Origin of the sequence: Bradyrhizobium sp. CCBAU 21365 (assembly GCF_015291305.1) — a bacterium.
Classification (GTDB): domain Bacteria; phylum Pseudomonadota; class Alphaproteobacteria; order Rhizobiales; family Xanthobacteraceae; genus Bradyrhizobium; species Bradyrhizobium elkanii.
This window is the reverse complement of record NZ_CP030036.1, coordinates 4,110,006-4,166,846: the sequence shown is the minus strand read 5'-3', so window position 1 is coordinate 4,166,846 and position 56,841 is coordinate 4,110,006. Positions and strand designations below refer to the sequence as shown.

The 56,841-nt window shown below is 65.3% G+C and carries 52 protein-coding genes (2 of these 52 running past the window's edge); 20 read left to right on the top strand and 32 right to left on the bottom strand.

What is annotated here, in order from left to right; translation table 11 throughout:
* Positions 1–396: the 3' portion of an MgtC/SapB family protein gene (locus XI02_RS18920; protein WP_018271103.1), read on the top strand. It extends 117 nt beyond the left edge of the window; only the last 396 of its 513 coding nucleotides appear in the window; its start codon lies beyond the left edge, outside the window; it ends in the stop codon at positions 394–396.
* Here the strand turns inward: XI02_RS18920 and XI02_RS18915 are convergent.
* Entirely contained in the window at positions 357–983 is a 627-nt protein-coding gene (locus XI02_RS18915) for a ParB-like protein (protein ID WP_016848428.1), read from the bottom strand. The genes XI02_RS18920 and XI02_RS18915 overlap by 40 nt on opposite strands.
* Positions 984–1,444: 461 nt before the next feature.
* Here XI02_RS18915 and XI02_RS18910 point away from each other — a divergent pair, with 461 nt between their 5' ends.
* From XI02_RS18910 to XI02_RS18885, 6 genes are all read left to right on the top strand, one after another.
* Positions 1,445–1,786: a hypothetical protein gene (locus XI02_RS18910; RefSeq protein ID WP_026192636.1), complete on the top strand. Its 342-nt coding sequence runs from the start codon at positions 1,445–1,447 to the stop codon at positions 1,784–1,786.
* Between the two features lie 181 nt (positions 1,787–1,967).
* A complete protein-coding gene (locus tag XI02_RS18905) occupies positions 1,968–2,267 on the top strand; it encodes an acyl carrier protein (protein ID WP_024582229.1) in 300 nt (99 codons plus the stop codon).
* A gap of 9 nt (positions 2,268–2,276) precedes the next feature.
* Positions 2,277–2,753 (top strand): 3-hydroxyacyl-ACP dehydratase FabZ family protein, encoded by a 477-nt coding sequence (locus XI02_RS18900; protein WP_016848425.1) that lies wholly within the window; start codon positions 2,277–2,279, stop codon positions 2,751–2,753.
* Positions 2,746–3,930, top strand: coding sequence for a beta-ketoacyl-ACP synthase (locus XI02_RS18895; protein WP_016848424.1), 1,185 nt, complete (start codon positions 2,746–2,748; stop codon positions 3,928–3,930). Before XI02_RS18900 ends, XI02_RS18895 begins: the two co-directional genes overlap by 8 nt.
* A 27-nt stretch (positions 3,931–3,957) precedes the next feature.
* Positions 3,958–5,235: a beta-ketoacyl-ACP synthase gene (locus XI02_RS18890; RefSeq protein WP_016848423.1), complete on the top strand. Its 1,278-nt coding sequence runs from the start codon at positions 3,958–3,960 to the stop codon at positions 5,233–5,235.
* 17 nt (positions 5,236–5,252) lie between these two features.
* Positions 5,253–6,188: a lipid A biosynthesis lauroyl acyltransferase gene (locus tag XI02_RS18885; protein ID WP_018271101.1), complete on the top strand. Its 936-nt coding sequence runs from the start codon at positions 5,253–5,255 to the stop codon at positions 6,186–6,188.
* A 146-nt stretch (positions 6,189–6,334) separates the two neighbouring features.
* On the opposite strand, the gene XI02_RS18880 is transcribed toward XI02_RS18885, so the two are convergent.
* From XI02_RS18880 to XI02_RS18850, 7 genes are all read right to left on the bottom strand, one after another.
* On the bottom strand, positions 6,335–7,444 hold the full coding sequence (locus XI02_RS18880; protein ID WP_016848421.1) for a polyamine ABC transporter substrate-binding protein: 1,110 nt from the start codon (positions 7,442–7,444) through the stop codon (positions 6,335–6,337).
* A gap of 6 nt (positions 7,445–7,450) precedes the next feature.
* Positions 7,451–8,620, bottom strand: a complete 1,170-nt coding sequence (locus XI02_RS18875; protein WP_018271100.1) for an aminotransferase — start codon at positions 8,618–8,620, stop codon at positions 7,451–7,453.
* Between the two features lie 8 nt (positions 8,621–8,628).
* Positions 8,629–8,958, bottom strand: a complete 330-nt coding sequence (locus XI02_RS18870) for a rhodanese-like domain-containing protein (RefSeq protein WP_016848419.1) — start codon at positions 8,956–8,958, stop codon at positions 8,629–8,631.
* A gap of 137 nt (positions 8,959–9,095) precedes the next feature.
* On the bottom strand, positions 9,096–11,021 hold the full coding sequence (locus XI02_RS18865) for a potassium transporter Kup (protein WP_018271099.1): 1,926 nt from the start codon (positions 11,019–11,021) through the stop codon (positions 9,096–9,098).
* A 154-nt stretch (positions 11,022–11,175) separates the two neighbouring features.
* On the bottom strand, positions 11,176–13,074 hold the full coding sequence (locus XI02_RS18860; protein ID WP_026192635.1) for a potassium transporter Kup: 1,899 nt from the start codon (positions 13,072–13,074) through the stop codon (positions 11,176–11,178).
* Positions 13,075–13,187: 113 nt separating this feature from the next.
* Positions 13,188–14,018 carry a flagellar motor protein MotB gene (locus tag XI02_RS18855; RefSeq protein WP_018271097.1) on the bottom strand — a complete coding sequence of 277 codons (831 nt, stop codon included), beginning with the start codon at positions 14,016–14,018 and terminating at the stop codon, positions 13,188–13,190.
* Positions 14,019–14,046: 28 nt separating this feature from the next.
* Positions 14,047–14,820: a motility protein A gene (locus tag XI02_RS18850; RefSeq protein WP_018271096.1), complete on the bottom strand. Its 774-nt coding sequence runs from the start codon at positions 14,818–14,820 to the stop codon at positions 14,047–14,049.
* Between the two features lie 374 nt (positions 14,821–15,194).
* Between XI02_RS18850 and XI02_RS18845 the strand changes: the two genes are divergently transcribed.
* From XI02_RS18845 to XI02_RS18835, 3 genes are all read left to right on the top strand, one after another.
* Positions 15,195–16,175, top strand: coding sequence for an NADPH:quinone oxidoreductase family protein (locus XI02_RS18845; protein ID WP_018271095.1), 981 nt, complete (start codon positions 15,195–15,197; stop codon positions 16,173–16,175).
* Between the two features lie 293 nt (positions 16,176–16,468).
* Positions 16,469–16,657, top strand: coding sequence for a hypothetical protein (locus tag XI02_RS18840; RefSeq protein WP_018271094.1), 189 nt, complete (start codon positions 16,469–16,471; stop codon positions 16,655–16,657).
* 360 nt (positions 16,658–17,017) lie between these two features.
* Positions 17,018–17,251: a hypothetical protein gene (locus XI02_RS18835; RefSeq protein ID WP_016848412.1), complete on the top strand. Its 234-nt coding sequence runs from the start codon at positions 17,018–17,020 to the stop codon at positions 17,249–17,251.
* Positions 17,252–17,271: 20 nt separating this feature from the next.
* Here XI02_RS18835 and XI02_RS18830 read toward each other — a convergent pair whose 3' ends face one another.
* On the bottom strand, positions 17,272–18,543 hold the full coding sequence (locus tag XI02_RS18830) for an FAD-binding oxidoreductase (RefSeq protein ID WP_026192634.1): 1,272 nt from the start codon (positions 18,541–18,543) through the stop codon (positions 17,272–17,274).
* Positions 18,544–18,585: 42 nt separating this feature from the next.
* The gene (locus tag XI02_RS18825) at positions 18,586–20,247 is read right to left on the bottom strand and encodes a thiamine pyrophosphate-binding protein (protein WP_016848410.1); all 1,662 of its coding nucleotides are present in this window, start codon (positions 20,245–20,247) and stop codon (positions 18,586–18,588) included.
* Between the two features lie 894 nt (positions 20,248–21,141).
* Between XI02_RS18825 and XI02_RS18820 the strand changes: the two genes are divergently transcribed.
* Complete coding sequence (locus XI02_RS18820; RefSeq protein ID WP_038379838.1) at positions 21,142–22,632, top strand: methyl-accepting chemotaxis protein; 1,491 nt, start codon at positions 21,142–21,144, stop codon at positions 22,630–22,632.
* Positions 22,633–22,652: 20 nt separating this feature from the next.
* Here XI02_RS18820 and XI02_RS18815 read toward each other — a convergent pair whose 3' ends face one another.
* The 5 genes from XI02_RS18815 to XI02_RS18795 are packed head-to-tail and all read right to left on the bottom strand — an operon-like array spanning position 22,653 to position 26,696.
* A complete protein-coding gene (locus XI02_RS18815; RefSeq protein ID WP_026192633.1) occupies positions 22,653–23,798 on the bottom strand; it encodes an acyl-CoA dehydrogenase family protein in 1,146 nt (381 codons plus the stop codon).
* 12 nt (positions 23,799–23,810) lie between these two features.
* Complete coding sequence (locus tag XI02_RS18810) at positions 23,811–24,638, bottom strand: SDR family NAD(P)-dependent oxidoreductase (protein WP_016848406.1); 828 nt, start codon at positions 24,636–24,638, stop codon at positions 23,811–23,813.
* 8 nt (positions 24,639–24,646) lie between these two features.
* On the bottom strand, positions 24,647–25,051 hold the full coding sequence (locus tag XI02_RS18805) for a MaoC family dehydratase (protein WP_016848405.1): 405 nt from the start codon (positions 25,049–25,051) through the stop codon (positions 24,647–24,649).
* On the bottom strand, positions 25,048–25,503 hold the full coding sequence (locus XI02_RS18800; protein ID WP_018271089.1) for a MaoC family dehydratase N-terminal domain-containing protein: 456 nt from the start codon (positions 25,501–25,503) through the stop codon (positions 25,048–25,050). Before XI02_RS18800 ends, XI02_RS18805 begins: the two co-directional genes overlap by 4 nt.
* Before the next feature lie 8 nt (positions 25,504–25,511).
* Positions 25,512–26,696 carry a lipid-transfer protein gene (locus tag XI02_RS18795; RefSeq protein WP_016848399.1) on the bottom strand — a complete coding sequence of 395 codons (1,185 nt, stop codon included), beginning with the start codon at positions 26,694–26,696 and terminating at the stop codon, positions 25,512–25,514.
* A gap of 94 nt (positions 26,697–26,790) precedes the next feature.
* Between XI02_RS18795 and XI02_RS18790 the strand changes: the two genes are divergently transcribed.
* From XI02_RS18790 to XI02_RS18780, 3 genes are all read left to right on the top strand, one after another.
* Positions 26,791–27,606: a TetR/AcrR family transcriptional regulator gene (locus XI02_RS18790; protein ID WP_018271088.1), complete on the top strand. Its 816-nt coding sequence runs from the start codon at positions 26,791–26,793 to the stop codon at positions 27,604–27,606.
* On the top strand, positions 27,536–29,092 hold the full coding sequence (locus tag XI02_RS18785; RefSeq protein ID WP_018271087.1) for a long-chain fatty acid--CoA ligase: 1,557 nt from the start codon (positions 27,536–27,538) through the stop codon (positions 29,090–29,092). The genes XI02_RS18790 and XI02_RS18785 overlap by 71 nt, the downstream gene beginning before the upstream one ends.
* Positions 29,093–29,266: 174 nt before the next feature.
* Entirely contained in the window at positions 29,267–29,863 is a 597-nt protein-coding gene (locus tag XI02_RS18780) for a DUF2889 domain-containing protein (protein WP_018271086.1), read from the top strand.
* A 4-nt stretch (positions 29,864–29,867) separates the two neighbouring features.
* Here the strand turns inward: XI02_RS18780 and XI02_RS18775 are convergent, their stop codons facing one another.
* The 5 genes from XI02_RS18775 to XI02_RS18755 all read right to left on the bottom strand — a co-directional run bounded on the left by XI02_RS18775 (position 29,868) and on the right by XI02_RS18755 (position 37,747).
* Positions 29,868–31,178, bottom strand: coding sequence for an HlyD family type I secretion periplasmic adaptor subunit (locus tag XI02_RS18775; RefSeq protein WP_016846308.1), 1,311 nt, complete (start codon positions 31,176–31,178; stop codon positions 29,868–29,870).
* The gene (locus tag XI02_RS18770) at positions 31,175–33,091 is read right to left on the bottom strand and encodes a type I secretion system permease/ATPase (protein WP_018271085.1); all 1,917 of its coding nucleotides are present in this window, start codon (positions 33,089–33,091) and stop codon (positions 31,175–31,177) included. Before XI02_RS18770 ends, XI02_RS18775 begins: the two co-directional genes overlap by 4 nt.
* A gap of 96 nt (positions 33,092–33,187) precedes the next feature.
* Positions 33,188–36,178 (bottom strand): DUF5801 repeats-in-toxin domain-containing protein, encoded by a 2,991-nt coding sequence (locus tag XI02_RS18765; protein ID WP_129964976.1) that lies wholly within the window; start codon positions 36,176–36,178, stop codon positions 33,188–33,190.
* A gap of 697 nt (positions 36,179–36,875) precedes the next feature.
* Entirely contained in the window at positions 36,876–37,343 is a 468-nt protein-coding gene (locus XI02_RS18760; protein ID WP_016846305.1) for a carboxymuconolactone decarboxylase family protein, read from the bottom strand.
* Positions 37,340–37,747, bottom strand: coding sequence for a cupin domain-containing protein (locus tag XI02_RS18755; RefSeq protein WP_018271083.1), 408 nt, complete (start codon positions 37,745–37,747; stop codon positions 37,340–37,342). Before XI02_RS18755 ends, XI02_RS18760 begins: the two co-directional genes overlap by 4 nt.
* Positions 37,748–37,835: 88 nt before the next feature.
* Here XI02_RS18755 and XI02_RS18750 point away from each other — a divergent pair, with 88 nt between their 5' ends.
* Positions 37,836–39,290, top strand: a complete 1,455-nt coding sequence (locus XI02_RS18750; RefSeq protein ID WP_018271082.1) for a PLP-dependent aminotransferase family protein — start codon at positions 37,836–37,838, stop codon at positions 39,288–39,290.
* On the opposite strand, the gene XI02_RS18745 is transcribed toward XI02_RS18750, so the two are convergent.
* The gene (locus XI02_RS18745) at positions 39,268–40,095 is read right to left on the bottom strand and encodes an SDR family NAD(P)-dependent oxidoreductase (protein ID WP_016846301.1); all 828 of its coding nucleotides are present in this window, start codon (positions 40,093–40,095) and stop codon (positions 39,268–39,270) included. The genes XI02_RS18750 and XI02_RS18745 overlap by 23 nt on opposite strands.
* Positions 40,096–40,420: 325 nt before the next feature.
* On the opposite strand from XI02_RS18745, the gene XI02_RS18740 reads away from it, so the two are divergent.
* Positions 40,421–40,714, top strand: a complete 294-nt coding sequence (locus tag XI02_RS18740) for a hypothetical protein (protein ID WP_026192632.1) — start codon at positions 40,421–40,423, stop codon at positions 40,712–40,714.
* Positions 40,715–40,892: 178 nt separating this feature from the next.
* Positions 40,893–41,525 carry a TerC family protein gene (locus XI02_RS18735; RefSeq protein WP_018271081.1) on the top strand — a complete coding sequence of 211 codons (633 nt, stop codon included), beginning with the start codon at positions 40,893–40,895 and terminating at the stop codon, positions 41,523–41,525.
* Positions 41,526–41,587: 62 nt separating this feature from the next.
* Here the strand turns inward: XI02_RS18735 and XI02_RS18730 are convergent, their stop codons facing one another.
* From XI02_RS18730 to XI02_RS18715, 4 genes are all read right to left on the bottom strand, one after another.
* On the bottom strand, positions 41,588–42,307 hold the full coding sequence (locus tag XI02_RS18730) for an RraA family protein (protein ID WP_026192631.1): 720 nt from the start codon (positions 42,305–42,307) through the stop codon (positions 41,588–41,590).
* 267 nt (positions 42,308–42,574) lie between these two features.
* Positions 42,575–43,456 (bottom strand): CDP-diacylglycerol--serine O-phosphatidyltransferase, encoded by an 882-nt coding sequence (pssA, locus tag XI02_RS18725; RefSeq protein ID WP_041482639.1) that lies wholly within the window; start codon positions 43,454–43,456, stop codon positions 42,575–42,577.
* A 77-nt stretch (positions 43,457–43,533) separates the two neighbouring features.
* Positions 43,534–44,232, bottom strand: a complete 699-nt coding sequence (locus tag XI02_RS18720) for a phosphatidylserine decarboxylase (protein ID WP_016846296.1) — start codon at positions 44,230–44,232, stop codon at positions 43,534–43,536.
* Positions 44,233–44,285: 53 nt separating this feature from the next.
* The gene (locus XI02_RS18715) at positions 44,286–46,274 is read right to left on the bottom strand and encodes an ABC transporter ATP-binding protein/permease (RefSeq protein WP_038379835.1); all 1,989 of its coding nucleotides are present in this window, start codon (positions 46,272–46,274) and stop codon (positions 44,286–44,288) included.
* Between the two features lie 213 nt (positions 46,275–46,487).
* Here XI02_RS18715 and XI02_RS18710 point away from each other — a divergent pair, with 213 nt between their 5' ends.
* Positions 46,488–47,093, top strand: coding sequence for a TIGR00730 family Rossman fold protein (locus tag XI02_RS18710; protein ID WP_018271077.1), 606 nt, complete (start codon positions 46,488–46,490; stop codon positions 47,091–47,093).
* A 153-nt stretch (positions 47,094–47,246) separates the two neighbouring features.
* On the opposite strand, the gene XI02_RS18705 is transcribed toward XI02_RS18710, so the two are convergent.
* The 4 genes from XI02_RS18705 to cysS form a co-directional block, all read right to left on the bottom strand.
* Entirely contained in the window at positions 47,247–47,624 is a 378-nt protein-coding gene (locus XI02_RS18705) for a VOC family protein (protein WP_018271076.1), read from the bottom strand.
* Between the two features lie 103 nt (positions 47,625–47,727).
* Positions 47,728–49,326: a citramalate synthase gene (cimA, locus tag XI02_RS18700; RefSeq protein WP_016846292.1), complete on the bottom strand. Its 1,599-nt coding sequence runs from the start codon at positions 49,324–49,326 to the stop codon at positions 47,728–47,730.
* On the bottom strand, positions 49,323–49,829 hold the full coding sequence (locus XI02_RS18695; protein ID WP_016846291.1) for a GNAT family N-acetyltransferase: 507 nt from the start codon (positions 49,827–49,829) through the stop codon (positions 49,323–49,325). Before XI02_RS18695 ends, cimA begins: the two co-directional genes overlap by 4 nt.
* Positions 49,826–51,241 (bottom strand): cysteine--tRNA ligase, encoded by a 1,416-nt coding sequence (cysS, locus tag XI02_RS18690; RefSeq protein WP_016846290.1) that lies wholly within the window; start codon positions 51,239–51,241, stop codon positions 49,826–49,828. The genes XI02_RS18695 and cysS overlap by 4 nt, the downstream gene beginning before the upstream one ends.
* 458 nt (positions 51,242–51,699) lie before the next feature.
* On the opposite strand from cysS, the gene XI02_RS18685 reads away from it, so the two are divergent.
* Complete coding sequence (locus tag XI02_RS18685) at positions 51,700–52,023, top strand: hypothetical protein (protein ID WP_026192629.1); 324 nt, start codon at positions 51,700–51,702, stop codon at positions 52,021–52,023.
* Positions 52,024–52,166: 143 nt separating this feature from the next.
* Positions 52,167–53,336, top strand: a complete 1,170-nt coding sequence (locus tag XI02_RS18680; protein ID WP_051110102.1) for a DUF2865 domain-containing protein — start codon at positions 52,167–52,169, stop codon at positions 53,334–53,336.
* Between the two features lie 7 nt (positions 53,337–53,343).
* Here the strand turns inward: XI02_RS18680 and XI02_RS18675 are convergent, their stop codons facing one another.
* From XI02_RS18675 to XI02_RS18665, 3 genes are all read right to left on the bottom strand, one after another.
* Entirely contained in the window at positions 53,344–55,095 is a 1,752-nt protein-coding gene (locus tag XI02_RS18675; protein ID WP_018271074.1) for an NAD+ synthase, read from the bottom strand.
* 149 nt (positions 55,096–55,244) lie between these two features.
* Positions 55,245–55,598: a diacylglycerol kinase gene (locus tag XI02_RS18670; protein WP_018271073.1), complete on the bottom strand. Its 354-nt coding sequence runs from the start codon at positions 55,596–55,598 to the stop codon at positions 55,245–55,247.
* A gap of 83 nt (positions 55,599–55,681) precedes the next feature.
* A protein-coding gene (locus XI02_RS18665; protein WP_018271072.1) for a class II 3-deoxy-7-phosphoheptulonate synthase crosses the window boundary here: on the bottom strand, positions 55,682–56,841 show its 3' portion. Its footprint extends 229 nt past the window's final position; the window shows 1,160 of its 1,389 coding nt (coding positions 230–1,389); the start codon falls outside the window, past its right edge — the gene reads right to left on this strand; the stop codon is at positions 55,682–55,684.

Genomic DNA, 56,841 nt, shown 5'->3' with positions numbered 1-56,841 from the left:
GTCAGCCTTTCGACGGCGATGGTCGTGCTGTTGGCATTGCAGGCCGTCGAGCCCGGCAAGTTCACCGACGCGGTGAGCCGCGTGATCCAGGGCGTGCTGACCGGCATCGGATTTCTCGGCGCCGGCGTGATCGTGCGGCACGGCGACCGCTTCCAGGTCCGCGGCCTGACCAGCGCCGCGTGCGCATTCTTCGCGGCTTGCGTCGGCATCGTCTGCGGCGCCGGACATTGGCCGATCGTCGTCACCGCCGTCGTGCTGGCGTTCCTGCTGTTGACCTTCGGCAAGCGGACCGAGCGATGGCTGCACCACGCGCTCGGTGGCAAGGAGGATCAGCACAGGCCGGAGGCCGCGGCAGATCAGTCGTCGGATGCCGGCCCGCACCAGCCGGGCAAATAGACCGCGTCCTTGCTGCGGCCGAGCGCCAGTCCCTTCTCCAGCGCCTTGGCGAAATTGTTCTCCACCGTCTTGCGCGGGATGTGGCGGCGCAGGAAATCGGCCCACAGGAATTCGCTGAACGGCGTCGTGTCCTTGGCAAAACCGCCCGCCCGGCGCATCTCGCCGGCGAGGCTGCGGAACGGATCGTCCCTGAGATCCTTGATCGATTTCGGAATGTCCTTGAAGTGGCGGCGCTCGCCCTTGGAATCGTAGGGGTAGACCCAGCGCTTGTTGTCCATCACGCCCCAGAACACGTCACGCTCGACCATCGTGAGATCGCCGATTACCGTGACCAGGATGTCCTTGACGCCCTCCTCGTGCAGCGCCCGCGCCATGTGATGGTGATCGACCACGTAGTAGCGATCGTCGGGACCATGGACGACCGGGATCATGTGCTTGCCCAGCAGTTCGGCGCGCTTCTTGTCCGACTTGTGCTCGCGCCAGCGCTTCCGCTTCTCCGTCACCTCCTGCATGCCGACCGTCATCTGGGTCGGCCGCAGCGACAGGATCGGGACCGGTTTGACGTAAGGCTCGCGCGTGTGGGCCATGATTCATGCTCCCTTTTGACCGGCACTCCGGAACGGGTTCCACTATGTCATGAGCCCGCAGGCGGGTGAAAGAGTCCGGTTTGCCGGAATGGCTTCACGAAGCGGTGGGGCCGACGGCTGGATGGTCCAGCCTCGGCCGCCGGGCTGTCGATGCCCTCGGGCTGTCGATGCCCAGGCAGTCAACGCGCAGGCTGCCAATGCCCGGCGTGCAGCTTCAATCTCCGTGACGGCGTTGCAGCGCAAACTGTGCATGCGCGAAGGTCGAACGAATGTGTCGACATCGGCCTGCTCATCGCAATGCCGAACATCCCGCGTGACGCCGCGCAGCAGTCGCCTCGACGGCAAGCCAGTTCCTGGAGGTGATCGAAGCATGAATACCACCTCTGCGCGCACCAAGATTTTAGGTGTGAAGTGCAGCGAACATGCTAAACATAATCGGCGACGCGACCGGACTGACAACAGTGAAGACGCAGCGGCCAATCTCCTCGGATGACGAGCACGTAGTGCTCAAATTCCGGCCGCGTACCTCGGCGCAGCCGCCCGGCAAGCGCGAGGGGCCGCTCCGATCGACTCGCCCGGCCTCCGTTGCCAACGATCTCTCTCGTTATGAGAAGCCGCGCGAGGAGCCGGACGATTTCCGCCAGCGCATGCTCGCCAATATCGCCGCCTTCGCCTTCACGGTGGCGCTCACCGCGATCGGCATCTGGCTTGCCATGAGCATCGCCGATTTGCGCAAGACGCAGGATTGCGTGCTGATGGGCCGCCGGGATTGCGCGAAGATTACGGTGATGCCGCGCAGCTAGGCTGGCCGGAACCCTGCCCAAAAAGCGTCCTTGCGAGGCCGGCCAAGCTCCATTGAACTAACGGCCCTGCTCCGATATACGGGCACACGACTCCGGCACCAGCAATCGGGCATTCCGGGGCAACGCGCCCGCCTCCTCTGAGCCGACCCTGAATTACCTTCAATATATCAAAGGCTTAATGATGTCCTCCACATTCGAGCAGATCGCCAACATTATCGCGGAGACCTGCGACATCCCGCGCGACACGATCAAGCCGGAGAGCCACGCGATCGACGATCTGGGGATCGACAGCCTCGACTTCCTCGACATCGCGTTTGCCATCGACAAGGCCTTTGGGATCAAGATGCCGCTCGAAAAGTGGACCCAGGAGGTCAACGACGGCAAGGCCACGACGGAGCAGTATTTCGTGTTGAAGAATCTCGCCGACCGCATCGACGAGCTGGTTGCAGCCAAGAACGCGGGCACGGGCACGGGCTCGTAATCGCCCATCATGCAGCTCGAAATCTTTCAGCTGATTGATCGGATCGTCGACCTCAACCTCGACGCAAGGACCATTGTCGTCGAGGCGGATGTCCCGCCCGACAGCCATTCGGTGTTCGCAGGGCACTTCCCGGGCTATCCGATCATGCCCGGCGTGCTGCTGACCGAAGCAATGGCCCAGAGCTCGGGCTGGCTGATCCTCGGTCTGACCAAGTTCGAGCGCATGCCCTTCCTCGCCATGGTCAAGGAAGCCAAGATGCGCGGCTTCGTCAGCCCCGGTTCGCTCCTGACCATCGAGGCCAAGATCGAGCACGAAGGTTCAGGCTTCGCCGTGACCTCGGCGAAGGTTCGCGTCGGCAAGGAGCTCAAGTGCAATGCCGAGCTGACCTTCCGTCATATCCCCTTTCCCAGCCCGGACTTGCGCGTGCACATGGATGCGATGGCCACCAAGATCGGGTTTCCGCAGCAGGCAATGAGTCATGGCTGAGAAGGAAGTCTGGATCACCGGCGTAGGCCTGCTCTCCTCGCTTGGCGAAGGGCTGGATGCGCATTGGGAGGCGCTCGGCGCCCGGCGCGTCAATGCCGACGAGAAGCGTCTCGCGCCATACGTGATCCATCCGATCGCCCCCGTCAGCTTCGACGCCCAGATCCCGAAGAAAGGCGATCAGCGTCAGATGGAAACGTGGCAGCGGATCGGTACCTATGCCGCCGGGCTGGCGCTCGATTCCGCCGGCGTCAAAGGCAATCAGGAAATCCTGTCGCGGATGGACATGATCATCGCAGCCGGTGGCGGCGAGCGTGACCTCAATGTCGACCTGGCGATCATGAACGCCGACGCGCAGGGCAAGCTGCCGCCCGCCCTGCTCAACGAGAAGCTGATGAACGAGCTGCGCCCGACGCTGTTCCTGGCGCAGCTCTCCAACCTGCTCGCCGGCAACATCGCGATCGTTCACGGCGTGTGCGGGACCTCGCGCACCTTCATGGGCGAGGAAGCCTCAAGCATCGACGCGGCACGGATCGCGGTCGCGCGCATCGGGGCCGGCCAAAGTGACATCGCCTTGGTCGGCGCCGCTCATAACGGCGATCGCGGCGACCTCTTGATGCTTTATGCATTCGGCGATCTCGCCCTCAAGGACCAGCATAGCTCGGTCTGGGCCCGCAGGAACAACCCGGGCTTTGCCATCGGCTCCGCCGGCGCCTTCCTGGTGATGGAATCGCGCGAACATGCCGAGGCCCGCGGCGCCAAGCCGTACGCCAAGCTGACCAAGGTGGTCGCCGACCTTGCCCGACGCAAGGAGCCGGGCGCCGTGACGAAATCGCTGCAGGCGTTGTGGCCGCAGCTCGGCGTCAGCGGCGACAACGGTATCCTGATCACGGGCGCGACCGGCGCCGAGCCTGCGACCGCCGAAGAGCGCGCATTCCTCAGCCAGCATGCCGGCTTTGCCGTCCGCGCCACCGGAACGACCTTTGGCCACACCATGGAGGCGCAGTTCCCGCTCGGGCTCGCGCTGGCCGCGCTGTCGATCTCGCGCGGCGCGCTCTATCCGGCCAACGACCCGACCGGGCTGGAGGTTGAAAAAACCGAAGCGCCAACCCAGATTGTTGTCGTGGGGGTCGGCCACTGGCAGGGCGAAGGCATGGCACTGGTCGAGGCCGTCAAGTAATTCGGCGCAAGCACCGACGGGGACACCATGACAGCACCACGCGATAAATTCGGCCGACCGATCGTCGTCGTGACCGGCATGGGAATCGTGACGTCGCTCGGCGGCGGCAAGACCGACAATTGGAAGCGCCTCACCGCGGGTGAGTCCGGCATCAAGACCGTGACACGCTTCCCACTCGACAGTATGAAGACGACGATGGCCGGCGCCGTCGATTTCGTCACCGTCGACCCGTTCTCCTCGACCAGCCTGTCGCAGCGTCTGGCGGAGATCGCGACCGAAGAAGCGCTCGAGCAAGCCGGCATCGGCAGCAAGGGCGACTTTCCCGGCCCGCTGTTCCTGGCAGTCGCACCGATCGAGACCGAGTGGCCGCAGCGGCTCGAAGTCGCGCGCGAGGTTCCGACCAAGGACTTTGGAATCATCGAATACCTGGCGACCTGCAGCGGCGGGAAGTTCGCGCACTTTCACCGGCGCTTCACCTTCGGCTCCGTCGCGCTCCACCTCGCCGAGACCTTCGGCACCAAAGGGTCGCCGATTTCGCTGTCGACGGCTTGCGCGTCCGGCGCGACCGCGATCCAGCTCGGCGTCGAGGCGATCCGCCGCGGTGAAACCGATGCAACGCTGTGCATCGCGACCGACGGCTCGGTCAATCCCGAAGCCATGGTGCGCTTCTCGCTGCTGTCGGCTCTCTCCACCCAAAACGACCCGCCGCAGGCCGCCTCAAAACCGTTCTCGAAGAACCGCGACGGCTTCGTGATGGCCGAGGGCGCCGGTGCGCTGGTGCTCGAGAGCTACGACGCCGCGATGGCGCGCGGCGCGCGCATCCTCGGCGTCGTTGCCGGCTGCGGCGAGCTCACCGATTCCTTCCACCGCACCCGCTCGAGCCCGGACGGCAAGCCGGCGATCGGCTGCGTGCGCAAGACGCTCGCCGATGCTGGAATGGAGCCCGAGCAAATCGATCACATCAACGCGCACGGGACCTCGACGCCGGAAAACGACAAGATGGAGTATCTTGCGACCTCGGCCGTGTTTGGCGAACACACCAAAAACATTCCGGTGTCGTCGAACAAGTCGATGGTCGGCCACACCATCTCGGCCGCCGGTGCAGTCGAGGCGATCTTCTCGCTGCTCACGCTCGAGCATCAGCGGATTCCGCCGACGATCAACTACGAGGTGCCTGATCCCGCGATCCCGTTCGACGTGGTCGGCAACAAGGCGCGCGATGCCAAGGTGACCGCCGTGATGTCGAACTCGTTCGGGTTCGGCGGGCAGAACGCCTCACTGATCTTGACGCGCGAGCCGGCTTAGCGCCCTCGCCTCATCAGATGAAACGTCTGCTCCTTCGCGCCAGGGCGCACCTGCGTGACGCCGCGAAGCCCGTGACCGACGCGGCGATCGGCGGGCTGACGATCGGCCTGCTGCGTACAACGCGCTATTTCGATCCCGAGAAGACCGCAAGGTTCTTCGGCCGTGCCGCCCATTTCATCGGCCGCCGGCTGCGTGAGGATCGCATCGGTCGCGAGAATCTCACGGCCGCATTTCCAGAAAAGTCACCGGAGGAGATCGAGGAGATCCTGACGGGCGTCTGGCACAACCTCGGACGCATCGGCGCTGAATTCGCGCACATCGACCGCATCTGGGATCACGATCCCCAGAATCCCGACAAGCCGGGTCGCGTCGAATTCTCGGCGCGCAGCAAGCAGCTGTTCGACCAGTTGCGTGACGACGGCAAGCCGGCACTGTTCTTCGCCGCACATCTCGGCAACTGGGAGCTCTCTCCAATTGCCGCAGCAGCGCATGGGCTCGACGCCACCATCCTGTTTCGGCGGCCGAACATCGAAGCCGCCGACCGCGCCATCGAGCGCATCCGCGCGGTCAATCTGGGCACACTGGTGCCGGCCGGCCGCGACGCGCCGCTCAAGCTGGCGCAGGCGCTGAAGAACGGCCAGCACGTCGCGATGCTGGTCGATCAGTATTTGACCAACGGCGTTCCCGTCACCTTCTTCGGCCGCAAGACTACGGCCAATCCGCTGCTGGCGCGCCTGCGCCGGCAGATCGATTGCCCCATCCACGGCACGCGGATCATCCGCCTGCCCGACGGTCGCTTCCGCGGCGAGGTCACCGAGGAAGTCAAGCCGGTGTTCGACGCATCCGGCCAGATCGATATCCAGGGCACCATGCAGGCGGTCACCGACGTCGTCGAGGGCTGGATCCGTGAGTATCCCGATCAATGGCTCTGGCTGCACCGGCGCTGGCGATAGGCTCATCCGACTTGTCATTCCGGGGCGATGCGAAGCATCGAACCCTCAGGTGCGCAATTGCGCACCGAGAATCTCGAGATTCCCCGATGCGCAATTGCGCATCTCAGGTCTGGTGCTGACGCACCATCCCGGAATGACGCGTCGCGTCACTTCCCGGTTTTCACCCTCGTCCACAAGCGATTGATGATCCGCTGCGTCGCGGGATCGCGCGCGGTGATCACGAACAGCTTCTTCTGCATCGCCTCGTCGGGATAGATGTTCTTGTCGGTGAAGATCTTCGGATCGATCAGCTTCTGACTCGCCAGATTGCCGTTGGCGTAGGACAGGAAGTTCGAGTTCTTCGCCGCGACCTCGGGACGGTAGAGGTAGTTGATCAGCTCATAGGCCTCTGCAACGTTCTTCGCATCCGACGGAATCGCCAGATTGTCGAAGAACATCTGCGCGCCCTCCTTCGGGATCGTGTAACCGATCTCGACGCCGGAGTTGGCTTCCGCCGCCCGGCTGCGCGCCTGCATGATGTCGCCCGACCATCCGACCACGAAGCAGATTTCGCCCGAGGCCAGCGCGCTGAGATATTCGGACGAGTGGAATTTGCGCACATAGGGCCGGATCCTGATGACGAGATCGGCGGCCTTCTCGAGGTCGGCCTGCTTGGTCGAGTTCGGATCGAGGCCGAGATAGCTCAGCGCCGCCGGCAGGATGTCGTCGGCGGAATCCAGCATGTGGATGCCGCAATCCTTGAACTTGGCGAGGTTCTCCGGCTTGAACACCATGTCCCAACTGTCGATCTTCGCGTCGGGACCGAGAATCTTCTCCGCGATCTTGACATTGTAGCCGATGCCGGTGGTGCCCCACATGTAGTTGGCGCCGTAATTGTTGCCGGGATCGTAGGTGGCAAGTTGGCTCGTTACCACGGGCCATGCATTGGCGAGGTTCGGCAGCTTCGACTTGTCGAGCTTGAGGAACACCTTCGCGGTGATCTGGCGCTGCAGGAAGTAGCCCGTCGGCACCACGACATCGTAGCCCGACTTGCCAGCGAGCAACCGCGTCTCCAGCGTCTCGTTGGCGTCGAACGTATCGTAGACGACCTTGATGCCGGTTTCCTTGGTGAAGTCCTCCAGGACTTCCGGCGCCATGTAGTTCGACCAGTTGTAGAAGTTGACCGTGCGCTCCTCGGCGTCAGCGGAGGCCGAGAGCAGCAGGACCGTCGCGACCGCGCCGACGAAGCTGACGAGACGACGGTTCTGCTCTCGCATTCTGGCCTACCTCTTGCGGCGGTGGACGGCGTCGGACAACCGCTCCAGCGCCGCATCGAGCGTCGAGTCTTTCTTGGCGAAACAAAATCGCACGACCGACGTCACCGCATCCTGCTCGTAGAACGCCGACACCGGGATCGCCGCAACCTTGTAGTCCTGCACGATCCGCCAGCAGAACTCGGCATCAGTCTCGTTGAGCCCGAGCGGCGACAGGTCTACGGTGAGGAAGTAGGTTCCCTGCGACTTCAGCACCGGAAAGCCGATGCTCTCCAACCCCCTGGTCAGGCGGTCGCGGCTCCGCGCCATGTCCTTGCGCATGTCGAGGAAATAGCCGTCGGGCTTGCCGAGACCATATGCCACCGCCGCTTGCAAATTGGGCGCCGTCGTGAAGGTGAGGAACTGGTGCACCTTCGCAGCGACGCGCAGCAGCGGCGGCGCGGCGCAGACGAAGCCGATCTTCCATCCGGTCAGCGAGAAGATCTTGCCGGCGCTGCCGACCTTGATGGTGCGGTCGCGCATGCCCGGGATCGTGATCAGCGGGATGTGCTCGCGGCCGTCGAACACCACGTGTTCCCAGACCTCGTCGCAGATCGCGACCACGTCGAATTCCTGGCAGAACCGCGCCAGCAGTTCGAGGTCCTCGCGCGGATAGACCACCGCCGCCGGATTGAGCGGATTGTTGAAGAGCACCGCCTTGGTCTTGTGATTGAAGACGCTGCGCAGCATCTCCTCGCTCAGCCGCCATTCCGGCGGTTCGAGCCGCAGCAGCCGCGGAATGCCGCCGGCCTGGCGGATGATCGGCAGATAGGAATCATAGACCGGCTGGAAGCACACCACCTCGTCACCGGGCTCGACCACGGAGAGGATCGAGGAGGTCAGCGCCTCGGTGCCGCCGGAGGTGACCATCACCTCGGTCATCGGATCGAGCTCGAGCCCGTGCCAGTGGCCGTAATGCGATGCGATCGCCTGGCGGAGCTCCGGGATGCCCATCATCGACGGATATTGATTATAGCCGTTGATCGAGGCGTCGGCGGCGGCGCGGCGGATGTCCTCCGGACCGGGATCGTCGGGAAAGCCCTGGCCGAGATTGATGGCGTTGTTGTCGCGCGCGGCCTGCGACATCGCCTCGAAGATGGTGACAGGAAGGTCCGCGAAGACCTTGTTCATGGAGGTCATGTCAGGGATCAGCCGCCGGTCTTGGTCGGCAGTCCCGCCGCCTTCCAGCCGATGATGCCGCCCGCCAGATGCTTGTCATAGGGCAGGCCCGCGGCCTGGGCGGCCAGCGAGGCCGTCACCGAGCGCTTGCCGGAGCGGCAGGCGAACACCACCTGCTTGCCCTGCGGATCGGGAATCGCCGCCGGATCGAACGTCGACAGCGGCACCACGACGCCGTCGGGATAGGCCTCGACGGCGACCTCATTGGGCTCACGGACGTCGACCAGCAGATAGCGGCCTTCCGCTATGCCCTTCGACACCTCGTCCGGAAACAAATCTTCCACCTTGTGGTCCGCCACGGAAATATCCTCCCGACATCATCTTTGGCGAGCGTCGCGCGGCTCGCCGTTCCGGGCCGCAAAGTCGCCTCTTGCGCAGAGAAAATCAAGCGTCCGAAACGGGTTAGATGCCACGCGGAAAAGCTGGATCGTGGCCCCTAGATCGTGACCTGCGTGCCGACTTCGACCACCCGCCCGGTCGGGATCTGGAAATAGTCGGTGGCGTCGTTCGAGGAGCGGCTCAGCGCGATGAACAGATGGTCCTGCCAACTCGGCATGCCCGAATGCGCCGCCGGCTTCAGCGCACGGCGGGACAGGAAGAACGAGGTCGACATGATGTCGAACTGCCAGCCGAGCTTGCGGGCGATCGCCAGCGTCTTCGGTACGTTCGGCTGTTCCATGAAGCCGAACTTCAGCGTCACCTTGGAGAAGGTCTCGCTCAGCTGCTCCATCCGCACCCGCTCGGACGGATCGATGCGCGGCGTTGGCGCGGTCTCGATGGTCAGGATGACGTTCTTCTCGTGCAGCACCTTGTAGTGCTTGAGGCTGTGCATCAGCGCGGTCGGCGCGCTGACGGGGTCGCTGGTCAGGAACACCGCGGTGCCGGAGACCCGCTGCGGCGGCCGCTTCTCCAGCATCGCGACGAGATCGGCGAGCGGGAATTCCAGCTTGCGCGACTTCTCGAACAACAGCCGGCTGCCGCGCCGCCAGGTGTACATCACCACGATCATGGCGCCGCCAAGTGCGAGCGGCACCCAGCCGCCCTCGAACACCTTGAGCAGGTTGGCGGCCAGGAAGGTGATGTCCAGGAACAGGAACGGCGCGACCAGCGCGGCGGCCGCGATCGGCGACCAGCGCCACACTTTCCAGATCACGACAAAACCCATCATCGCCGTCACCACCATGGTGCCGGTCACCGAGATGCCGTAGGCCGAGGCCAGCGCGCTCGACGAGCGGAACATCAGCACCAGCACGATGACCGCGATGAACAGGAAGCGGTTGATGCGCGGCATGTAGATCTGCCCGGAATGCGCTTCCGAGGTGTGACGGATCTCGAACCGCGGCAACAGGCCGAGCTGGATCGCCTGCCGCGTCAGCGAATACGCGCCGGTAATGACGGCCTGGCTCGCGATCACGGTCGCCATGGTCGCCAGCGCGACCATCGGGATGAGGGCCCAGTCCGGGAACATCAGGAAGAACGGGTTCTCGATGCCCTTGGGATTGCCGATCAAGAGCGCGCCCTGCCCCAGATAGTTCAGCGCCAGCGACGGCAGCACTATGAACAGCCACGCGGTCTGGATCGGGCGTTTGCCGAAATGGCCGAGGTCGGCATAGAGCGCCTCGGCGCCGGTCACCGCGAGGAAGACCGCACCGAGCGTGATGAAGCCGATCACGCCGTGATGCAGCATGAACGACACCGCGAGGATCGGATTGAACGCGTACAGCACTTCGGGATGCCGCACGATCTGCGGCAGCGCCGCGACCGCGATCAGGGCGAACCACACGCACATCACCGGGCCGAAAAAGGCCGCGACGCGCGCGGTGCCGCGCGACTGCACCGCGAACAGCATGACAAGGATCACCACCGTGAGCGGCACGACATAGGGATCGAATGTCGAGGTGACGAGCTTGATGCCTTCGATTGCCGACAGCACCGAGAGCGCCGGCGTGATGACGGCGTCGCCATAGAACAGCGCGCCGCTGATGATGCCGAGCAGCACGATCGCGGCGCCGCCCTTGGTCGCCGCGCGCTGCGCCAGCGCCATCAGCGCCAGCGTGCCGCCCTCGCCATTGTTGTCGGCGCGCAGCAGGATCACGACGTATTTCAGCGTGACGACGACGATCAGCGCCCAGAGGATCAGCGAGAGCACGCCGAGCACCGCATGCGCCGTCACGGCGCCCTCGCCGCCGGCAGCAGCGACGACGGCCTCGCGCAGCGCGTAGAGCGGGCTGGTGCCGATATCGCCATAGACGACACCGATGCTACCGAGCATCAATGCCTTGAAGGTGGCGGTTGAATGCGCCTCGCCATGGCCGTTTGCCGCGGGCGTTTCCGCCGCGGTGATCGCATTCTCGGATGACATGGGAAGCTGCGCCTCTGTCTTCTGCCGCACTGCACAATGCCGGGTTGCAGGCCTATACTCCCGGCAGGAATGCATAGGTTAGCACGGATTCAGGCCTCCACTATGCGCATCACGCATAGATCGCGGCTTTTCAACGCCGGAATTCGCTGCCAGCTCAAATAGTTACCTGAGTACCCACTTCAACCACCCGCCCGGTCGGGATCTGGAAATAGTCGGTGGCGTCGTTAGCCGACCGGCTCATCGCGATGAACAGGTGGTCCTGCCATTGCGGCATGCCGGACTGGACCGAGGGCTTCAGCGACCGCCGCGACACGAAGAACGAGGTCGACATGATGTCGAACTGCCAGCCGAGTTTGCGCGCGACCGCCAGTGCCTTCGGCACGTTCGGCGATTCCATGTAGCCGAAGCGCAGCCGCACCGCGGTGAACTTGTCGCTCACCTTCTCCATGTTGACGCGCTCGGACAGATCGACGCGCGGCGTCGGGGCGGTCTCGATGGTCAGGATCACATTGTGCTCGTGCAGCACCTTGTTGTGCTTGAGATTGTGCAGCAGCGCGGTCGGCACGAAGCTCGGATCGCTGGTCAGGAACACCGCGGTGCCCTTGACGATATGCGGCGGCCGCTTCTCCAGACTGTGGATCAGGTCGCGCAGCGGCACCTCGATGCGTCGGGTCTTGGCGACCAGGATCGCGGCGCCGCGGCGCCAGGTCCAGATCATCGTCGCCATCACGACGCCGAACAGCAGCGGCACCCAGGCGCCCTCGAACAGCTTCAACAGATTGGCGCTGAAGAAGGTCATGTCGACGATCACGAACGGCAGGATCAACGCGGCGGCCGATGCCACGCGCCAGTTCCACAGCTTCCAGATCACGATGAAGCCCATGATGCCGTCGGCGACCATGGTGGTGGAGACGGCGATGCCGTAGGCCGACGCCAGCCCGCTCGAGGTGCGGAACAGCAGCACCAGCAGCAGCACGCCGATCAGCAGCAGCCGGTTGACGCGCGGCAAGTAGATCTGGCCGGCATGGGTCTCCGAGGTGTAGCGGACCTCGAAGCGCGGCAAGAGCCCGAGCTGCACCGCCTGGCTGATCAGCGAATAGGCGCCGGTGATGACCGCCTGGCTCGCGATCACCGTCGCGGCGGTGGCGAGCCCGACCAGCGGCAGCAGCAGCACGTCGGGCACCATGCGGTAGAACGAGTTCTCGATCGCGCTGGGATCGGACAGCACCAGCGCGCCCTGCCCGAAATAGTTCAGCAGCAGCGAGGGCAGCACGAAGAACAGCCAGCCGGACTGGATCGGCTTGCGGCCGAAATGCCCGAGATCGGCATACAGCGCCTCGCCGCCGGTCACCGCGAGGAACACCGCGCCCAGCGTCACCAGGCCGATGGTGCCGTGGGTCAGCATGAACTGGAGCGCGTAATAAGGATTGATCGCCGCCAGCACCGACGGGTCGTCCATGATGTGGACGAGCCCCATCACCGCCAGCGAGGCGAACCACACCACCATCACCGGACCGAAGGCGGAAGCGACGCGCGCGGTGCCGGAGCTCTGCACCGAGAACAGCACGACCAGGATCAGGATCGTCAGCGGCACCACATAGTGCTCGAGATGCGGGGTGGCGAGCTTGAGGCCTTCGACCGCCGACAGCACCGAGATCGCCGGCGTGATCATGGAATCGCCGATGAACATCGAGGCGCCGACCACGCCGAGCGCGAGCAGCGGCCAGCTGCGTCGTCCGATCGCGCGCTGGCCGAGCGCCATCAGCGAGAGCGTGCCGCCCTCGCCATTGTTGTCGGCGCGCAGCAGCAGCAGCACGTATTTCGCGGTGACGACGGTGAACAGCGCCCACAGGATCAGGCTGAGCACGCCCAGCACCATGATGCGGGTGACCGGCTGGCCGTGCGCGGCGCCGCCGACCGCTTCGCGGAATGCATAGAGCGGCGAAGTTCCGATGTCGCCGAACACCACCCCGATGCTGCCGAGTGTCAGGGCCCAGAAGCTGGAGGTGGGTTGCCCTTCCTGAGCTTCGGTAGATGAGACGCTGACAGCCATGGCGAGGTTGGAACGCCCGATCGGTTGATTTGATCCGCGCGGCTATCGACGCTTCCGCTTCGCGTGTCAACCGCGCAACAGGTGGTAGTTGACGGTAGCATGGTAACCCGGAGCTACGGCTTCAGATCCGGCGGCAGTGGCGGATTTTCCCGCATCAACGTGATGGTCACGCGACGGTTGGCCGGCAGCGTCGAATCGTCGGGAAACAGCGGCTGGCCGTCGGCCTTGCCGGAAACCGCGAAAATATGCGACGGCGGCAGCCCTTCCCGCTCCAGGATCTGCCGCACCGCGTTGGCGCGGTCCGCGGACAGGTCGAAGCCGTCATAATCGCTGCGCGCCGGCACGAAGCCTGCGGCCGTATGCCCCACGATCGCGACCCGCAGCGGCGTCGCCTTCAACGGCGCGGCCAGCTTCTGGATCAGCCGGCGGGTGCGGTCATACGGCTCCCTGGAACCGTCGGCGAACATCGAGCGGCCGTCTTGGTCGACGATCTCGAGGTTGAGCCCCTCCTTGGTCTCCTCGAACATGATGTTCTTGGAGATCTCGGTCAGCTCCGGCATGTCCTGCAGCGCCTGGCGGAGCGAGGCCGAGGCGAGCGCGAATTCGCGGTCGATCTTCAGCCGCGCGCCGTTGATCTGGCTGCGCTCCTTCTCGTCCGGCGTCGGATTGGCCGAAGAGTCCTCCGGCGAGATGTGTTCGACGTTCTTCAGCTTCGGCCGGGTCGGCAGGCCGTCGGATTCGACGATGCCGGAATAGCGCACATTGGTCTGCACGCCGAAAGCATCGCGCATCGAGCCGGCGACGATCTTCAGCTTGTTGTTGTCCATGGTGGAGAACGCGACGAGCATCACGAAGAAGCTCATCATCAGGCCCATCAGGTCGGCGAAGGTCACGAACCAGCCGTGACCTCCGGTATGGGCGTCGCCGCGCTTTTTCTTGGCCATCGCTGCGTTTCCCGAAAGCGCGGTCCGGTCAGGCCGGAACCGGCTCGCCTTCCTCCTGGCGATGCTTCTCCGGCAGATAGGCCAGCAACATCTCGCGCACCAGCGCGGGGCTCTTGGAGTCGCGGATCATCAGGATGCCGTCGATGATCAGCGTGCGGTTGGTCTCCTCGTCGAGCAGCTTGCCATGCAGCTTGTCGGCGATCGGCAGGCAGAACAAATTGGCGACCAGCGCGCCGTACAGCGTCGCAAGCAGGGCGGTCGCCATGAACGGGCCGAGCTTGGAGGGGTCGGTCATGTTGGCGAACATCTGCACCATGCCGATCAGCGTGCCGATCATGCCGAATGCCGGCGCGCAGTCGCCGATCGCGCGATAGATCTTGCTGCCCTCGTCGAGGTGCATCAGGAAGTTGTCGCGGTCGCGTTCCATGTTGTCGCGGATGAATTCGAGGTCGTAACCGTCGGCGACGTAACGGATGCCCTTGGCGAGGAACGGCTCGTCGGTCTCGACTTTTTCCAGGCCGACCGGCCCCTGCTTGCGGGCGATCTCGGCGATGCGGGCAAGTTCGTCGACGAGGTCGCGCGCCGACAGCCGGCTCATCGTGAAGGCATATTTGGCGCCGAGCGGCAGGCCATGCAGCATCACGCCGAGCGGAAAGCGGATCATCGTCGCCGAAATCGAACCGCCGAAGATGATGATCATGGCATGTTCGGAGATGAACATGTGCAGGTCGCCGCCCATGAACATCATCACCGCGATGACAATGATGCCAGCCAACAACCCGGCGCCAGTCATGATATCCATAGGAGACTCCAACGCGTACGCAACCTGCCCGTCCTGGACGGCGCGCAGCCCAAGGCGGGCCGCGTGGAAAACCCTAACGTTAACGCCATTAAGGACGCGTTACCGAATTTGGTAGGGATAACAACGGGTAAACGACGTTCTTTTCGCGATGTCGTTGAAGATGCTGGCTTTCCGCAAGCGAGCCTGCCGTTGCATGCGCAAAACCCCTCCCCGTAGAACAACGGACATGGGATAGGTTTGCCGGAAGCGTTTTCGCACAAGCTGGCTACCGGCCCGCGTGAAGAAAACGCGTCAACACAAGAATCCGGGGCCCCGTTCCGATTCAATCGGAACGGAAAAGCCCCTTGAGGAAACCAACCAATGAGCAGGACAGGATGAAGGCGGTTGTCGTCGAGCAATACGCACCCATCGATCAGATCGGGCTGAGGGAGATCGCCACCCCCGAACCCGGCCCCGGACAGATCCGCGTCCAGGTCCACGCCGCGAGCATCGGCTTCGTCGATGGCCTGAAGGTCGAGGGCCGCTATCAGACCAAGGATGCCCTGCCCTTCACGCCGGGCGCGGAATTCGCCGGCGTGGTCGATGCGGTCGCAGGCGACGTCGCCGGCATCGCGCCGGGCATGCGGGTGATGGGCGCGACGCGCTCGGGCGCGCTGGCCGAGCACATCGTGGTGCCGCCCGATGCCGTCGAGATCATGCCCGACGGACTCTCGATGGAGGCCGCCGCGGCCTTTCGCACCAATTACCTCACCGCGCTCTATGCGCTCGGCGAGCGCGGCTCGCTCAAGGCCGGCGAGCAGTTGCTGGTGCTCGGCGCCGCCGGCGGCACCGGCATCGCCGCCATTCAAGTCGGCAAGCTGCTCGGCGCGCGCGTCGTCGCCGCGGCCTCGACGGAGGAGAAGCGTAGCTTCGCCGCAAGCTTCGGTGCCGACGCGGTCGTCGACTACACGAAGCCCGATTGGCGCGAGGCGCTGAAGGACGCGACCGGCGGCCATGGCCCTGACGTCATCTTCGATCCGGTCGGCGGCGAGGTCTCGCTGCAGGCGTTCCGCTCGATCGCCTGGAACGGCCGCCATGTCGTGGTCGGCTTCGCGGCCGGCAGCATTCCCGCATTGCCGTTCAATCTGCCGCTCCTGAAAGGCGGCCTCCTGATCGGCGTCGATGCCGCCCAGATCGCGCGGCGCGAGCCCGAGGCGCAGGCGCGCGTGATGACGCAATTATCGGTATGGCTGAACGATGGTCGACTGACGCCTGTTGTCGGCAAGGTGTTCGCATTCGACGATTTTCGCGCGGCCTTCACCACGATGCAGACCCGCGCGGCGCTCGGCAAGATGGTGGTGCGGATCGGGTCGTGAGAGAGGCAGCACTATCGCCTCATCCTCGCTGTCGTCCCTGCGAAAGCAGGAACCCATACGCCGCGGCGGATGTTGTGAACAGAGCTAGTCATTCCAGCGAAGCACACCAATCAGCACTTGTGGCTATGGGTCCCTGCTTTCGCAGGGACGACACTGAATGTCGCAAGCCAAGCCTGCCTAGAGGTCGGAGAGATACGCGACCGTCGCCAAGGTCCGCGAAAACTATCACAGGTTATTGTTGCGCGGTTCTGTGCCGCCTTAGCGTTGCGGCGTACGGCATTCGGGGACGAAAAATGCAGGACATGCTGACGCATCTCGAAAAGCTTCGCCGCGACGCGGCGGAGTGTGCGTTGATCCGCGACCTGGCGACTGACATGCGCAAGCGCGAGTTGTTCAGCAAGCTCGCCGAACATCTCACGGCCCTCGCCGCCGAGGTGGAGGAAACCATCAACGCAGCACGCAAGGGGGACCAAGTCATCTAGCGAGGCCTACGTCGTGCGTTCGAAAGTATCGACACTTGTCGTGACGGCTCGCCACCAGTTCACGGGCTTCAGGGCCGCCGCTTCGCCCTCGCGGGCCGCGACCAGCGCCTTGTCCGACATGGCAAATTGCCGGATGGAACCAACGTCGCAACGGCGCATTGTCATTTCACCCATCGGTTGACAAGTAGTATGCCGCCAGTATCGGTAGACGTGCCGATCCTTTAGCATCGCTGGTTCGCCGAGGAGTCTATTCGCCGCAATGTGTTGTATTTCAGGATTCTTTGTCTTGGCACTTTTTGCACATCGAGCATCGAGCAGGACGTCGCGATCGCGCGGGCGGATTACCACCAAAGAGGCGCGATGAAGACCGACAAGGCCATCTGGTACGTCTCGTTCGCCATGCGAAATCCTGACGCCGGACATCACCGTTTCGCGCGCCAGACCCGTACCTTCACGACCGAGCAGGATGCCAAGGCGTTTGCGCGCACGCTGCTCGTTCAGACGCAGGACATCAGCGCCGGAACGATCAATCCGCACATACCGAGACGCGTGATCGCGCCGGCCGCGATCACGGCCTGGGCCGGCGACAGCTGAGGCTTCGCCGCCGTTGCCTCCTACAGGAAGCGCGAGGGGGCAAACGGGGCGAGCGGAATCTCCGGCGCCTTGCCGCTCAGGAGTTGCGCGACCAGCCGGCCGGTGCGGGCCGATCCGACCAGGCCGACATGGCCGTGGCCGAAGGCGTAAACCACATCGCGCGTCGCACGGGCATAACCGATGCAAGGGCGCCCGTCGGGCATGCTCGGCCGATGGCCGAACCAGGTGTTGATCCGCGATGGCGGAATATCCCTCGGCAGCTTCGGGAACATGCTGAAGAGATGCTCGCGCAGGATCTCGGCGCGCTTCCAGTTCGGCGCGGCGTCAAGCCCCGCGATCTCCACCGTACCGGCGGCGCGCAGGCCCTTGTCGGTCCAGTTGACGACCATCTTGGCATCGGAGGCCATCATCGAATTGCGCGGGCCGGATTCCGGATTCTCGATCATGACGTGATAGCCGCGCTCGGTCTCCAGCGGCAGCGGATCGCCGATCGAGGCGGTCAGTTGCCTGGAGCGCGCGCCCGCGGCGACGACAGCCGCGTCGCAGGCGATCTCGCCGCTCTCGGTGACCACGGCGACCAGCCTGTTGCCGGCAAGCCTGAGGCCCGTGGCCTTGGCGGCGACGCGCTCGGCGCCGTTTGCGATGGCGTGGGCGGCGAGCGCCGCGACATAGGCGCCGGGATCGCGGCAGCGTCCCGCCTCCTCCACCACGACGCCGAATTTGTAGCGCGGATGCAGATCGGGCTCGCGCTGGCGCATCTCATCTTCATCGAGCTCCAGCCATTCGATGCCGACACGCTTGCGGATGCGCCAGCCGAGATCGCGGTCGAACGGCACGCGCGAGGGAAACACATGCATCACCCCGCGCCGCTCGATCAATTCGCCCACGCCGGCTTCCTCGGCGAGCTGCCGGTGCAGCAGCGGCGCATCCTTCAACAGATCGCGCATCGCCCGCGCGGTGGCCTCGACCTGCGCCTCGGTCCGGCTCGACAGCAGATACTTGACGAGCCAGGGCAAGGCCTTCGGCAAATACGACCAGCGGATCGCCAGCGGACCGAGCGGATCCATCAGATAGCCCGGCACCTTCTTCCAGGTGCCCGGCTCGGCCGGCGGGATCACCGAATGCGACGACAGCCAACCGGCATTGCCGTAGCTCGCCGCCTGGGTGCCGCCGGGCTCGCCCGGATCGATCAAGGTGACGCTGTGGCCGTCACGCAGCGCCTCGATGGCGCTGATCACGCCGACCGCGCCGGCCCCGATGATCGCGACATGACGGGACTCTTGTTTGGGCATGATCTCCTCGGAAAACCGCTCCGCACTTTTCCGGATCATGCCCTAGCGCGCGGCCTGCGGCACAAAGTCCTTGCCGACCGACAGCGCGCGCTGATCGACCAGGCAGTGCAGGATCGCGGGCTTGCCGGAGGCCAGCGCGCGCTCGAACGCCGGCGCGAAGTCTTCGGTGCGCTCGACACGCTCGCCATGGCCGCCGAACGCCTTGGCATAAAGCGCGAAGTCCGGGTTCTTGAGCTGGGTGCCAACGACGCGGCCGGGATAGTCGCGCTCCTGATGCATGCGGATGGTGCCGTATTGCGCGTTGTCGATGACGACGACGATCAGCGGCGCGTCGTACTGCACGGCGGTGGCGAACTCCTGCCCATTCATCAGGAAGCAGCCGTCGCCGGCGAACGCCACGACGACGCGGTCCGGATGATGCCGCTTGGCCATCACGGCCGCCGGCACGCCGTAGCCCATCGAGCCCGAGGTCGGCGCGAGCTGGGCGGCGAACGCGTGGAAGCGATGGTGGCGGTGAATCCAGCCGGCGTAGTTGCCGGCGCCGTTGCAGACGATGGCATCCTTCGGCAGCCGATCGCGCAGCCAGGTCACGACCTCGCCATACTGGAAGCTGCCCGGCAGCTCGCGCGGCTTGTCGGTCCAGGCGAGGTAATCCGCGTGTGCCTTGGCCGCCTCGCCCTTCCAGGCGGGCGCAGCCGCGGGCTTCATGGTCTCGACCGCGGCGGCAAAGGCCGCAGGCGTCGCCTGGATCGCCAGCGCCGGCTGGTAGACACGGCCGAGCTCCTCGGCGCCGGGATGGACATGGATCAGCTTCTGGCTCGGCACCGGAATGTCGAGCAGCGTGTAGGACGACGACGGCATCTCCGACATGCGGCCGCCGATCAGGAGAATGACATCGGCGCCGGTGATGCGATCCCTGAGCTTCGGACTCGGGCCGATGCCGAGATCGCCGGCATAATGCGAGTGGTCGGCGTCGAACAGCGAGGCGCGGCGGAACGAGGTTGTAACCGGCAGGTCGAAGCGCTCGGCGAAGCGCGCGATGCCCTTGGCGGCCTCCGCGGTCCAGGCCGAGCCGCCGAGCACCACGATCGGCGCCTTGGCGCCGGCGAGCATGCTGCCGAGGCGCTCGAGATCGGCCGGCGCCGGCCAGGTCGCCGCAGGCTCGACCTTCGGCGCGTCGGCGACCGCGGCGGTTTCAGTCAGCATGTTCTCCGGCAGCGAGATCACCACCGGACCGGGCCGGCCCTGCAGCGCGACGCGGAAGGCGCGCGCGACCAGTTCCGGAATGCGATCCGGACGATCGATCTCGACCGCCCATTTCGCCATCGTGCCGAACACCGCCTTGTAGTCGAGTTCCTGGAACGCCTCGCGCTCGCGCATGCCGGTGTCGACCTGGCCGACGAACAGGATCATCGGGGTGGAGTCCTGCATCGCGATGTGGACGCCATGGGCGGCATTAGTCGAGCCCGGACCGCGGGTGACGAAGCAGATGCCCGGACGTCCCGTCAGCTTGCCGTAGGCCTCCGCCATCATCGCGGCACCGCCCTCGGCGCGGCAGATCACGACGTCGATCGGGCTGTCGTGCAAGGCGTCGAGCGCGGCCAGATAGCTCTCGCCCGGCACACAGGTGACGCGTTCCACCCCTTGCGCGACCAGCTGGTCGATCAGGATCTGGCCTCCGGTGCGGGCATTGCTTTTGGTCATGAGGGCTCCCTGCAAGTACTGGCGCGCGCTTGGGCTTCGCGCGGATCGTGGACCTACGGGGTATGATAGACGGAAATGGGGTGCAAGGCCGAAGCTACGTCTCGCGGTCGCAGCGGCGCCAAGCCATGCGGTAGGCAATGGGCAACGCTGTTTCATCATCGATTTCCGCAGAGCGGAGGATCGCCGGCAGGATTGAAGCCGCCGGCCGGCCAGCAGCGCAGCTCGCCGTCGTTCGGCTCCAGGGCGATCTCGTCGCGCTCGCGGGACCGACGTCACGACGCCGGTCCGCGGCCTCGATCGGGCTTCGCGCGACGGTCTCTACCTGAGCGTGCTTCTTTCATTGGCACTCCTATCGACGATGCGGCGACCTCGCGATCATCGCGAGGTCGCCGATCGCCGCAACAGAGCGCAGGCGGAACAATGCTCGCACGCCACATCGCCAAGACCGACAGCGCGCGGCCGCCGAGACGATTGCAGTCAGGAGCGCTCCGCTGCGCGCGATGGCGTGGCACAATCTGCATAAGCCAACGCGTCATGTGCACGATAACAATCATTAGGAGCGCACGCGTCTGCTTCCGTAAGACTACGGTGCAGCGATCGGTCGCTTCGCACCTTGCAGCGCAGGATCGCGCGGATTACGCAGCAAATCGCGGTGTTGCGCAGCGATTTCGACTGCACTCATCGCTGCATCGCGTCTTGCGCGTCTTGCGCGATCGCACGCGGCGCATTGCACGCCCTTCTTGATGGAATTCGAATCGCCTACCGTTCCACGCAGTCAGAAATTGTAAATTGTGTAGCGCACCTGCGTGGAGCCGGCGATGGAAGGCATTCCGCTGCCGATCAGGTGCACCGTTTCAATTCACCAAGATCATTATCAAGGCTGGAGGACAATGCATGTTGGGGATGAAGAGCGTCGCAAGCGTGATCGGCTCGGACAGTTCGTACCGGCTGTTCGACGACATGCCGATCAGTGTCATGCTCTGCGAGCTGGACAATTTCAAAATCACCTACATCAACGAGTCGACGCGGGAGAACTTGAAGAAGATCGAGCACGTGCTGCCGGTGAAGGTCGACGCGCTGATCGGGCAATCGATCGATATCTTTCACAAGAACCCGCAGCATCAGCGCCGGCTGCTGTCCGACCCGAAGAACCTGCCGCACAGGGCGCGCATCACCATCGGCGGCGAGACGCTCGATCTCACCGTGACGGCCATGACCAATTCGCGCGGCCGCTACACCGGCCCGATGCTGACCTGGGAGCTCGCGACCGAGAAGGCGCGGCTTGAAACCCAGACCGAACGGCTGTTGCAGATGCTCGACAGCATGCCGATCAACATCATGATGTGCGATACCGATTTCAACATCACCTACATCAACCAGACCAGCCTCAAGACGCTCGACACCGTGAAGCACCTGCTTCCGGTGGCGCCGGACAAGATCCTCGGCAACTCGTTCGACATCTTCCACAAGAACCCGTCGCACCAGCGCCGCATCGTCGGCGATCCCAAGAACCTGCCGCATGCGGCCAAGATCAAGCTCGGGCCGGAAACGCTCGACCTGCGGGTCTCCGGGCTGACCGACAAGCGTGGCAACTACACCGGCGCGATGCTGAGCTGGTCGGTCGTGACAGGCAATGTGAAGCTGGCCGACGATTTCGAGAAGGATGTGAAGGGGCTTGCAGGGATGCTGGCGTCGGCCTCGACGCAAATGCAGGGCACGGCCCGATCGCTGACGACGACCGCCGAATTCGTCAATCAGCGCTCGGCGAGCGCGGCGTCCGCGTCCGAGGAGCTGTCGTCCTCGGTCAACGAGATCAGCCGCCAGGTGACCGAGGCGAGCCGCATCGCCCGCATGGCGGTCGAAGAAGCCGAGAAGTCCGACAAGCTGGTCGCGGGTCTCGTGACCATGGCGCAGAAGATCGGCGACGTCGTCGCGCTGATCAGCCAGATCGCCGGCCAGACCAACCTGCTTGCGCTCAACGCAACCATCGAGTCCGCGCGGGCCGGCGAGGCCGGACGCGGCTTCGCCGTCGTCGCCTCCGAGGTGAAGGCGCTGGCCAACCAGACCGCCAAGGCCACGGAAGACATTTCGGCGCAGATCAACGAGATGCAGGCCGCGACCGGCAACACCGCCACGGCGCTGAAGGCGATCTCGCAGGTCATCGTCCAGATCAGCGAGATCTCGACCGTGATCGCCAGCGCCGTCGAGGAACAGGCCGCGGCCACCAAGGAGGTCACCGCCAACATCAACGGCACGACCAAGGCGATCGACGACGCCAGCAAGGCCGCCGAGAACGTGCTGGCGGCCTCCGGAGAGCTCGCCAGCAACGCGTCCGAGCTGGAAGTCCAGGTCGACAAGTTCCTCAAGAACGTGCGCGCGATGTAGGCGCCGGATCGCGCGTTTGCCTACAGCGAGCGCGCGATCAGGAGCTTCATGATCTCGTTGGTGCCGCCATAGATCTTCTGGATGCGGGAATCGATGAACATGCGCGAGATCGGATATTCCTGCATGTAGCCGTAGCCGCCATGCAGCTGCAGGCATTCGTCGGCGGTCTCGACCTGCTTCTGCGAGCACCACCATTTCGCCATCGACGCCGTCACGGTATCGAGGTCGCCGGCGACCAGGCGCTCGACGCACCAGTCGACGAACACGCGGGCGATCATCGCCTCGGTCTTGCGCTCGGCGAGCTTGAAGGCGGTGTTCTGGAATTCGAGCAGCGGCTTGCCGAACGCAGTGCGCTCCTTGGTGTATTCGGCGGTGATCCTGACCGCGCGCTCCATCGAGGCGACCGCGCCGACCGCGAGTGACAGCCGCTCCTGCGGCAATTGCTGCATCAACTGCACGAAGCCGTTGCCCTCCTCAGCGCCGAGCAGGTTTTCCGGCGGCACCGTGACGTTATCGAAGAACAGCTCCGACGTGTCTGATGCGTGCAGCCCGATCTTGTCGAGGTTGCGCCCGCGGCGGTAGCCCTCGGCGCCCGCGGTTTCGACGACAATCAGCGAGATGCCCTTGGCGCCCGGCGCCCCGGTCCGCGCCACCACGATGACGAGATCGGCGGCCTGGCCGTTGGTGATGAAAGTCTTCTGGCCGTTGATGACATAGGAATTGCCCTGCTTCTTCGCCGTGGTCTTGACGGCCTGCAGGTCGGAACCGGTGCCGGGCTCGGTCATCGCGATGGCGCCGACCATCTCGCCCGACGCCATCTTCGGCAGCCAGCGCTTCTTCTGCTCCTCCGAGCCATAGTTGACGATGTAATGCGCGACGATCGCGCTGTGCACGGAGACGCCGGTGGTCAGCTCCGGCACCGTGCTCTCGAGGTCATCGAGCACGGCGGCGTCATAGGCGAAGCTGGCCCCTAAGCCGCCATACGCCTCGGGCACGCTCGGCAGCAACGCGCCCATTTCGCCGAGCGCGCGCCAGGCCGAGCGGTCGACCAGCTTCTGCTCGCGCCATTTTTCGGCGTGCGGCGCCAGATCCTTGGCGAGGAATTTGCGGAACTGGTCGCGGAAGGTGTCCAGCTCCTCGGTCATCCAGGACGATCGGTAGTGCATTCTGCCCTCGTATTAAATCAGCAGACCGCCGCCGGCGACGATCACCTGACCACTGATGTAGTTCGATTCCGGAGCGCAGAACAGATAGACCGCATCGGCCGCCTCCTCCGGCGTGCCGCCGCGGCCGAGCGGGATCATGCGGCCCATCGCCTCCAGCATCTGCGGCTGGACGCCGACCTTGATGTCGCGGCCGGCGACGTCGATGGTTTTCTGCTGGCTCTCGATCGGCTGGGTCAGGCGGGTGTTGATCAGGCCGAACGCGACGCAATTGACGTTGACCTTGTAGCGGCCCCACTCCTTGCACATCGTGCGCGTCAGCCCGATCAGCGAGGCTTTGGCGGAGGAATAGCTTGCCTGCCCGGCATTGCCGTAAAGGCCCGCGATCGAGGAGATGTTGACGACCTTGCGGAACACCTCGCGGCCCGCCTCGGCCTCCCTCTTCGCCATCACCCGGATCGGCTCCGACGCCGCGCGCATGATGCGGAACGGCGCGACCAGATGGACGTCGAGCATCGCCTGGAACTGCTCGTCGGTCATCTTCTGGATCGTCGAGTCCCAGGTGTAGCCGGCATTGTTGACGATGATGTCGAGACCGCCGAACTGCTCGATCGCGCTGCCGACGAAGCGATCGGCAAACCCGGCCTCGGTCACGCTGCCATTGACCGCGATCGCCTCGCCGCCCATGGCCTTGATCTCGGCAACGACCGCATCGCCCGGCTCGGCATCGAGATCGTTGACCACGACGCGCGCGCCCTCGCTGGCGAGCTTCAGCGCAATCGCCCGCCCGATGCCCCGACCCGATCCGGAGACGAGCGCGACCTTCCCTTTCAGCTTCGACATAATCTCTCCTACAGCGCGATAACCGCTTCGCCAGCGAGCTTGACCTCGCCGTTCTGATCCTTCGTCGTCAGCGCAAGTTTTGCGCGCTTTTCGCCGCCCTGCTCGATCAGCTCCGTCACCGTGCCTTCGCAGGTCAGCTTCGCGCCGAGCTGGGTGATCGCAGCAAAGCGGGTCGAGAACGAGCGGATACGCGACGGCGCCACCGCGTCGGTCAGCGCCTGGCCGAGATAACCCATCACCAGCATGCCGTGCGCGAACACGTCGGGGAAGCCGGCCGCCTTCGCGAAATCGATATCGACATGGATCGGGTTGTGATCGCCGGAAGCGCCGCAATACAGCGCGAGGCGATGGCGGGTGATCGGCGGAAACTCCTTGCGGACGATGCGGTCGCCGACCGCGGGAGAGCTGGTCATGACGGCCTCGCATTGCGCACCACGACGGTGCGCGAGACATCGGCGACATGGACGCCGTTCTGGTTGGTGACCGGGGTGTCGACCACGATCAGCGTCATCGTCCCGCCCTTCTTGTCGGTCACGCCAGTGACGCGCGGGTGGAAGGTCAAAGTGTCGCCGACCACGACGGGAGCGTGATAGTCGAAGCGCTGCTCGCCGTGCAGCACGCGCGCCAGATCGATGTCGAGCGCCGTGAGGAACTCGAACGGGTCAGGTGCATCCATCATCTCGAGGCAGAACAGATAGGTCGGCGGCACCGGTGCCGCCGCGAAGCCGGCCGCCCGCGCGGCCGCCTCGTCGCGATAGACGGCATTCGTCTCGCCGAGCGTATCGAGGAAGAAGCGCAGGCGCCCCGGCTCCACGCGCGCGGTCACCGGCGTAAATGTACGCCCGACAGCGGATTGATCGACCATGGGCGGCCTCAGGCGCGTTCGTAGAGCGTCACGACGCAGGCGCCGCCGAGGCCGAGATTGTGCTGCAAGCCGATCCGCGCGCCCTCCACCTGCGTCGCCGCAGCGGTGCCGCGCAGCTGCCGCGTTAGCTCAAAGCACTGCGCAAGCCCGGTGGCGCCGAGCGGATGGCCCTTCGACAGCAGACCGCCGGACGGGTTGGTGACGATCCTGCCGCCATAGGAGTTGTCGCCGTCGTCGATGAATCTCGCAGCCTCGCCCTCGCCGCACAAGCCGAGCCCCTCATAGGTGATCAGCTCGTTGTGCGCGAAGCAGTCGTGCAGCTCGACGACGTCGAGATCATCAGGCCCGATGCCGGCGGCCTCATAGACCTTTTTGGCGGCATCGCGCGCCATGTCGTAGCCGACCACCTGCATCATGTCTGAGGCACCGAAGGTCGACGGCGTATCCGTGGTCATCGCCTGCGCCGCGATGCGGACCTGCTTGTTGAGGCCGTGCTGGTCGGCGAATTTCTCCGAGACCAGGATCGCGGCAGCGCCGCCGCAGGTCGGCGGACACGCCATCAGCCGCGTCATCACGCCGGGCCAGATCACCTGGTCGTTCATCACGTCGTCGGCGGTGACCTCTTTCCGGAACAGCGCCAGCGGATTGTTCTTGGCATGACGGCTCGCCTTGGCGCGCACCTTTGCAAAGGCGGAGAGCGGCGTGCCGTATTTCTTCATATGGCTGAGGCCGGCACCGCCGAAATAGCGCAGCGCCAGCGGCACGCCGGGCGCGTCGACCAGCTTGTCGGCCGCGGCGTCGAAATCATCGAACGCGCTCGGGCGGTCGGTGAACACGGCCCCGAGCGCGCCGGGCTTCATCTGCTCGAAGCCGAGCGCCATCACGCAATCGGCCGCGCCTGACTCGATCGCCTGCCGCGCCAGGAACAGCGCGGTCGAGCCGGTCGAACAGTTGTTGTTGACGTTGACGATCGGGATGCCGGTCATGCCGACCGGATAGAGTGCGCGCTGCCCGCAGGTGGAGTCGCCATAGACATAGCCGACATAGGCCTGCTGCACACGGCCGTAATCGAGCCCGGCATCGGCAAGCGCCAGCTTCGCGGCCTCCGCGCCCATCACGTGATACGGCGCATTGGCGCCTGGCTTGACGAACGGGATCATGCCGACCCCGGCAACATAGGTGCGTGACGTCATCGCGTGTCCTCCCGGAAATTACCCTCTGGACTATTTATTACCCATGGGTAATATACGGGCAACCTTCCGGAGTCAATGCGACAACAGCCACGCGATGGACGCCAGCCCTCCCTCCTCCAACACCGAGTCACCCTGGCTGCCGTTCGAGAGCCGGCGCCGCGCCCGCGACGAGAAGCGCGAAGCGGTGCTGCGCACCGCGGTCGCGCTGTTCCTCGAACAGGGCTATCACCGCGCCACGCTGAACGAAGTCGCCAAGCGGCTGAACATCACCAAGCCTGCACTCTACAACTACTTCCGCGGCAAGGACGAGATCCTGTACGAGTGCTGGTCGATCGGCAACGAACTGGTCGACGACTGCATTGCCGAAACATCGGCCGGCGGCGGCTCAGGGCTCGATAAGCTGCGCAAGCTCACCGTCCGCTATGCCGAGCTGATGACCGCGGACTACGGCAAGAGCCTGGTCCGCTTCGACATCCGTGATCTCAGCGAGGACAACCGCAAGATCGTGCAGACCGCCAAGCGGCGGATCGACCGCGCCTTCCGCGACTATATCGCACAGGGCGTCGCGGACGGTTCGGTGAAACCCTGCGACCCGAAGCTCGCGGCTTTCGCCATTGCCGGCTCGCTGAACTGGATCGGCCACTGGTTCCAGCCGGGCGGCGAACTGAGCGGACGCGCCGTCGCCGAGGAATTCGCGATCCGCCTCACCGAAGGCATCGCCAAAATGGCAACGCAAATGACATCATCGCGCAAGACAACGGCGCACAAAGCAGCCGTTCCGGCTACAGAGAAGGCGGACAAACCGCCTCGCAAGGGAAACGCATCAAGGGAGGAGACGAGTGAACATCACGCACGGACTGCGGCGCGCGCTGCAGGTCAATCCAAACGGGCTCGCAATCGTCTGCGGTGAGCGGCGGCGCAACTGGCGCGAGGTCGGCGACCGCGTCGCCCGCCTTGCCGCCGCGATCCGCGCCCTCGGCGCGCTGGACGGCGACCGCGTCGCGATCCTGTCGCTCAACTCCGACCGCTATCTCGAGCTCTACCTCGCCGTCGGCTGGGCCGGCGCCGTGATCGTGCCGCTCAACATCCGCTGGTCTCCGCTGGAGAACGAGGACGCGCTGCGCGACTGCCGCGCAACGATCCTGTTCGTCGACAAGGCGTTTGCGCCGGTCGGCGCGGCGCTGGCAGGCGCCATCCCCGGCCTGAAGCTGGTCTATGCCGACGAGGGCGAGACGCCGGCCGGCATGGAGAATTACGAGACGCTGATCGCGCGCAGCGCACCGATGGCCGATGCCATGCGCAGCCGTGACGATCTCGCCGGCATCTTCTACACCGGCGGCACCACCGGCCGCTCCAAGGGCGTGATGCTGAGCCATGGCAATCTGATGGCCAATGCGCTCAACGCGCTCGGCGAAGGCCTGTGGCCGAGCAGCACGATCTATCTGCACGCGGCGCCGATGTTCCACCTCGCCAATGGCGCGGCGATGTATTCGGTGCTGCTGTCCGGCGGCTCCAACGTCGTGATCCAGGGCTTTACGCCTGACGGCGTCGCGGCCGCCGTGCAGAAGGAGCGCATCACCGACGTGCTGCTGGTGCCGACCATGATCCAGATGTTCGTCGATCACCCGACGCTCGGCAATTACGATCTGTCGTCCTTGAAGCGGATCTCCTACGGCGCCTCCGTGATCAGCGACGCCGTGTTGATGCGGGCCATGAAGGCGCTGCCGCATGTCGAGTTCACGCAAGCCTACGGCATGACCGAGTTGTCGCCGATCGCGACCCTGCTGCACTGGAAGGAGCATATCGGCGACGGCCGCGCCAAGGGACGGCATCGCGGCGCCGGCCGCGCCACGCTCGGCGCGGAGGTCAAGATCGTCGACGCGGAGGACAAGGTGGTGCCGACGGGCACCGTCGGCGAGATCGCGGTGCGCGGCGACATGGTGATGATGGGCTATTGGGAACGTCCGGAAGAGACCGCGCGCGCCGTGATCGACGGCTGGATGCACACCGGCGACGGCGGCTACATGGACGAGGACGGCTTCGTCTACGTCGTCGACCGCGTCAAGGACATGATTATTTCCGGCGGCGAGAACGTCTATTCGGCCGAGGTCGAGAACGCCCTCGCCCAGCATGCAGCGGTGGCGCAATGCGCCGTGATCGGCATTCCGAGCGAACGCTGGGGCGAGCAGGTTCACGCCGTCGTGGTGATGAAGGGCGGTGCCAGCGCCACGCCGGAAGAGTTGATGGAGCACTGCAAGGCGCTGATCGCCGGCTACAAATGCCCGCGCAGCGTCGACATCACAGCGACCCCGCTGCCGCTCTCCGGCGCCGGCAAGATTTTGAAGCGCGAGTTGCGCAAGCCGTATTGGGAGAACCGCGAACGGCGCGTGAGCTGAGGGCAGCTCTCGACGTCACCCCCGTCATTCCGAACCCGGAATCGAGAGATCCGGATCTGGCGCTCACGCGCCATCCCGGAATGACGACATCTCATGACGCCATTCAAGCCCGAGCGTTGACATCGGGACACACCACCGATTGGATCGGCAATAGGTTCAATCCAGCGAGTTCCGATGTCCGCACCCGATACCAATGCCGACGGCAAGCCCCGCCGCCTGATGCACCGCCGCTCCGTCGAATGTCTCGGCTATCTCCGTGACGACGGATTGTGGGAAGTCGAGGCGCGGCTGGTCGACACCAAACCCTATGCCCGACAGGACAAGCATCGCGGGCTGCAGCAGCCCGACGATCCCGTGCACGACATCCGCCTGCGGCTTGCGGTCGACGACAGTTTTACGATCCGCGAGACCGGCACCACGATGGCCTCGACGCCCTACCCGTCCTGCCTCGACGTCGAGGGCATCCTGCAGCGCCTGGTCGGCGAACGCATCGGCAAGGGTTGGCGCGAACTGGTCCGTCGCAAGATCGGCAAGCTCGAGACCTGCACGCATCTCGCCGAGCTCCTGGGACCGGCGGTGACGACGCTGTTCCAGACCGCAACCTCCGGCAAGGACCCGCAGGGCCGCGGCGCGCTCGATCATCAGCGCGATGTCATCGAGCCACCGTTCTTCGTCGGCGGCTGCTATTCATGGCGGCTGGATGGACCGGTCGTGGCCGAGACTTTTCCGCAGTTCGCGAAGAAGCCGGTCGAGGCGAAGCCGGGTTCGTGAGCCGCTAGCGCTCGCGCCAGGCGCGCATCAGCTGATCGGAGAACGGCTTGAAGAGGTAAGACATCACTGTGCGCTGCCCGGTCTGAATAAAGGCTTCGACCGGCATGCCCGCGATTAGCTTCACATTGCCGAGGCGGGCCATCTCCGCCTCCGTCACCGCAATGCGGGTGACATAGAAGCTGGCTCCACTCTTTTGGTCGTTCGTGACATCGGCGGACACGTGGTTCACTTCACCGTTGAGCTGGGGCGTTGTCCGTTGGTTGAAGGCGGTGAAGCGCAGCAGCACCGGCTGGCCGATGGACACGCGATCGATCTCTTGTGGGGCGATGCGCACCTCGACGACGAGCAAGTCGTGGGCGGGGACGATCAGCATGATCAGCTCGCCGGCGGTGACGACGCCGCCTATCGTGTGTAGCGCGAGCTGCTGCACGGTGCCGTCCTGCGGCGCGCGGATATCGATGCGCTTGAGCTGATCCTCGGCGGCCACCCGCTTCTCGGCCAGTTCCGAGGTCTTCGCGCGAATCTCGGCAAGCTCCTTTCCCACCTCGGTGCGGAGATCCTGATCGATCTGCATGATTTGCAGCGCGGTCTCGGTGATCCGGCCCCTGGCTTCGGCGATAGACGCGACCAGAGCGCCGCGTTCGCCGTGCAGGCGCACTGCATCGCGCTCAAGTGTGGTCACGCGCGTGATCTGGACCAGGTTCTTGCGCCACAGCTCGCGCACGCCAACGAGTTCCTGGTCGACAAACGTCGTCTCGCCGTCTTTCGCCTCGATCTGCTCTTCCAAGCCGCGGATCTGCTCTCGCAGCTGCCCGATGCGCTCGTTGAGCTGTGCCTTCTTGCCTGCTCGGGCGGTCCCGCGCAGCTCGAACAGCTTGTGCTCGCCGAGGAGCACGCGCGCCACGTCCGTGTCCGAGATACGCGCGATAAGGTCCGCCGGAAAGTCAACGCGCTTTTGGTCGTCGCGCTCCGCCTCGAGCCGGGCCTGGCGCGCCGCCAGCTCATCGAGGCTCTTGAGAATGACCAGAAGGTTGGCCCGCGTCACCGTCTCGTCGAGGCGCAGCAGCACGTCTCCGGCCTTCACCCTGGAGCCCTCGCGGACATTGAGTTCACCCACCACGCCGCCGGTCGGGTGCTGCACCTTCTTGCTGTAGCTGTCGACCACCAGCGTGCCTGCGCCGATGACGGCGCCCGCGAGTTCCGTCGTGGCAGCCCAGCCGCCGACGGCGCCGGCGAGGAGGATGACCCCCGCCAGCCCCGCGCCGAGGTGCCGGCGGATCGAGAGCGGCACGACGTTGACCGGCTCGCGGTTCATGGGCTTGCTCCCTCGCTCACGACCTTGAGCGGTACCGGCGCCGGCCGCGGCTGCATCATCTTGGCCAGCAGCGCGTCCTTCGGCCCGAGCGTCTGCACACGCCCCTGCGACATCACCATCAACTGGTCGACGCCGGCGAGCGCGCTGGTTCGGTGTGCGACGACGATGACAATGCCGCCGCGTGCGCGCACGCCCATGATGGCTTGCGTCAGGGCCTGGTCGCCCTCCATGTCCAGGTTGGAGTTGGGCTCATCGAGGACCACCAGGAAAGGATCGCGGTAGAGAGCGCGGGCGAGCGCGATGCGTTGACGCTGCCCGGCCGAGAGCGCAGCTCCGGCCTCGCCGATCTGCGTGTCGTAACCATCAGGCAGTTGCAGGATTGTCTCATGCACACCGGCCGCTGTCGCGGCGGCGATGGTCGCCGGCACGTCGGGTTCGGGATCAAATCGGGCGATGTTCTGGGCCACAGTGCCGGCGAACAGCTCGACGTCCTGCGGCAGATAGCCGAGATGCGGCCCGAGTGTCTCCGAGTTCCACTGTTCGAGCGCGGCGCCGTCGAGCCGCACCTTGCCGCCTGCCGGCGTCCACACGCCGACGATGGCGCGCACCAGCGATGACTTACCCGACGCACTCGGGCCGACGATACCGAGCCCTTGTCCGGGCTGTAGCGTGAAGGAAGCCTCGAGCACCACCACGCGCTGATCGCCCGGCGGCGCCACGGAGACGGTCTCGACGGCGAGGCCCTTGCACGGCGGCGGCAGCGGAGTCTTCTCCGACTCGTCCGGGAGCTGCGCCCAGTACTGCTGTAGACGTTTCCAGCTCTGCCGGGCGGCGACCAGGCTTTTCCAGTGCGCGATGGCGAGCTCGACCGGGGCGAGCGCGCGCGACGTGAGGATGGCGCCGGCAATGATGATCCCGCCACTCGCCTCCTGTCGAATGACCAGGTAGCCACCAACGCCGAGCACCGCCGATTGCAAGGCCATGCGCAGCACTTTGGAGGCGGAGCCGAAACCGCCGGCGATGTCGGCGGCGCGCCTCTGGCTGGCCATGTAACCATCGTTCGCCGCCGTCCAGCGCGCGGAGAGCCGCCCGCGCATGCCCATGGCCTGCAACACCTCGGCATTGCGGCGGCTGGCCTCGGCCAGGGCATTGCGCTGTGCTACCCGCCCGGTGATGTCCCTGGTGTGCGCACGCGTCAGCCGGTCGGTGACTAGCGTCAGCAAAACGAGCAGCAGCGCGCCGATCAGCGCGGTGAGCCCCAGCAGCGGGTGGAACAGGTAACAGATTGTGAGATAGAACGGGATCCACGGCAGGTCGAACAACGCGGTCGGCCCGAGCCCCGAGAGATAGCTGCGCACCTGATCGAGGTCGCGCATCGGCTGCAGCCCGTCGCCGCTGATGCGCGCCCGCAGCGGCCAGCGGGCGACGATGTCATAAGCGCGCTCCGAGAATGCGCGATCGAGCCAGTCGCCGATGCGGATCAGGATGCGCCCGCGCAAGATGTCAAGGAATGCATGGAAGAGGTAGAGGCCGCAGGCCAGGACGACGAGGCCGACGAGCGTCGGCACGCTGTGGCTCGGCACCACGCGGTCATAGACTTCCAGCATAAAGAACGAACTGGTGAGATATAGCACGTTCAGCATGGCCGTGATCAGGCCGATGCCGATCAGCACGCCGCGGCAGGCGCGGAGCAGCGAAGGAAGATCGTGTGCGGGCGATGAACCTTCGTGATCGCTGGCAGAGGCAAGGCGCGCGTGCGCCCGCCGCCGTCGCGCCAAGCGGAGAATGATGATTGCCGCCACGATAGGCAGGGCCGCGCGGAGCATGAAGTCGCGCGGCCCGTCGAGAGCCGGGCCGAACCAGGCTTGCGCGTTGGCGGCGACTTGAGACCAACACTCCGAGAGAATGTCCAACACGTATCGATTCCTAGAGGCTTTCGAACTCGAGAGGCTTTGGCTCGGCGGCGCGGAGGCGCACCCATGTCGGATGCGTCTCCGCGGGCGACGGAATTAGGCCAACGGCCAGTGGCTCACGGTCGTCGAGTCCGGGTTGTCTACCAGCACGTTGAACGTGGCCTTGGCCGTATCGCCATCGGCGTCGGTGTTGACGATCCGGAACTGGATGTCCTGATCGTTCACCGGGGCCGCCACCTGGGTGGTGAAGTTGATGATGCGGACCCCCGCATTGGTGTCGACTGGATCGAAGTAGAACCGGATGTAGCCGGTCGAGAACGACTCTCCGGCAGCATCGTGATTGGTGCCGGGCACGATAGTATTGCCCAAGTCCGCAAGGGTGACGTGGGCGTTGCCTTGCTTGAGATTGCTGATGGTCGGGTTCTCGTAGTCGATCAAATCGCCGGCGGAGTTGAACAGCCAATACTCCGCCTTGATGCTGTTGATGTTGCCGATTCCAGCCACGTCGAAGGCCAGATTCTTGAGGTTGAGGCCGCTGCCTTCATTGAAGAAGAAGCCCTCGTTCATGTTGATCTGCGACGCCTGCCCGTTCTTCACTCCGAATCCGATATTGTCGGGGTTGAGGTCGTCGGCCGGGTTCGAGGTGCCGAGATCCGCGGTCAGCAACTGGGACTGGGTCTGGAGTCCGAGAGCACCTGTATCGGCGGCGGGGAACAGCAGTCCGTTGAAGACGATGTGGTGGCCGCCGCTCGTGCTGACATTGAGCGTCTCGACCGGGCTCCCCGACTTGATGGCGCTGAAGTTGAGCGTCTCCGGCGGGTTGGCGAGCGTCTGCAGCACCGTGAAGGTGTAACCCGTGTCGGTTACGCTCAGCTGGTAGACACCGTTGCCGCCGGAATCCTTGTAGGTCAGGACAGTATGATCAGTGTTGTATGACTGCGTGAGCCCGGTGATGGCAGCGGCGGCATCGATCGTGACCTTGGCCCCGTCGGCGCCGTCGGGTGACGTGAACGAGTCCGATCCCGAGGAGCCGGCAGTGAAGCCGACGGCCGGATGCTGGGCGTCCTGTCCGGAGAGGCTCTCCACCCCGCTGAGGCTTGGACCGTCGTCGAGAAGTTGGAACTTGTTTCCGATGTTAGCCGCCGCGGCGGCGCTCGTGTCACCGTCCTTGTCGGTGGCGGTGGCCGAGAGCGTGATCAGGTCCGCGGCCATGGTGGCGCTGGCTTCGGAACTGTCGCCGACCGCCCCATCAGTGCTCGTGGTGTCGGCGGTCGCCTCGTGGACGGCCCGGAATTCCGCGAACGTCACGGTGCCCGTCGAATCGACGTGAACGGTGAAGACGAGATCACCGCCCGTGCTCGTCGTGCCGATAACGTCTCCCTTGAGGAATTTGCCTCCGACGTCGTCAGCACTTGCAACGCTCAGCAGGACAGCTTGCGTTGACAGTGAATCGATCAGTCCGGAATCGACATTGGCGGACTTGACGCCGAGCGTGTACCCGCCGACCGTTCCAGCCTGGTCGGCGCCGTAGTTGGGTGTGAACAGGCCGCTGAAGCTGCCGGACGTGCTGGTGTTCGCGGCGTTGGGGGTGGAGCCGGCCGCAAGATAGCTCTCGTCGAGCTGGAGTGCGGTGGCTGTGCCGTTCGCCAGGATGGTCGGCCCATCGTCCTCGAACAACAGGTTGCCGCCGACGCCGGTATGCTCGGTCCCGCTCGTCGTGTTCGAGACGCTGAACGTGAAATTGCCTGCGTCGAAGCTGACATTGGATCCGCTGCCGCTGAGCGGCTGGGCGTTGCCGACCACGAAGCGATCCATGTGGCTAGATTCAGCGACCTGGAAGTCGACGGTGTAGTTCTTTTTCAGGCCATCGATGAAGTACGATCCGTCGCCCGCGGCCGTAATGTTGATGCCTGTCGTGACCAGCTGGGTCTTCGCGAGGTCGGAATACACCTTGATCGTGTTGCCGAGGATCGGGACCAGCGTCTGGTCGTTGCCGGCCAAGCCGCTGCTGCCGATGCTGGTGGTCGAGACAAGATTGCCGGCCTGAAGATCACTCGTTTCGTTGAAGGCATATATGTGCACTTTGACGGTGGTGTTCGCGTTCCCGGGGTTCACCTGGGTCAACGAAAAGCTCGCGTCCGTCACCGAGGCCACATGCGTGCTGTAGCTGAGCTTCGTCAGATCATGCACGTCTGGATTTGTCAGGGGGAAGTCGGGGTAGTTCACGTGATTGACGACATCGACGCGCACCGCCTCTCCGGGATTGAGCGCCTGCGAATTGTTGCCGAGGCCCTGTGTGCTGACGGTCACTTTCGAGCCCGGCACCAGGCCGGTGATGAGCATGTCGGGATCGCTGGTGTCCGTCCCGGCGGTCGCGGTCTGCTCGATGGCCGACCAGTCGTCAGACCCGGACGGCACGTGGCTGAAATCGCCGAAGTTGACGGTCGTCGTCGTGGTGAACGAGGCCTTCACATCGACGAGGCCGGAAAGGTTAAGCGTATCGGCGTCGTCGATCCCGCTGGTGTTGGTGTGCTTCAGCGCCTCGTACTGGATGGTCCAGACGTTGCCGCCTGTCACGTTGCCGGAGGTGATGGTCTCGTCCAGCACGATAGTGAAGGCGACGGTGCCGTTGGAGTTGGGGATCCAGGTCGTGCCGTTGAACTGGCCCTCGCGCCCGAGCAGGATGTGGCTGTTGGAATCGGTGTAGAGGAAGATCTGCGCGCCATCGCCGGTGGCGAAAATCTGGGTCGGCGTGCCGTTGGTGATCGTCCCCCCCGTGGAGTTCGAGAACTGCAGGTCGGTGACGGTGGTCGTGCCGAGCTGGATGAAATCGGTGCCGGCACTGCCGATCGTCCGTGCCGCAGCTTGCGGAAACACCACGCTCGTATTGCCCGACTCTTCGCCGGTGGAGCCGTCCGCAATGCCCAGGCTGGTCTTGAGCGCTGCGCTCATGTTCGCAAGCAGGTAAGACCAGGCAACTTCGTTGTCGGGCCCCGCCGGCACGCCCGTGTCATTGTCAGTGCCGCTGGTCTGCAAGCTCGCGGCTTCGTCGATGATGAGATTGCCATTGATGGTCAATACTGCCATGATTTCCTCCCTGGGAAAGGCGGGTTCGCCTCGCACCTGCTCCGGCGCAAGCGACAGCCGCCCGGGCGCGCGATCGGCCCCTGGTTTCACGTCAAAAAAAGCGTGCGTGCACTCGTCGGCGACATTCCGTCGCCGGAGGAGACGTCAGTTTCTGGCAGTCCATTAAGATGGGGCGCAGCGGAAGCTTGTCGCTACTTCGGCTACGCCCCTCCGACGCTGCCTGAATAATCAGTCGCGGAGAGAAGTACCTGCAATCGAATGATCAGATGCTCTTGCATGCTATTCTCCCTCGATCTGCTGCAAACTGCTGCGAACGCAAGTGGAGAAGCAAACACCGTTCAATGAATTTCGAGGCCAAGCCTCCCAATGGAACTTTTCCAGTAAAGGAGTGAGAAAATTCAAGGTAAAGGGTAAAGAAGCAGTACCACCTATGAGGTAAGGCGCATCGTCGTACATCTATTCTGACATGAGGACGACAATGTCGCGCTGCACGTGTGTAAACGGCGCGGGATGCTGCCAACAGCGTGCGGACAAGCCGGCGCGATGATCATGCAATAAGTGCACTGGAATCTGAGTTGCCGGAACATCAGCTCCTGGCACAAGGCCGACATGGGTGCTGTCGGCCTCAACAACGTCTTTCAGTCGAAAAGCGGAGCTTCGCGATCTCGTGAGTGCGCGCGCCAGCCGCCCTGCCAAATCACGCCGCGGCGGAATGCTCGGCTACGGCCTGCGGCGGGTTGCGGAAGCCGATTGCGATGCGGTTGTAGGTGTTCATCAGGCCGATCGCGATGGTCAGGTCGACCAGCTGCTTCTCGCTGAAGGTGGCGCGCGCCGCTTCATACGCGTCGTCCGGAATCGCGGTCTCCGCCACGCGGGTGACGGTTTCGGCCCAGGCCAGCGCGGCGCGCTCCTCGGCGTCGAACAGCGCCTCCGCCTCGCGCCAGACCTGCAGCAGCGCCAGCTTCTCGATCGCGACACCCATTTTCCGCAGTGAGCGCGTGTGCATGTCGAGGCAATAGGCACAGCCGTTGATCTGCGAGATGCGCAGATAGACGAGCTCGATCAGCGTCGCCGAGAGGCCGCTTTGCGTGATGTAGCCATAGACGCCACCGAGCGCCTTGATGCCCGCGGGCGCGACCTTGTTGTAATCGATCCGCATGCTCATTGCTTGTGTCCTTCCTTGTCGAAGACGGTCAGCGCCTTGTCGTTGCTGTCGACGACGAACACCGCAAGCAGCTTCGCCGGTTCGGTCGCGCTGGCGTTGCGCCCGAGCACGTGATGCGCGCTTGGCGGCTCGAAGAAGCTGTCGCCGGCCCGATAGATGTGCGCGGCCTCGCCCTCGAGCTGGCTCTCGATCGCGCCCTGGAGCACGTAGACATAGAGAAACGCCGATTTGGCGTGATGATGCGGCGCCGAGGGCTCGCCGGGCGGGAAGTTGACCTCGACCGCGATCAGCGACTTGCCGGGAATGTTCGTGATCATATGCTCGAACTTCGGCGTCACCGATTGCGCCAAGGCGGGGGTCGCAAGCGCGGCGCAGGCCAGCAGCGTCGTCATCAAGGTCTTCATCTCGTGCCTCCATTGCTACCGGATAGATGCGGGCACGCCTCGCCAAAAAGAAGCACCAAGAATGAACCGAATTGGTGTACCACGAGCCATGCCCACCCCGCTTCCCATCGCGCTCGACCGGTCGGCCAGGACGCCGCTCTCCGAGCAGATCCGCAAGGCGATCGCGGCGGCGATCGACAACGGCGTGCTGGTGCCGGGCGCCCGGCTGCCTTCCTGGCTCGACCTTGCCGCGCAGCTCGGCGTTGCGCGCGGCACCGTGCGGGCGGCCTACGACAAACTGTCGGACGCCCAGCACATCGTGTCGTCGAAGGCGGGCGGCACCACCGTCGCGAGGCGGCCCAGGAAGGCCGCCAAGCCCGATGCGCCGGTCGCTCGCGGATCGGTCGTGGAGATGTTTCGCGATCTGAGCGGTCAGGGACACTTTCGGATGGGCGTCCCCGCGCAGGATAGCCTCCCCGCCAAGCTGCTGGCGCGAATCCGCGCGCGCGCCGTCCGGGCGGAATTGAGCGCGGTGATGCGCTATGTCGATCCGCGCGGCGAGCTCGAATTGAGACGCGAGATCGCGGCGCACCTCGCGATCGCGCGCGGGCTCGAATGCTCGCCCGCGCAGATCGTCATCACCTCGGGATTCAGCGGCGGGCTCGGCCTTGCGCTGCGCGTGCTCGGCCTCGAAGGCCGCCGCGTGTGGATGGAAGACCCGGGATTTCCATTGACGCGAAAGGGCCTCGAGCTCGCGCGGCTGGAGGTCGTCCCGATCCCTGTCGATGCTAATGGCGTCGATGTCGAGTACGGTCTCAAGCACGCCCCCGACGCGGCGCTCGCGGTCGTGACGCCGGGCCAGCAGGCGCCGCTCGGTCCGCCATTGTCGCCGAAACGGCGCGCGCAGCTGCTCGACTGGGCCGCGCAATCCGGAGCCTTCATCATCGAGGACGACTATCTCGGTGAGTTGCAGCTCGACGGCCGCGCCGCGCCGGCGCTTGCCTCGCTCGACCGCGCCGGCCGGGTGATCCATCTCGGCTCCTTCAGCAAGACGATCTCGCCGACGCTTCGCCTCGGCTTCCTGGTTGCTCCGGAGCCGTTGGCGGCGCAGTTCGCCGATGTCGCGACGTGCCTTGTCCCTGCTCCCGGCCCGGCCGTGCAGCTGTCCACCGCGGAGTTCATGCGCGACGGCCACTACATTCGCCATCTCAGGCGAACCAAGCGGGCGTATTGCGACAGGCGCGATGCGCTGACGACGGCGCTGCGGAGCTGGAGCAACGACGCGCGGGTTGCCGGACTCGCGGTCATGCTGACGCTGCCGGACAAGACCGCCGATGTCGAGATCGCCAGGGCACTGCTCGCGCACGGGCTGGCGCCCGCCCCGCTCTCGCCCTGGTATGTTTCACCGAAGCGCGCGCAGCCGGGTCTGTTGCTCGGCATTGCAACGGTGCCGGATCGCGGCGTTCCGGCCGCATGCAAGCGCCTGTTCGAGGCGATCCGCGCCCAAAGTCGCATCCAGGAGGGGCCGGCGCCGCTCCGGATCAGGAAGCCCGCAACCCGGTGAGCGTAAGACTCAGCGCCTTGAGCCGCTTGCGCGCCTCGGCGTCATAGGCCTGAGCATGGGCGCGGGCCTCGCGCTTGCCGTCAAAGAACAGCCCGCTCCGGCCAGCCACATCGTCGTCCTGGACCAGACGCAGGATGGCATCACCGCCCTGCTCGACGGTCGAGATCGGCGTCGCGCCGCTGGCGCGCACCATCGTGGTGTTCATATAGGTCGCAGGGTGCAGAGAATTGACGGTCACGCCGGAGCCTTCGAGCTCCGCGGCCAGGTCGATGGTGAACATGATCTGCGACAGCTTGCTCTGCGCATAGGCGCGCGCGCCGCTGTAGTTCTTCGTGATCATCACGTCGCCGAAATCGATCGGGTGCTGGCCGAGCGACGCGACATTGACGATGCGCGCCGGCGTGCTCGCCTTGAGCCGCGGCAGCAACAGATGCGCGAGCAGGAAGCCAGCGAGATAGTTGACCGCGAAGCGCAGCTCGTGGCCGTCCTTGCTGGTCTGCCGCGCCGGCCCCTCGTTTTGCGAACCGATGCCGGCGTTGCTGACGAACACATCGAGGCGCTCCTGGTCGTCGAGCACCAGCTGGGCGAACTCGCGAACCTCGGCCAGCGAGGACAGATCGGCCTGGTAGAACATCGGCTCGCGGCCGCTGAGGCGCTTGATCTCGTCGGCCAGCGTCTGCGCCCGCTTGGTATCGCGGCCATGGATCAGGACCCGGGCGCCGGCCGACGCCAGCTTCATCGCGACATAACGGCCGACGCCGTCGGTGGAACCGGTGATCAGCACCGTCTTGCCTGCCATATTCATCGAAATTGCCTTTCGATCGTTCACCCAGCGCTGTCAGCAAAGATAAAGGCGCCGCGCGGACTTTGCCATGGCATGCCACCGCGCCGGCGGCGCCAAAGCGGCGTGCAGGATCGCCCCGGGGCACCGGCCTTCTCGGGAACCGCATACGTACTTCTTGTCGCGCGGCCGGCGGTCGCGCGGCGCCGCGTCGCGCGTCAGGCAGATCGCGTTCTGATATCCTCGACGTGACAAGCCAAAATCGGCACAAGATCGGCAAAGGACCGGAATGTCCTCGACCATTCCAGACAGGACCTTGCGAAAGACTCCCTCGCTGGAGCCGTTCGGCATGCTCCTGTTGTTCGGCGCGCTGACCGCACTGCCGATCGTCCTGACGCTTCGTCTGGTTGAGCCCGCACTCGCGCTGCCCGTGCTCAGCCTGTTGCTGTTCGTCCAGGCAGCCATTACCGCGATTGCGGCGCGCGTGATCCACGTGCGCACAAGCGTGGCGAACCTCACGCTGTGGGATTTTGCCGGCGCGTTCACCTTCATGGGGTGCGCTGCGGCGATCCTCGGCGAACCTGATCAGGCGGCGCTGTTCTTCGAGGAAGAAGCAGCAATGCGTCCGGTGTCACGACCGTAATCCCAGGCCGGGCCCCTCTGGCAGCCACAAGCTGCGATGTCGGACTGGAACTCAGTTGGAGTGGCCCTGCTTCGACCCGTGACGCGAATAAGCGTCGCGGTGGATTTGCCGTCCGCATGACGGCAAGAGCCGGTTTCGTCGAAAGGGTCCGCTCCCCGACCTCAAGGGGAATGCGACCATGTCCGAACTATTTTCGCCCGAATTGCTTTCACTCGACGCCCTCAGCGCATTGCTGCAAGTCGTCGTCATCGACCTCGTGCTGGCCGGCGACAATGCCGTCGTGATCGGCCTTGCCGCGGCCGGCCTGCCGGCGAAGCAACGCGGCAAGGCGATCCTGATCGGCATCGGTGCCGCGACACTGCTGCGCATCCTGTTCGCCCTGGTCACCACGCAGCTGATGCAGATCGTCGGGCTCCTGCTGGCCGGCGGCATCCTGCTATTGTGGGTGTGCTGGAAGATGTGGCGCGAGCTGCGCGCCGACGCGCACGAGACCACGGCCGAACATGCCGATGGCGCAAAGGGCCAGCGCAAGACGCTGTGGCAGGCCACCACACAGATCATCGTTGCCGACGTCTCGATGTCGCTCGACAACGTGCTGGCGGTCGCGGGCGCGGCGCGGGAACAGCCGATCGTGCTGGTGTTCGGCCTCGCGCTCTCGATCGCGATGATGGGCGCAGCGGCCTCCTTCATCGCGCGGCTGCTGCAGAACCACCGCTGGATCGCCTATGTCGGCCTCGCCGTGATCCTCTATGTCGCCATCGATATGACGGTTCGCGGTGCGAACGAGATCGCGAAGGTTGCGCCGGCCTGACGAAAGCAAAACGGCGGGCCCTTCAGCCCGCCGCTTCTCATGTTGAGAATACGCGCGCTGCGTCAGTGGATTTCCGCCGAACGCTTCAGCGCATCCTTCAGCTTCTCAAGCGAAAAATCCTTGCTGCGCGCAATGTCCAGGATCGGGGTCTCGCGGCGGCCGCAGAGTTCGGCGGCCTCGGGCAGCTTCGCCGCGACCTCGTAGGGGATCACGATCGCGCCGTGACTGTCGGCGTGGATCAGATCGTCGGATCGCACCGTCATGCCGGCGACGCGGACCTCGCCACCGAAGCTCTCCGCATGCACCCAGGCGTGCGACGGACCGATCGAGCCGGCCAGCGCCTGGAAGCCCGGCGCCCATTGCGGAATGTCGCGGATCGAGCCGTCGGTAATGACGCCAAGGCAGCCGAGCGCCTTGTGCACGTTGCTCTGCACCTCGCCCCAGAATGCGCCGTAGCCGACGTCGGGACCGTCGATGTCCTGGATGACGGAGATGCGCGGGCCGAAGCCGGTGCCGACATATTCGTAATAGTCGATGCGGCGCTTCGACTGCTCCTCGGCCGAGAGGCCGGATTTCAGCACCGAGCGGATCGTCGTGGTGCGGGCGTAGCCGACCATCGGCGGCAGCGTCGGGAACGGGCAGACCAGCGGCTTCACGGTGTAGCCGATCAGACGGCGCTCCGGCGCGACGATCTCCATCGCGTTGCAGATCGTCGGCGTGTCGTAGCGCGCCAACGCTTCAAGGACGGAAGCAGGAAGCGGGGCGGAAGCGGATGTCGTCACGGCGTTTCTCTCCTGATTTTTGGCGTTCGCTGGGCCGTCTCAGCCTATAGCCGAGATCGCAGGCGAACCCAACCGAGGCACGCTCATGGCTGATATTTGCTGGAATGAAGCAACCACATCACCGTTCACCCCCGCGCAACGGCGAAGCCGTTGTCGCTGGAGGAGGCCGCGCAGCGGCCGTCTCGAAGAGGCGACGGCCCCGCTGGTGGCCGTGCATCCTTCGAGACGCGCTCCGCGCTCCTCAGGATGACGGATCATAGAGAGGCATCAATGCAGATGCGTCGGACGATCGTCGCGGTCACTCTCCGCGACCGGCGCCGCATAGGGAGCCGCAGGTGACGCCACCACCTGCGCGCCCGCAGCTTGCGTCTGCGCGGCAAGCTGGCGCTCCTGGTCGCGATAGGACTTCCAGCCCCAGGGCAGACTGATCAGATAGGCAACCGAGCCCGCCGACAGGATGTGCCAGGGATAGCCGATCAGCAGCGCGACAAAGAACACCACAGCAACGAACACCGGCAGCACCATTTCCGGCGGCACGCGCATCTTCACGGTCTTGCCGGAGAACACCGGCAGCCGCGACACCATCAGGAAGGCGATCAGGAGCGTGTAGAACGCCGTCAGCGTCGCCGGCGGCATCGGCACGCCGAGGAAGGCGAGATAGATCGGCAGCAGCACGGTGATCGCACCGGCCGGCGCCGGCACGCCGGTGAAATAGTTGGCGGCGAAGGCCGGCTTGTTCGGATCGTCGATCGAGGCATTGAAGCGCGCAAGCCGCAGGCCGCCCGAAATCGCGAACACCATCGCGGCGATCCAGCCGCCGTTGTTCAGCTCATGCAGCTGCCAGAAATACAGGATCAGGCCCGGCGCGACGCCGAAATTGACGAAGTCGGCGAGGCTGTCGAGCTCCGCGCCGAATTTCGACTGGCCCTTGATCATGCGGGCGACGCGGCCGTCGATGCCGTCGAGGATCGCGGCGAACACGATGGCGGCGACCGCCAGCTCCATCCGCCTTTCGGTCGACAGCCGGATCGCGGTGAGGCCGGCGCAAATCGCCAGCAGCGTGATCATGTTCGGCACCAGCATCCGCACCGGGATCGGGCGGAACCGGCGGCGGCGATACTCGGTGGAATTCGGATCGAATGGCGTCATGGCCCGAAGAATATAGCAAGCGCCGCCCGGCTCCGCCATTGTGGCCAGAACCGGCTGATGGGGCTGGCGAAACAGAGTTAATCGGCGCGATAAGTCCGGCCCGGATCGGCGTTGCGGAAATCCGCCAGAATCGTCTCGCCGGCGACCGCGGTCTGCCCCTCCGAGACCAGCGCCTTGGTGCCCTCGGGCAGATAGACGTCGAGCCGCGAGCCGAAGCGGATCAGGCCGAAGCGCTCGCCGGCGCCGATCGACTGGCCTTCCTTGACGAAGCAGACGATGCGCCGCGCCACGAGGCCCGCGATCTGGACCACGCCGATGCGCCCGTTCGAGGTCGAGATGACGAGCGAATTGCGCTCATTGTCCTCGCTCGCCTTGTCGAGCTCGGCATTGATGAAGGCGCCGGGCCGGTAGGCGATGCGGTCGATGCGGCCGACCACCGGGCTGCGGTTCACATGGCAGTTGAACACGCTCATGAACACCGAGACCCGCGGCAGCGGCTTGTCGCCGAGCCCGAGCTCGGCCGGCGGCAGCGCCTGCACCACCATCGAGACGCGGCCGTCGGCCGGCGATACCACGATGCCGTCGCGCAGCGGCGTTACCCGGACCGGATCGCGGAAGAACAGCGCGCACCAGACCGTCAGCAGCGTCCCGATCCAGCCCAGCGGAGTCCAGATCCAGAACAGGATCAGGCTCGCCAGAGCGAAGCCGCCAATGAAGGGATAGCCCTCGGGGTGGATCGGCGGGATCTGCGCGCGGATGGAATTGGCGATCGACATCAGAGCTCGCTTGCGTTTCCCCGCCCCATTTGGCGGGAGAGGCCCTAAATCGACTATTCCGCGGCGGTCGGCAAGGGTTTCTCACCCGCGTCAGGGGTGGAATCCTCCGACGATTCAGTGACCGCCGGCGGCAGCCGATTCGGCGCGGTGCCCTCGTCATCGACCTGGGCGAGCCGTTCGCGGGCCTCCTCGGCCTCGCGCTGCCGGTTCCACATGCTGGCATAGAGGCCGTCGGCGGCCAAAAGCCGCGCGTGGGTGCCGCGCTCGGCGATCCGGCCCTGGTCCAGCACGATGATCTCGTCGGCGCCGACGATGGTCGACAGCCGGTGCGCGATCACCAGCGAGGTGCGGTTGCGCGAGACCCGCTCCAGCGCGCCCTGGATTTCGTGCTCGGTGTGGCTGTCGAGCGCGGAGGTCGCCTCGTCCAGCACCAGGATCGGCGGCCCCTTCAGCACCGTGCGCGCGATCGCAACGCGCTGCTTCTCGCCGCCGGAGAGTTTCAGGCCGCGCTCGCCGACCTGCGTCTCATAGCCCTGCGGCGACATCCGGATGAAGCCGTCGATCTGCGCGAGGCGCGCCGCCTCCTCGACCTCGTCGTCGCCGGCGTCCCAGCGGCCATAGCGGATGTTGTAGCGGATGGTGTCGTTGAACAGCACGGTGTCCTGCGGCACCATGCCGATCGCCGAGCGCAGCGAGGCCTGCGTGACGGTCTTGATGTCCTGGCCGTCGATCAGGATGCGGCCGCTCGAGACGTCGTAGAGGCGGAACAACAGCCGCGAGATCGTCGACTTGCCGGCGCCGGAGGGACCGACGATCGCCACCGTCTTGCCGGCCGGCACCTCGAAGCTCAGGCCCTTCAGGATCGGCCGGTCCGCCTCGTAGGCGAAGCGGACATCCTCGAACCGCACGCTGCCGGCGGATACCGCGAGCGGCTTGGCCCCCGGCACGTCCTTCACCTCGGGATCGCGCGCCAGCACGTCGAACATCTTCTCGATGTCGATGATCGCCTGCTTGATCTCGCGATAGACCATGCCCATGAAGTTCAGCGGCTGGTAGAGCTGGATCATCATCGAGTTGATCAGCACGAAATCGCCGACGGTGTGCGTGCCGTTGCGGATGCCGAACGCGCACATCAGCATGGTCGCGGTCAGCCCCGCGGTGAAGATGATCGCCTGCCCGGTGTTGAGCACGGCGAGCGAGGTGTAGGTCTTCACGCTGGCCTGTTCGTAGCGCTCCATCGAGCGGTCGTAGCGCCGCGCCTCGCGTTCCTCGGCGCCGAAATACTTCACCGTCTCGTAGTTGAGCAGCGAGTCGATCGCCTTGGTGTTCGCCTCGGTGTCGGAATCGTTCATCCTGCGGCGGATCTCGATCCGCCACTCGGTCGCGATGTAGGTGAAGTACATGAACACGACGACCGTGAGCAGCACCGCGAGCACGTAGCGCCAGTCGAACTGCCAGAGCAGCACCGCCGCCAGCAGCGCGACCTCGACGATGGTCGGGATCAGCTGCAGGATCACCATCCGCACGATGGTCTCGATGCCGGAGCGGCCGCGCTCGAGGACGCGGGTCAGGCCGCCGGTCTTGCGCTCGAGATGGAAGCGCAGCGACAGCTCGTGCATGTGCACGAAGGTGATGTAGGCGAGCCGCCGCACCGCATGCATCGCGACGCGCGCGAAGATGCCGTCGCGCCACTGCGTCAGCACCGCCATGATGATGCGCACCGCGCCGTAGCTGATCGTCATCAGCACCGGCGAGGCGATCAGCCAGACCACCCAGTTCGAGGCCGCAACCGGCGCCGAGCCCGTGCCGTTCAGCGCATCGATCGCCCATTTGAAGGTGAACGGCACCGACAGCGTGGCGAGCTTGGCGAACAGCAGCAGCACCACCGACCAGATCACACGCATCTTCAAATCGGCGCGATCGCCGGGCCAGATATAGGGCCAGAGATGAACGAGGGTGCCGAGCAGCGTCCCCTTCTCGGCGGCCGGCGGCGTCGCCGTGGGCTGTGCGGCGCCGGTCACATTCTGTTGCGGCGGCACCATCAGGCGCCCGCCCGCGCGGTCACGGCGCGGCGGTCCGCTGCCATATCTTTTCCACGGTTTGCCATTGTGCCCGTCATATAGATCGTTTGAACGCGGCGTACAGGCATATGATGAAAATTGTTCGCGATTCGCGGGAATTTACGGGATTTTTCGCCTCTCAATCCCCATATCCGACTCTTGACCCTGTTTACGCTGCAGTGCCACAAGGATCGTATGAACCAAATCAAGACTGTCTGTGTTTATTGCGGCTCCGGCCCCGGTAACAATCCCCGTTTCGTTGAAGCTGCCGTCGCGCTCGGCAAGAGCTTTGCCGAAAACAACGTGCGCCTGGTCTATGGCGGCGGCTCGATCGGCCTGATGGGCGCGGTCGCGAAATCGACGCTCGACCACGGCGGCTCCGTCACCGGCATCATTCCCGAATTCCTGCGCGCGCGCGAGAACGCGCTGACCTCGGTCCAGGAGATGATTGTCACGCCCGACATGCATGAGCGCAAGCGCCTGATGTTCGAGCGCTCGGATGCATTCGTCGCGCTGCCCGGCGGCATCGGCACGCTGGAGGAGCTGGTCGAGCAACTGACCTGGCAGCAGCTCGGCCGTCACCATAAGCCGATTCTGCTCGCCAACGTCGATGGCTTCTGGGAACCCCTGCTCTCGCTGCTGAACCACATGCGCATGACCGAGTTCATCCGCCCGACGCTGCCGATCAACGTCTTGATGGCCGACCGCGTCGACGAGATCCTGCCGCGGCTACGTTCGGCGGTGGCACGCACGCCCGAGGCCGCGAAGGATCTCGCGCCCGAAGTGGCGCGGCGGCTCTGATCGTTCGGGTGCGCTAAACTATCCCCGTCATGCTGAGGAGCGCGGAACGCGCGTCTCGAAGCATGCACGGCCCGGCTGGTGGCCGTGCATCCTTCGAGGCTCGCAAGAGCTCGCACCTCAGGATGACGGATTACGTTGAGCGCTCGTCCAGCCTCACTCGCTCGGAAACGTCACGGCCTCGATGCGGTTGCCGTCGAGATCGAGGACGAAGGCCGCATAATAGCGCACGCGGTCGTGCGGGCGCAGGCCCGGAGGGCCATCGGAGAGGCCGCCTGACGCCAGCGCCGCAGTGTGGAAGGCATCGACCTCGGCGGTGGTCTTCGCGCGCAGGCAGATATGGGTGCCGCTCTCATGTGCGACCGGCGCCATCGTGGCGCGCAGATTGATCCAGAATTCGGGATAAGCCTTGCCGAAGCCGATCGTCGCCGGCCGCGTGACGAGGCGGCTCAGGCCGAGCGCGGCCAGCGTCGGCTCATAGAACCGCGCGGCGCGTTCGAGATCGCGAACACCGACGGAAACGTGGTCGATCATGGGCCCTCCTCCCGGACTCGTAGCCCGGATGAGCGAAGCGACATCCGGGGAAAACCGATCGAGACGCCCCCCGGATATCGCTTCGCTCATCCGGGCTACGGTCTCACGCCTGCGCGCCCGACTTCACCAGTTTGTAAAACACCGAATCCATCAGCGCCTGGAACGAGGCGTCGATGATGTTGGGCGAGACGCCGACCGTGGTCCAGCTCTCGCCGGTCTCGTCCTCGCTCTCGATCAAGACGCGCGTGACCGCCTCGGTGCCGCCATTGAGGATACGCACGCGATAGTCGATCAGCTTCAGGCCATCGATATATTTCTGGTACTTGCCGAGATCCTTGCGCAGCGCGACGTCGAGCGCGTTGACCGGGCCGTTGCCTTCGGCGGCCGAGATCAGCCGCTCGCCGTCGACGTCGACCTTCACCACCGCGAGCGCCACCGTGACGCGCTGGCCGTTGGCGTTGTAGCGCTGCTCGACATTGACGTCGAACTGCTCGACCTTGAAATATTCCGGCACCTTGCCGAGGGTGCGGCGCGCCAGCAGATCGAACGATGCGTTGGCGGATTCATAGGCGAAGCCCGCGGCCTCGCGCTCCTTCAATTCCTCGACCAGGCGCGTCAGCCGCGGATCGCTCTTGTCATAGGCGATGCCGGCACGGTCGAGCTCGGCCATCACGTTGGAGCGGCCGGCCTGATCGGATACCAGCACCTTGCGGTGATTGCCGACCAGTTCCGGCAGCACGTGCTCATAGGTCTGCGGATCCTTCATGACAGCGGACGCATGGATGCCCGTCTTGGTGACGAACGCGCTTTCGCCGACATAGGCCGCATGGCGGTTGGGCGCGCGGTTCAGCATGTCGTCGAGCGTGCGCGACACCTTCATCAGCGTCGCCAGCTTCTCCGTGGTGACGCCGATCTCGAACTTGTCGGAAAACTCCTGCTTCAGCTTCAGGGTCGGGATCAGCGAGCAGAGATTGGCGTTGCCGCAGCGCTCGCCAAGGCCGTTGAGCGTGCCCTGGATCTGGCGCGCGCCGGCCCGCACCGCGGCGAGCGAATTGGCGACCGCCTGCTCGGTGTCGTTATGGGCGTGGATGCCGAGATAGGCGCCGGGCACGTGCTTGACGACGTCGCCGACGATGGTCTCGATCTCATGCGGCATGGTGCCGCCATTGGTGTCGCACAGCACCACCCAGCGGGCGCCGGACTGATAGGCCGCCTTGGCGCAGGCAAGCGCGTAGTCGCGGTTCTCCTTGTAGCCGTCGAAGAAATGCTCGCAGTCGACCATCACCTCGCGGCCGAGCGCCTTCGCGGCCGCGACGCTGTCGCGGATCGAGGCGAGGTTCTCCTCGTTCGTGGTCTCGAGCGCGACACGGACCTGGTAGGCGGAGGATTTTGCGACGAAGCAGATCGCGTCCGCCTTGGCCTCGAGGATGCCGGCAAGCCCGGGATCGTTCGAGGCCGAGCGGCCCGGCCGCCGCGTCATGCCGAAGGCGGTGAAGCGCGCGTGCTCGAAGTCGGGCTTCCTGCTGAAAAACTCGCTATCGGTCGGATTGGCGCCGGGATAGCCGCCCTCGACATAGTCGATGCCGAGCGCGTCGAGCATGCCTGATATCACCTGCTTGTCCTGCAGCGTGAAGTCGACGCCGTTGGTCTGCGCGCCGTCGCGCAGCGTGGTGTCGAACAGATAGAGGCGCTCGCGGCTCACGCGTGGCCTCCCGGGGTCGCGACACCATCGAGCTGCTTCTGCATCGTGGTGTTGGCGAGCCACTCGTCATTGATGGTGACCGAGTTGCGCTGCTGGGCGACGTAGCCGCGCTTGCGGAAGAATTCCAGCGCGGTGTCGCTGGCATCGACCTTCAGGGTCTTGGTGCCGCGGGCGCTCGCGATCTTCTCCAGCGCATCGCACAGCGCGCTGCCGACGCCCTGCCCGACCGCGCTCGGATGCACATAGAGCATGTCGATGAGATCGGCGCCCTTCAGCGAGGCGAAACCGACCGGCGCGCCCTGCAAGGTCGCGATCAGCGTGAGCTCGCCGGCGAGCTTCTTGCCGAAGGCCGCCTCATCGTCGGCGGCCATCGCCCAGGCTTCCTGCTGCGCCTCGCTGTAGTCGTCGCCGGTCAGGTCCATGATCGAGGCCGCGAAGATCGCCGCCAGCAGCGGCGCGTCGTCAGGCAGATACGGGCGCAGTGCGGGTGCGGAACGGCTCATCGCGCGACCTCCCAGGTGGTGATCGGCTTTCCTTCGGCATCCTTTCCGTCCTTGATCGCCACGCCCATCGCGGCGAGCTGATCACGGATCCGATCGGACTCCTTGAAATCCTTGCGCGCTCGCGCCGCGGTGCGCTCGGCGATCAGCGCCTCGACGGCAGCGGCATCGACGCCGCTCGCCTGCTGCTTGCGGGCTTCCCACGCGGCCGCGCTCTCCGACAGGAAGCCGAGCAGCCGGAGCGAGCCGGCAAACTCCTTGCGGCTCTGTTCGCTGCTCGACGCAGCACCGCGCAGGCCGTGCAGCACCGCCATCGCCTGCGCCGTGTTGAGGTCGTCGTAAAGCGCCTCGACCATCGCCGGCGACGGCGCGCCGGGCTCGGCGTCGGCCGCGACCGCGTACCAGTCGTCGAGCGTCTTCGCGGCCTCCTCGGTGGCCTTCGCGGTCCAGTCGAGCGGCGAACGATAATGCGTCTTCAGCATGGCAAGCCGCAGCACCTCGCCCGGCCAATCGGCCAAGAGATCGCGGATCGTGAAGAAGTTGCCGAGCGACTTCGACATTTTCTCGCTCTCGATCTGCAGGAATCCGTTGTGCATCCAGACATTGGCCATGCGGTCGGAGTGGAACGCGCAGCAGGTCTGGGCGAGCTCGTTCTCATGGTGCGGGAACACCAGGTCGATGCCGCCGCCATGGATGTCGAACTTCTCGCCGAGATGCTTCCAGGCCATGGCCGAGCACTCGATGTGCCAGCCGGGACGGCCCTCGACCTTGATGCCGGCCGGCGACGGCCAGGAGGGCTCGCCCGGCTTCGACGGCTTCCAAAGCACGAAGTCGGTGTTGTCGCGCTTGTAGGGCGCAACATCGACGCGGGCGCCCGCGATCATCTCGTCGAGCGAACGCTTCGACAACGCGCCGTAGCGCGGCAGCATCGAGTTGGCCGCGTTCATCGCCTGCGGCGAGAACAGCACGTGATCCTCGGCGACATAGGCAAAGCCGCCGGCGACCAGCTTCTCGATGATCGCGCGCATCTCCGGAATATGCTCGGTGGCGCGCGGCTGCACGGTCGGCGGCAAGCAGCCGAGCGCGGTGACGTCGTCCTGATATTGCTGATAGGTCAGCTCGGTGACCTTGCGGATCGCCTCGTTCAGCGGCACGCCGGGATAATCCCGCGCGGCGCGGACGTTGATCTTGTCGTCGACGTCGGTGATGTTGCGGACATAGGTCACGTGGCCGGCGCCATAGCGATGGCGCAGCAGGCGAAACAGCACGTCGAAGACAATAGCCGCACGGCCGTTGCCGATATGGGCGAAGTCATAGACCGTCGGTCCGCAGGCATACATGCGGACGTTGGTGGCATCGAGCGGCACGAACGGCCGCTTCTCCCGGGTCAGCGTATCGTAGAGGCGCAAATCCATGGAAACCGTTCCCAGCGCCGCCTGTGATTTGAAGTTCCTGCTGTAATGGCAGCGAGATCGTTCAGGAACTTCAAATCACAGGCGGCATTAAACTTTACCTTTGTTGGCACCGGACCGGCTCTCGCATTCGCAACCCCGTTCGCCGCAAGAACGTGCGAATGCGAGAGCCGGTCCGGTGCTGGCCGGGCGGTCCAATGCTCTCATGTGTTGAGAAAAGACGGCCTCAGCCAGCGAATCGCTAGCTCATAATCTCGCGGCAAATGCTGCAGATGGCGAGGTGGCCGTTCATGGTTCCACCATGTCTCACGGCCCCATTATCGCGTCAAGGGGCTGTTTTCGGGCGGTTTGCCACCCCGCCCCGCACCGAAATCACGTCAACGCCCTCATGGTTAATCATTATTAAGGATTTGGGCGTATCCGGACGCATGCGGATTCCCCGCCATTTTCACTGGTGCACCATGCGGCCCGTTTCAGCATTGATTGCCTGCACGCTCTTCCTTGCTCCGTCCTTCCTTGCCTCCTCGGCCGCGTTGGCCGACAGCCGCGTCTTCATCGTCGCCAACCAGGCCGACGGCTACGGCATCGACCAGTGCCTGGCCCGCGGCGACCGCTGCGGTGCCTCCGCCGCCCGCGCCTATTGCCGGTCACGCGATTTTGCGCAGGCCACCAATTACCGCCGCGTCGATCCCGACGAGATCACCGGCGCGGTCCCGCACGCCGCCAACGAAAAATGCAGCGGCAACAGCTGCGGCGAATTCGTTGCCATCACCTGCCAGCGCTGAGCCAAGCCGCTGGCCAGACGGGGCTATTGCCACACCGGCGCCCCGGAAACGACGTGACGCTGCCCCGAGAAACGGCTATTGCAGCGGCCTTGCCCGCGCGCTTTGGCGTTGATCGCCGCGCGGCGTCGTTTTAATGGCCGGATATGCCCAATAGCTCCCGTTCTCGCTTCTCCCGCTGGTTTCTGACGTGCGCCGTGCTGGCCGGCATCGCCCTGCCCGCCACGCATGCCCTGGCGCAAGTGCCGCCCGGCCCGCCCGGTCCGGCTCCGCAAGGCGCGCCGCAGCCCAACCCGCAGGCCAATCCGATGTGCGGCCGGCTCGAAGGCCAGCTGGCGGCGATCGACCGCGGCGGCGGCTCCGGCGACCCGGCCAAGGATGAGCAGATCCGCCGCTATCAGGACGCGGCAACCCGCCAGCAGGGCGAGCTCGATCGGGTGACGGCGCAGGCCCGGCGCATGGGCTGCGACAGCTCCGGGTTCTTCTCGCTCTTCAATAACAATTCGGCGCAGTGCGGTCCGGTCAACACCCAGATCCAGCAGATGCGCGCCAATCTCGACCAGATCACCGCCAATCTCGAGCGGCTGCGCTCCGGCGGGCTCGGCGGCGCCGACCGCGAGAACCAGCGCCGCTCGGTCCTGACCGCGCTGGCGCAGAACAATTGCGGCCCGCAATATGCCGCGGCCGCGCGTGGCCCCGGCAACTTCCTCGAGAACCTGTTCGGCGGCGGTGGCGGCGGCAATCCCAACAATCCGCTGCCCCCGCCCGATGCGCAGTATGGCGCCCAGTCCGGCACCTTCCGCACCGTCTGCGTCCGCACCTGCGACGGCGCCTATTTCCCGATCTCGTTCGCAACGGTGCAGGCGCGCTTCGCGGCCGACGAGCAAATCTGCAAGGCGCAGTGCCCTGCCGCGGATGCCAGCCTGTTCACCTACCGAAATCCCGGCGAGGACATCAACCAGGCGGTCTCGATCAGCGGTGTATCCTACTCGTCGCTGCCGAACGCCTTCAAGTACCGCACCGAGTTCAATCCGTCCTGCTCCTGCAAGCCGGCCGGCCAGAGCTGGGCCGAGGCGCTGAAGGCGGTCGACGACAAGGCGTCCGCCGAGCAGCAGGGCGACATCATCGTCACCGAGGAGAGCGCGCGGAAGATGCAGCAGCGCGCCCAGACCAAGGCCGCGGCCGGCAAGAAGGGCGCGCCCGCCGCTGCAGCTCAACAGCAGCCCGCAGCCGCTGACGCCACGGCACCGGCGGCCGCGCCGGCGAGCGACGGCCAGATCCGCACCGTCGGCCCGACCTTCATCCCGAAGCGGTAGGAAGAGTTCAGCCCTCGAACGCTTCCGCTGACGCGCGCGAGGTGCGCGCCACCAGCGTCTCGTCGGGCGCCGGCAACGCCTTGCCGAAATCGCGGAAGCGGTTGGTGATGGGATAGCGGCGGTCGCGGCCGAAATTCTTCCGCGTCACCTTCACCCCTGGCGCCGCCTGCCGCCGCTTGTATTCGGCGACGTTGAGCAGGCGATCGACCCGGGCCACCACATCGCGGTCGAAGCCGGCTTCGATGATGGCCGCCAGCGGCTCCTCGCGCTCGACCAGCCGTTCGAGGATCGCGTCCAGCACGTCGTAGGGCGGCAGCGAATCCTGGTCGGTCTGGTTCTCGCGCAACTCCGCGGTCGGCGGCCGGATGATGATGTTGACCGGGATCACCTCGCCTGACGGGCCGAGCGCGCCGTCCGGCTTCCAGCCGTTGCGCAGGCTCGACAGGCGGAACACCTCGGTCTTGTAGATGTCCTTGATCGGATTGAAGCCGCCGTTCATGTCGCCATACAGCGTGGCGTAGCCGACCGACATCTCCGACTTGTTGCCGGTGGTCACCACCATGGCGCCGGTCTTGTTGGAGATCGCCATCAACAGCGTGCCGCGGGCGCGCGCCTGCAAATTCTCCTCGGTGATGTCGCGCTCCAGCCCCTTGAACACCGGCGCCAGAATCGTCTCGAAGCCGTTCACGGCATCGGCGATCGGCAGGATCTCGTAGCGGATGCCGAGCGCCGCGGCGAGCTTGGCGGCATCGTCGAGCGACACCTGCGCGGTGTAGCGGAACGGCAGCATCACGCCGCGCACCTTGTCGGCGCCGAGCGCATCGACCGCGATCGCCGCGCACAGCGCCGAGTCGATGCCGCCGGAGACGCCGAGCAGCACGCCGGGAAAACCGTTCTTGCGGACATAGTCGCGCAGTCCGAGCACGCAGGCCGCGTAATCGGCCTTGTCGCCCTCGAGCTGCGCCGTGATCGGCCCGTTGCAGCGCCAGCCGTCGGCGGTCTTGCGCCAGGTCAGCGTCGTGATGTTCTCCGCGAACGCCGGAAGCTGCGCCGCGACGGAGAGATCGGCATTCAGCGCGAACGAGGCGCCGTCGAAGATCAGCTCGTCCTGGCCGCCGACCTCGTTGAGATAGACCAGCGGCAGTCCGCTCTCGGTGACGCGCGCCACCACGATCGACAGCCTGAGGTCGGCCTTGTCGCGGGCATAGGGCGAGCCGTTCGGCACCACCAGAATCTCGGCGCCGGTCTCGGCGAGACATTCGACGACGTTCTCGTACTCTTCGGACTCCTCGAGCCAGATGTCCTCGCAGATCGGCACGCCGATGCGCACGCCGCGCACCGTCACCGGACCCGGCGCCGGGCCGCGCGCGAACAGCCGCTTCTCGTCGAACACGCCGTAATTCGGCAGATTGGCCTTGAAGCGCAGCGCGGCGATGCGGCCGCCGTCGAGCAGCGCGCAGGCATTGTAGAGCTTGTCGTCCTCGACCCAGGGCGTGCCGATCAGCATCGCCGGGCCGCCATCCCTGGTCTCGCGCGCCAGTTCCTCGATCGCGGCGCGGCAGGCCGACTGGAACGCCGGCTTGAGCACCAGATCCTCCGGCGGGTAGCCGGCGATGAACAGCTCCGACAGCACCACGAGGTCGGCGCCGTCGGCCTTGGCCGCCTCGCGCGCGGCGCGCGCCTTCGCGGCGTTGCCGGTGACGTCGCCGACCGTCGGATTGAGTTGCGCCAGGGTGATCTTGATCTGTTGTTCGCTCATACGCTTAAGTTGTCCTGCACAACAGCAAACTTCAATCACCTTCCGGTCATGGTGCGATTGCAGAAATCGCACCATGACCGGCGGGAGCTGCTTTTGAGCATGATCTGATCGGAAAACCGGTTCCCACTTTTCCGGATCATGCTCGGGAATCAGAACGCGCCCATGCGTTCGGCGAGGGCGAACAGCCAGAACACCCCGGCCATGACGAGCGCGACGCCGACCGCGGCCGAGCCCATGTCCTTGACCCGCCCGATCTGCGGATCGTGATCCATGGTCAGGCGATCGGCGAGCTTCTCGATCGCGGTGTTGAGCAGCTCGATGACGAGCACCAGCACCACGGTTGCGACCAGCTCGACCCGGCGCATCACGGTGGCGCCGACCAGCCAGGCCAGCGGCAGCGACAGCGCCAACGCCACCACCTCCTCGCGAATCGCCTGCTCCGAGCGAATGGCGAATGCCAGCCCGTTGCGCGAGTTGATGGTGGCTCGCCAGAACCTCAGCAAGTCACTGCCCCCAAGTCACGTCCCAAGTCACCAGCCCCAAGTCACCTGCCCCAAGTCACCTGCCCCAAGTCACCTGCCCCAAATCACAACCCCGCGGCGGCCGGCATCGGCTTGACCTTGCCGGCGCGCTCCTGCTTCAAGAGCTCGGCGATCAGGAAGGCCATGTCGATCGACTGCTCGGCATTGAGGCGGGGATCGCAGACCGTGTGGTAGCGGTCGTTGAGGTCCTCATCGGTGATGGCGCGCGCGCCGCCGATGCATTCGGTGACGTCCTGTCCGGTCATCTCCAGATGCACGCCGCCGGCATGGGTGCCTTCGGCAGCGTGGATCTGGAAGAACGACCTCACCTCCGACAGCACGCGGTCGAACGGCCGCGTCTTGTAGCCCGAGGTCGAGGTGATGGTGTTGCCGTGCATCGGATCGCACGACCACACCACCTTGCGCCCTTCCCGCTGCACGGCGCGGATCAGGCCCGGCAGATGGTCGCCGACCTTGTCGGCGCCGAACCGGTTGATCAGGGTCAGGCGCCCCGGCTCATCTTCGGGATTGAGGATATCGATCAGCTTCAGCAGCTCGTCGGGCTTCAGCGACGGGCCGCATTTCAGGCCGATCGGATTCTTGATGCCGCGGAAATATTCGACATGGCCGTGATCGAGCTGGCGGGTGCGATCGCCGATCCAGATCATGTGGCCGGAGGTCGCGTACCAGTCGCCGGTGGTGGAATCGACCCGCGTCATCGCCTGCTCGTAGCCGAGCAGCAGCGCTTCGTGGCTGGTGTAGAAATCGGTGGCGCGCAGCTCGGGATGGCTCTCGAGGTCGAGGCCGCAGGCGCGCATGAAGTTCAGCGCATCCGAGATGCGGTCGGCCAGCTCCTTGTAGCGGCGGGACTGCGGCGAATCTTTCAGGAAGCCGAGCATCCACTGATGCACGCTGCCGAGATTGGCGAAGCCGCCGGTCGCGAACGCGCGCAGCAGGTTCAGCGTCGCGGCGGATTGGCGATAAGCCATCAGCTGGCGCTGCGGATCGGGAATGCGCGCTTCCGGCGTGAAGGCGATGTCGTTGACGATGTCGCCGCGATAGCTCGGCAGCTCGACGTCGCCCTGCTTCTCGGTCGGCGACGAGCGCGGCTTTGCGAACTGGCCGGCGATGCGGCCGACCTTCACCACCGGCAGCGCGCCGGCATAGGTCAGCACGACCGCCATCTGCAGGAAGACGCGGAAGAAGTCGCGGATGTTGTTGGCGC

Excerpts from the sequence above, each read along its gene's own strand:
- XI02_RS18915 (WP_016848428.1), bottom strand. The coding sequence starts at position 983 with ATGGCCCACACGCGCGAGCCTTACGTCAAACCGGTCCCGATCCTGTCG.
- XI02_RS18905 (WP_024582229.1), top strand. The coding sequence starts at position 1,968 with ATGTCCTCCACATTCGAGCAGATCGCCAACATTATCGCGGAGACCTGC.
- XI02_RS18900 (WP_016848425.1), top strand. The coding sequence starts at position 2,277 with ATGCAGCTCGAAATCTTTCAGCTGATTGATCGGATCGTCGACCTCAAC.
- XI02_RS18895 (WP_016848424.1), top strand. The coding sequence starts at position 2,746 with ATGGCTGAGAAGGAAGTCTGGATCACCGGCGTAGGCCTGCTCTCCTCG.
- XI02_RS18890 (WP_016848423.1), top strand. The coding sequence starts at position 3,958 with ATGACAGCACCACGCGATAAATTCGGCCGACCGATCGTCGTCGTGACC.
- XI02_RS18885 (WP_018271101.1), top strand. The coding sequence starts at position 5,253 with ATGAAACGTCTGCTCCTTCGCGCCAGGGCGCACCTGCGTGACGCCGCG.
- XI02_RS18880 (WP_016848421.1), bottom strand. The coding sequence starts at position 7,444 with ATGCGAGAGCAGAACCGTCGTCTCGTCAGCTTCGTCGGCGCGGTCGCG.
- XI02_RS18875 (WP_018271100.1), bottom strand. The coding sequence starts at position 8,620 with ATGACCTCCATGAACAAGGTCTTCGCGGACCTTCCTGTCACCATCTTC.
- XI02_RS18865 (WP_018271099.1), bottom strand. The coding sequence starts at position 11,021 with ATGTCATCCGAGAATGCGATCACCGCGGCGGAAACGCCCGCGGCAAAC.
- XI02_RS18860 (WP_026192635.1), bottom strand. The coding sequence starts at position 13,074 with ATGGCTGTCAGCGTCTCATCTACCGAAGCTCAGGAAGGGCAACCCACC.
- XI02_RS18855 (WP_018271097.1), bottom strand. The coding sequence starts at position 14,018 with ATGGCCAAGAAAAAGCGCGGCGACGCCCATACCGGAGGTCACGGCTGG.
- XI02_RS18850 (WP_018271096.1), bottom strand. The coding sequence starts at position 14,820 with ATGGATATCATGACTGGCGCCGGGTTGTTGGCTGGCATCATTGTCATC.
- XI02_RS18845 (WP_018271095.1), top strand. The coding sequence starts at position 15,195 with ATGAAGGCGGTTGTCGTCGAGCAATACGCACCCATCGATCAGATCGGG.
- XI02_RS18840 (WP_018271094.1), top strand. The coding sequence starts at position 16,469 with ATGCAGGACATGCTGACGCATCTCGAAAAGCTTCGCCGCGACGCGGCG.
- XI02_RS18835 (WP_016848412.1), top strand. The coding sequence starts at position 17,018 with ATGAAGACCGACAAGGCCATCTGGTACGTCTCGTTCGCCATGCGAAAT.
- XI02_RS18830 (WP_026192634.1), bottom strand. The coding sequence starts at position 18,543 with ATGCCCAAACAAGAGTCCCGTCATGTCGCGATCATCGGGGCCGGCGCG.
- XI02_RS18825 (WP_016848410.1), bottom strand. The coding sequence starts at position 20,247 with ATGACCAAAAGCAATGCCCGCACCGGAGGCCAGATCCTGATCGACCAG.
- XI02_RS18820 (WP_038379838.1), top strand. The coding sequence starts at position 21,142 with ATGTTGGGGATGAAGAGCGTCGCAAGCGTGATCGGCTCGGACAGTTCG.
- XI02_RS18815 (WP_026192633.1), bottom strand. The coding sequence starts at position 23,798 with ATGCACTACCGATCGTCCTGGATGACCGAGGAGCTGGACACCTTCCGC.
- XI02_RS18810 (WP_016848406.1), bottom strand. The coding sequence starts at position 24,638 with ATGTCGAAGCTGAAAGGGAAGGTCGCGCTCGTCTCCGGATCGGGTCGG.
- XI02_RS18805 (WP_016848405.1), bottom strand. The coding sequence starts at position 25,051 with ATGACCAGCTCTCCCGCGGTCGGCGACCGCATCGTCCGCAAGGAGTTT.
- XI02_RS18800 (WP_018271089.1), bottom strand. The coding sequence starts at position 25,503 with ATGGTCGATCAATCCGCTGTCGGGCGTACATTTACGCCGGTGACCGCG.
- XI02_RS18795 (WP_016848399.1), bottom strand. The coding sequence starts at position 26,696 with ATGACGTCACGCACCTATGTTGCCGGGGTCGGCATGATCCCGTTCGTC.
- XI02_RS18790 (WP_018271088.1), top strand. The coding sequence starts at position 26,791 with ATGGACGCCAGCCCTCCCTCCTCCAACACCGAGTCACCCTGGCTGCCG.
- XI02_RS18780 (WP_018271086.1), top strand. The coding sequence starts at position 29,267 with ATGTCCGCACCCGATACCAATGCCGACGGCAAGCCCCGCCGCCTGATG.
- XI02_RS18775 (WP_016846308.1), bottom strand. The coding sequence starts at position 31,178 with ATGAACCGCGAGCCGGTCAACGTCGTGCCGCTCTCGATCCGCCGGCAC.
- XI02_RS18765 (WP_129964976.1), bottom strand. The coding sequence starts at position 36,178 with ATGGCAGTATTGACCATCAATGGCAATCTCATCATCGACGAAGCCGCG.
- XI02_RS18760 (WP_016846305.1), bottom strand. The coding sequence starts at position 37,343 with ATGAGCATGCGGATCGATTACAACAAGGTCGCGCCCGCGGGCATCAAG.
- XI02_RS18755 (WP_018271083.1), bottom strand. The coding sequence starts at position 37,747 with ATGAAGACCTTGATGACGACGCTGCTGGCCTGCGCCGCGCTTGCGACC.
- XI02_RS18750 (WP_018271082.1), top strand. The coding sequence starts at position 37,836 with ATGCCCACCCCGCTTCCCATCGCGCTCGACCGGTCGGCCAGGACGCCG.
- XI02_RS18745 (WP_016846301.1), bottom strand. The coding sequence starts at position 40,095 with ATGAATATGGCAGGCAAGACGGTGCTGATCACCGGTTCCACCGACGGC.
- XI02_RS18740 (WP_026192632.1), top strand. The coding sequence starts at position 40,421 with ATGCTCCTGTTGTTCGGCGCGCTGACCGCACTGCCGATCGTCCTGACG.
- XI02_RS18735 (WP_018271081.1), top strand. The coding sequence starts at position 40,893 with ATGTCCGAACTATTTTCGCCCGAATTGCTTTCACTCGACGCCCTCAGC.
- pssA (WP_041482639.1), bottom strand. The coding sequence starts at position 43,456 with ATGACGCCATTCGATCCGAATTCCACCGAGTATCGCCGCCGCCGGTTC.
- XI02_RS18720 (WP_016846296.1), bottom strand. The coding sequence starts at position 44,232 with ATGTCGATCGCCAATTCCATCCGCGCGCAGATCCCGCCGATCCACCCC.
- XI02_RS18715 (WP_038379835.1), bottom strand. The coding sequence starts at position 46,274 with ATGGTGCCGCCGCAACAGAATGTGACCGGCGCCGCACAGCCCACGGCG.
- XI02_RS18710 (WP_018271077.1), top strand. The coding sequence starts at position 46,488 with ATGAACCAAATCAAGACTGTCTGTGTTTATTGCGGCTCCGGCCCCGGT.
- XI02_RS18705 (WP_018271076.1), bottom strand. The coding sequence starts at position 47,624 with ATGATCGACCACGTTTCCGTCGGTGTTCGCGATCTCGAACGCGCCGCG.
- XI02_RS18695 (WP_016846291.1), bottom strand. The coding sequence starts at position 49,829 with ATGAGCCGTTCCGCACCCGCACTGCGCCCGTATCTGCCTGACGACGCG.
- cysS (WP_016846290.1), bottom strand. The coding sequence starts at position 51,241 with ATGGATTTGCGCCTCTACGATACGCTGACCCGGGAGAAGCGGCCGTTC.
- XI02_RS18685 (WP_026192629.1), top strand. The coding sequence starts at position 51,700 with ATGCGGCCCGTTTCAGCATTGATTGCCTGCACGCTCTTCCTTGCTCCG.
- XI02_RS18680 (WP_051110102.1), top strand. The coding sequence starts at position 52,167 with ATGCCCAATAGCTCCCGTTCTCGCTTCTCCCGCTGGTTTCTGACGTGC.
- XI02_RS18675 (WP_018271074.1), bottom strand. The coding sequence starts at position 55,095 with ATGAGCGAACAACAGATCAAGATCACCCTGGCGCAACTCAATCCGACG.